The organism is Micromonospora reichwaldensis, from assembly GCF_031845925.1.
Taxonomy (GTDB): Bacteria; Actinomycetota; Actinomycetes; order Mycobacteriales; family Micromonosporaceae; genus Micromonospora; species Micromonospora reichwaldensis.
On the sequence record NZ_JAVRFL010000002.1, the window covers coordinates 230686 to 286614 of the forward strand.

A 55929-nucleotide genomic window follows, 5' to 3' on the forward strand; every position below is an offset into this window, starting at 1 on the left:
GGCGGGTTCATCTCGCAGGCGCTGCCCGAGCGGGAGGCGCGGGCGTTCCGCGCCGAGCTGACCGGGCTGGCCCACCGGTGCGGGGTGGCCGACGCGGTGACGTTCACCGGGCACCTGCCCGCCGACCGGGTCTCCGCCGCGCTGCACGCCGCCGACGTGGCGGTGCTGCCGTTCACCACGGGGGTGAGCACGAAGAGCGGCGCCCTGCTCGCCGCGCTCGCGCACGGCGTGCCGACCGCGGTGACGCAGCCAGACGCCGGCGACGACGGGCCGCACCGCAGTGGCGCGGTGGCGGTGATCGGCGCCCGCCGGGACAGCGCGGCGATCGCGCGTACCGTCGGCAGGCTGCTCGCCGATCCGGTGCTGCGCCGCCGGCTCGCCGAGCGCGGGCGGGCCTTCGCCGCCGCGTACTCCTGGCCGAGGGTGGCCGCCGCGCACCGTGACCTCTATGCCCGGACCCTGGGGCGCGCGGATGCCTGACCGGTACGCGGACATCCTGGTGGTCGACCTGCTCGGCGGGATCGGCGACCTGCTGATGCTGCTGCCGGCGGTGCACGGCCTGGCCCGCCGCAACCCCGGCGTGCGGCTGCGGGTGCTCACCCACGAGCCCGGGGCGGACCTTGTGCGCGCCGACCCGGCGGTCGCCGAGGTGCGCACCCCCCGGCACGGGCGGCCGGGCGCCGAGCGGGAGGCGGTCGTCGAGGCGCTCGCGGCCTGCCGGCCGGACCTGGCGGTCGCCACCACCCGCTACGACGGCATCCCCGACCTGCTCGAGGCCGGCGCCGGGCGGGCCGTGACGAACCTGTGGCGCGACCCGCCGCCGGAGCAGCCGGTCGGCGACCGCTACCTGGAGATCCTCTGCGCCGAAGGGTTGCTCGGCGCGACCGACCGGGCCGCCCGGCCCCGGGTCCACCTGGGCGACGAGACCCGACGCGCGGGCGAGCGGGCGGTGGCCCGGCTGGTGGGGGAGCCCCTCGCGCCGCCGGTGGTGCTCATCACCGACGCCGGGATGGCGGTCAAGCGCTGGCCGGAGAGGCGCTGGCGGGGGCTGGCCCACGCCCTGACCCGCCGCGGACACCCGGTGCTCACCGTCGGCCCGGTCGACCCCGCCGCGCCGGTCGGGGTGCCGCTGCCCCGAGCCGACCTGCCCACCCTCGCCGGGCAGCTCGCGGCCGTGGGCCGGCGCGGCGGGGTGGTGGTCGGGCCGGACACCGGGCCGGTGCGTCTCGCCGCCGCGACCGGCGCCGCGACGGTGGCGCTGTTCGGCCCCACCGACGCCCGGCGGTACGGGATGGGCGGCACCGACCTGCAGGGCCTGCCCGGCTGCGGGTACCGGCGGCCCACCGCCATCACCGAACAGCCCTGCTGGTGGGGGGCGCGTTGCCCGCTCGACGCGGCCGGCCCGGCGTGCATGGCCGACCTCGACGTGGCGGCCGTGCTCGCCGCCGTCACCGCCCGCTGAGCGGGGACGAAAGCCCCTCGACGCCCCAGATCACGCCTTGCGCGCGTGATCTGGCGTGCCCCGTTTGCCGAGCCCACGGGCCTGCCCTAACCTTGTCGCGACGAGGGGAGTACTTCCCACGAGCCATCCCGGTCAGTACGGCGTGCCCGGAGCACGCCTCGGGTGGCTGCCCACGAAAAGTGGGTGAAGGAGACCTCGAACATGACAGGGTGTTCGAGGAGGCTCCATGTCCGATTTGCCATATCTTGCTGCCACCGGTCTCCAGTCGGTGGGCACCCCCACGCTGTGGGGCGTCACCATCGCCGCCGTGATCGCCCTGCTGGTGCTGGACTTCCTGGTCACCCGGAAGCCGCACGAGGTGTCGATGCGGGAGGCGCTGGGCTGGTCCGCCTTCTACATCGCCCTGCCGCTGGCCTTCGGCGCCTGGATCTGGGCCCGCTTCGGCTCCAACCAGGGCGTGGAGTACCTCACCGGTTACCTGGTGGAGAAGTCCCTCTCGGTCGACAACCTGTTCGTCTTCATGCTGCTGCTGGCCGCGTTCGCGGTGCCGGCCGAGCTGGCCCAGCGGGCCCTGCTCTACGGCATCACCGGCGCGCTCCTGCTGCGCGCGGTGTTCATCGCCATCGGCGCGGCGGCCCTGCAGACCCTGGACTTCGCCTTCCTGCTCTTCGCGATCATCCTGCTGCTCACGGCGGCGAAGCTGCTGCGCGACGCCGTCACCGGGCACGAGCAGGAAGTCGACATCAGCAAGATGCGTTCGGTACGGCTGCTGCGCAAGTTCATGCCGGTCACCGAGGAATACCACGGCCCGAAGATGGTCGTGCGCCTCTCCGGCCGGCGTACGCTCACCCCGTTCGCCCTCGTGGTGACGGCGCTGCTCGCCACGGACATCGTCTTCGCCGTCGACTCGGTGCCCGCCGTCTACGGCATCACCGAGGACCCGTACCTGGTCTTCGCCACCAACGCGTTCGCCCTGCTGGGGCTGCGGGCGCTCTACTTCGTGCTGCACGCCGCGCTCAGCCGGCTGGTGCACCTCAGCTACGGCCTGGCGATCATCCTGGCGTTCATCGGCGTCAAGCTCGGCCTGCACTGGGCGCACGGCATCTGGCCGGGCGTGCCGGAGATCCCGACCCTCGCCTCCCTGGGCGTCATCATCGGCGTCCTGGTGATCGTCACCCTCACCAGCCTGCGGGCCACCAGCAAGGCCGGCCGGGGCGAGAAGGAAGTCGTGGTCGAGCGGAACTGAGGCGTCACCCGTCGCGGTGCGGATCCGCCCGACCGCGCCTCGCCACCCACCCCGGGTGGTACGACTGACGGGTGGGAATCGTGTCACCGGGCTTCCAGGGCCGGCCCCGCTCCGCGGAGCCGGCCCTGCCGCCGGGGCAGTACCTGACGCAGGACTTCCCGGTGCTCTCCGCCGGCCCGACGCCGAGGGTGCCGCTGGAGACCTGGGAGTTCGTCGTCTCCACCGAGTCCGGCGCCGAGTTCCGCTGGAGCTGGGACGAGCTGATGGCACTGCCGCAGGAGACCCCGGCGGTCGACATCCACTGCGTCACCCGCTGGTCGAAGCGGGACACCGACTGGCAGGGGGTCTCCCTGGACACCCTGCTGGAGGGCGTCGACACCGACGCCCGCTACGCGCAGGCCCACTCGTACGGCGGCTACACCACGAACCTGCCGCTGGCCGACCTGCGCGGCGGGCGGGCCTGGATCGCGCACCGCTACGACGGCGGCCCGCTGCCGGCCGAACACGGCGGTCCGGCCCGGCTGCTCGTGCCGCACCTCTACTTCTGGAAGTCCGCCAAGTGGGTGCGCGGCATCCGGCTCACCACGGAGGACCAGCCCGGATTCTGGGAGACCGCCGGCTACCACGACTACGGGGACCCGTGGCGTGAGCAGCGGTACCAGGGCGATTGACCGCCCCGCTGCGCTGGCGGGTGGCCCGGCTGCGCGAGCGCCGTGTGGAGACGCCCACCGCGCACACGCTGGTGCTGGAGGCGCCCGGCTGGCCGGGGCACCTGCCCGGGCAGCACGTCGACGTGCGGCTGACCGCCCCCGACGGCTACCAGGCGGCGCGGTCGTACTCGCTGGCCGGCCCGGCCGAGGGCGACCGGATCACGCTGACCGTGCAGCGGGTGCCCGACGGCGAGGTGTCGCCGTACCTGATCGACGTCTACGCCGAGGGCGACCCGGTGGAGGTACGCGGCCCGGTCGGCGGCTGGTTCGTCTGGCGGCCGGAGGAGACCGCCCCGGTGCTGCTGGTGGCCGGCGGGTCGGGCGTCGTGCCGCTGATGGCGATGGTGCGCGCCCGCCGCGCCGCCGGCAGCCGGGTGCCGTTCCGGCTGCTCTACTCGGTGCGCACCCCGGCCGACGTGTTCTACGCCGACGAGCTGCGCCGCCGGGTCCGCGACGACCTGGGCCTGGACGTCGCGCACGTGTACACCCGCGAGGCGCCGCAGGACTGGCGGGGCGAGCCGCACCGGATCGGGCTGGCCGACGTGAACAGCCACGGCTGGCCGCCCGAGCTGGAGCCGCTCTGCTACGTCTGCGGGCCGACCGGCTTCGTGGAGACGGTGGCGGACCTGCTCGTCGGGCTCGGCCACCAGAGCCGGCGGGTGAAGACCGAACGGTTCGGCCCCACCGGCTGAGCGTCGAGGAGGAGCGCCCGATGACCGACACGTCGTACCTGGACGGCAACATGCTCGACGGCCCGTTGCGGGAGTTGTTCGCCGTCGACCTGAGCACCGCCGCCGGGCGGTGCGAGCACTGCCGCATGCTGGGCCCGCTGGCCGGCCTGCGGGTCTACCCGCACGCCCCCGGCCTCGTCGGCCGCTGCCCGAACTGCGCCGAGGTGATGCTGCGGCTGGTCCGCTCGCCCGGGCACGCCTGGCTGGACCTGCGCGGGGCCACCTTCCTGCGGGTGCCGATGCCGCCGGAGCAGCCGTACCCGGGTCCGCTGTGACGGCGGGGGAGGGCGACGCGGCAGCGGCGGCCGGATGGGACGGGGGTCCGGCGGTGCGCGAGGACCTGCGGGCGCGGTCGGCGTCGGAGGTGTTCGACGACCACCTGCGGCTGGCCGCCGAGCACCGGTTCGCCGAGGACCTGGCGCGCAACGTGTCGCCGTCGTGCGTGGTCCTGGAACGGCGCGGCGTGTTCCGCGGGCACGCGGGCGTCGGGGAGCTGGCGCGCCTGCTGGAGGAGGAGTTGCCCGGCGCCCGGTACGTGTACACGAACCGGATGGTCGAGGGCCGGGTGGCGTTCCTGGAGTGGACGGCGCGCATCGAGGGCGTACGGGTCTGCGACGGGGCGGACTCGTTCCTCATCGAAGAGGGCTGGATCGTCGCCCAGACCATCCACTACACGCTGGAGCGGGTCGACGACGGGGCGGACCAGCCGGCCGGTCCGTGAGGCCGGGCGCCCGCGACCCGCTGGACAAGGGCGGCGCGCACGGCGACAGTGGTCTGCCGTGAGGTATCTGCGCACATCGGGTCCGGCCGCCATCCGTCGGCCCCGGCCGGCCGACGAGGCCGAGTTCGTCGCGGCGGCCCGGCGCAGCCGTGACCTGCACCATCCCTGGCTCGCCGCCCCCGACGACCCGGCGCGGTACGCCGCGTACCTGCGCAAGATCCGCCGCCGGGACCACGCCGGGTACCTGATCTGCGACCGGGACAGCGGGGGGATCGCCGGCTACGTGAACATCAGCGGGATCCTCATGGGCGCGTTGCGCGGCGGCTACCTCGGCTATGCCGCATTCCTGCCGTACAGCGGAACCGGACACGCCTTCGCCGGCATCGGCCTGGTGGTCCGGCACGCCTTCGACACGCTCGGCCTGCACCGACTGGAGGCGAACATCCAGCCGGGCAACGAGCCGTCCCGCCGGGTGGCCCGCAAGCTCGGGTTCCGGCTGGAGGGTTACTCGCCGGACTACCTGTTCATCGACGGGGCGTGGCGCGATCACGAACGGTGGGCGATCACCGCCCCGTGTCCCGCCGGCGAATAGGCCGGTGGCGGCCCGTCACGACCGCCACCGGCCACCCGGGTCAGCGCCCGGGCCGGCGTGCCTCGGGCCGCTGGCCGTCGAGGCGTACGAACCGCCCCTGCTTGTGCTCGACGCGCCGGCGCTGCCGGGCCGTCAGCTGCGGGCGACCGCTCTGCCGCAGGTAGATCGGCTGCCGCCGGTCGTTCGACATCGGTGTGCTCATGGCGCTGTCCTCCCGTCGCTCGGGTGGCGGTGGAGCACCACCGTGCCGCCGGGGCGGGTGAGGTGAACCCACCCGCCCCGGGTGATCCGGCGCCGTGTCGCGTCAGGCGCGTGAGGTGAAGGTGGAGAGGAACCGGTGCGGGGTGACCACCCCGGCGTTGTCGAAGCAGATCACGTCCACCTCGACGTCGAGCGCGGTCGACCAGGGCTGGGTCAGGTGGCAGTAGTTCGAACCGACCCCCTGCGCCACCACCTGGGCGTGCGTCTCCGCGACTCCGAGCTGCGGGAACTTCGCCAGGTAGCGGCCGGCCGGGGCGATCGCCGCGACGGTGTTGGCGCCGACGCCGAGCACCGAGTTGTCGTTGGTCGGCCCGCCCACCGCGGTGCCCAGGTAGCCGAAGCGCGACGGCGGGGCGAGCGAGCCGATCACCGGCCGCCGACGGTGGTAGGACAGGGCGAAGTCGGTGGCCGCCGGCGCGCCCGTCTGGTCGAAGCAGGACACGTTCGCGGCCACGTCGACGCCTGAGAAGGACCAGCTGTCGATCTTGCAGCGGCGCGGTGCCGCGTTCGGCTGGACCGCGGTGACCTGCACGTCGCCGGCCAGCGCGCCGGCGAGCCCGACGCCCGGCAGCTTCACCGCCCACTGGCCGACGCCCAGCGGTCCGATGCCGTTCGCCGCCCCCGTCGAGTTGTACGACTGGAACAGTGCGCCGCCGGCCTGCTGGACGTACGCGTGGGCGGTGCCCGCCGACAGCACGCCGCTGCTGGTGGTCCACAGGACGGTGAACGGGGTGTCGTCGCGGTCCCCGCCCGGCTTGTGGCACTGCACGTCGACGATCTGGTCCGCGCCGGAGGAGTACCAGCGGACGACCTCGCAGTAGTGGCCGGTCCGGTTGACCGGGGTCACGTGCGGCACGCCCCGGGCGCCGGAGGCGACCTGCGGGAAACGCACCAGGAACCGGCCGGGCGCGACCTTCGCGCCCTGCGCCCAGGCGGCGGGGAAGGCGGTCTTCCAGCTGCCCCACTGCCGGGTGGTGTCGAGCACCGTCCAGGCCGGCACGGTCGGGTCCTTGACGTAGGCGAAGCCCCATCGGTCGGCGGTGGCCGCCACGGCCGGGCCGGCCGGCGCGAGCGCGCCGGCGGCCAGCACGGCGGTCAGCGCGGCGGCGGCGAGCGAACGAAGTCGCATCTTTCCTCCTGTTGGACGACGGTCGGGTCGGCAAGCAGCGTGCGCCGCCACCGGGGCCGTCACTGTCGGCAACCGCACAGTCGCGTGTCGCAAGTCCGCCGCTGTCGGCACCCCGGCCTCGGGCCCGTCGGCCGTGGTTCCACGCGGCGCCCCCCGCGAACGGTCCGCGCCGCTTCACCCGGAGCGGGTGATGACGGACAGCGACGGTCTTCCTACGGTGGAGGCATGGCCGTCGTCCGTCCGACCCCCGCCGACCCCACCCCCGGCCTGCGGGCCGCCGCCGGGGAGAGCGGCGACCAGCGGGCCATGCCGCCCGAGCTGGGCCCGGACTCCATCGCCGTGCTCAGCGGCCCGACCTTCATGTACTCCGACCCCTGCGGGGACGTGCCGCCGGGCAGCATCGGCGGCCTGGTGCACCTGGACACCCGGCTGCTCAGCGGCTGGGTGCTCACCGTCAACGGCGAGCAGCTGCTGGTGCTGCGCGCCGAGACCATCGACCACTACTCGGCCCAGTACGTGCTGACCAACCCGGCCCAGTCCGGCCTGCCGCCGGACAGCCTGGGCATGCGGCGGCTGCGGTACGTCGGCGACGGCTTCCACGAGCGGGTGGAGATGGTGTCCTTCCGGCCGGAGCCGGTCCGGTTGGAGCTGCGGCTGGCCGTGGGCGCCGACTTCGCCGACCTGTTCGAGGTCAAGTCCGGGGTTCGGGACCGCTCCGCGGAGATCACTCGCAACCACGCCCAGGACGGCTCGGAACTGTGCTTCACGTACGCCCGGGGAGACTTCGCCGCCGAGACCCGGGTCTGCTGCTCCCGGCCGGCGGACCGCGTCGAGGGCGACGACCTCGTCTGGGACATCACCCTGCACAGGCGGGAGGAGTGGTACGTCGACCTGCACGTGCCGCTGCCACCGGGAATGGGGGTGGTGGAGCCGGTCCGGGGCGACATCGCCGACGTGTTCCACCGCCGCGCCGACGACCCGGTGCGCCGCTGGGCCATCGGGCGCGCGGTGCTGCGCAGCGACAACCAGGCCCTGGAACGGACGATCCGGAAGTCCCGCGACGACCTGGCGGCGCTGCGCCTCGACCTGGAGGTCAAGGGGCAGCGGATCATGCTCCCCGGGGCCGGCCTGCCCTGGTTCCTCTCCGTCTTCGGTCGCGACACCCTGATCACCGCATACCAGACGCTGGTCGCGGGCCCGGCCCTGGCCAAGGGCGCGCTGCTCGCGCTGGCCCGGTTGCAGGGCGACACGTGCGACGACTTCACCGACGAGGAGCCCGGCAAGATCCTGCACGAGGTGCGCAGCGGCGAGCTGACCCGGACGGGGATGAAGCCGTACGGGCCGTACTACGGCTCTGCCGACGCCACCCAGCTCTGGCTGGTCCTGCTGTCGGAGTACTGGCGGTGGACCGGCGACGACGAGACCGTGCGCTTCCTGCGCGGCCACGCGCTCGCCGCGCTGAACTGGATCGACCGGTACGGCGACCGCGACGGCGACGGCTACGTCGAGTACGCGACGCGCTCCCCGGAAGGGCTGGGCAACCAGTGCTGGCGTGACTCCCCGGACGGCGTCTGCTTCGCCGACGGCCGCATCCCGGTGTTGCCGATCGCCACCAGCGACCTGCAGGGCTACACGTACGACGCGAAGCTGCGCCTGGCCGAGCTGGCCGACGGGCCGCTCGCCGACCCCGACCTGGCCCGCCGGCTGCGCGCCGACGCCGAGGCGCTGTACGAGCGCTTCAACCGCGACTTCTGGATCGACGCCCGGGGCGGCTTCTACGCGGCCGGGCTGGACGGCGACAAGAATCCGATCGACTCGAAGACCTCCAACATGGGGCACCTGCTGTGGAGCGGGATCGTGCCGCCGGAGCGGGCCGGCACGGTGGTGCGGCAGCTGATGGGCGGCGACATGTTCTCCGGTTGGGGGATCCGCACGCTCTCCTGGGACGACCGGCTCTACAACGCCCTCGGCTACCACCTGGGCACCGTCTGGCCGCACGACAACTCGCTGGCGGCGCTCGGCATGGCCCGTTACGGCTACCGGGCGGAGGCGAACCGGGTCAGTCTGGCCCTGCTCGAGGCGGCAGAGCAGTTCGGTCACCGGCTGCCGGAGGCGATGAGCGGGTTCCCCCGGGAGCGGCTGCTCTTCGCGATCCCGTACCCGACCGCGTGCAGCCCGCAGGCGTGGGCGGCCGGCACACCGCTGGCGCTGGTCCGGGCGATGCTCAACCTGAACCCGGTGGACGGCCGGCTGGTCCTCGACCCCGACATCCCGCAGGAGATCGGGCGGATCGCCGCCGAGCGGGTACGGGCGTTCGGGCGCTGCTGGGAGGTGGAGGCGGTCGGGCAGACCGGGCACGTCCGGCTGGCGGAGTGCTGAATCGTCCGACCCGCCACGTTTGCCCCGCCTCGGGGTGGGAACGGGGCCGCAATGACGAAACCTCGTGTGGTGATCGTGGGGGCCGGGTTCGCCGGTTACCACGCGGCGAAGACATTGAGCCGGCTGGCCCGGGGCCGGGCCGAGATCGTGGTGCTGAACTCCACCGACTACTTCCTCTACCTGCCGCTGCTGCCCGAGGTGGCCGCCGGCGTGGTCGAGCCCCGCCGGATCTCCGTGCCGCTGACCGGGACGCTTGACGGGGTGCGGGTGCTCATCGGCGAGGCCGACCACGTGGACCTGCAGAACCGCTGGGTCGGCTTCACCCAGCCGGAGGGGGACCGCAACCGGATCGCGTACGACCGGCTGGTGCTGGCCGTCGGCAGCGTGAACAAGCTGCTGCCGATCCCCGGTGTGACCGAGTACGCCCACGGCTTCCGTGGCCTGCCCGAGGCCCTCTACCTGCACGACCACGTGATCCGGCAGATCGAGCTGGCCGAGCAGACCGACGACCCGGCCGAGCAGCAGGCGCGCGCCACCTTCGTGGTCGTCGGCGCCGGCTACACCGGGACCGAGGTGGCCGCGCACGGCCAGCTCTTCACCGACGAGCTGGTCTCCCAGCGCCCCCGACTCAAGATCCGCCCGAAGTGGATGCTGCTCGACGTCGCGCCCCGGGTGCTGCCGGAGCTGGACCAGCGGATGTCGGAGACCGCCGACCGCGTGCTGCGCCGCCGGGGCGTGGACGTGCGGATGGGCACCTCGGTGGCCGTGGCGACCGCCGACGGGGTGACGCTCACCGACGGCGACTACGTGCCCACCTGCACCCTGGTCTGGTGCGTCGGCGTGCGTCCCGACCCGTTCGTCGCCGAGCTGGGACTGCGCACCGAGCGGGGCCGCCTGGTCGTCGACGAGTACCTCAGCGTCCCCGGCTTCCCCGAGGTGTACGCCTGCGGCGACGCGGCCGCCGTGCCGGACCTGGCCCGCCCGGGGCAGATCTGCACCATGACGGCGCAGCACGCGCAGCGGCAGGGCAAGCTGGCCGCGCACAACATCGCCGCCTCCTACGGGCAGGGGCGACGCAGGCCGTACAAGCACCACGACCTGGGCTGGGTGGTCGACCTCGGCGGCAGGGACGCGGCGGCGAACCCGTTGAAGGTGTCGCTGTCCGGGCTGCCCGCCAAGGCGGTCACCCGCGGCTACCACCTGCTGGCGATGCCGGGCAACCGGATCCGGGTGGGCGCCGACTGGATGCTCGACGCCGCGTTGCCGCGCCCGGCCGTGCAACTCGGCCTGGTCCCGGCCAACGCCGTGCCGCTGGAGAGCTCCTCGCCGGAGGTGGCCGTCCGGGCCCGCTGACGTGAAAGGAAGGGCACCTTCCTAACGTTTCCGGTAGAGGAAGGGCCCCTTCCTAACACGAGAGCGCGCACCGTGCGGCGCGACACGAGGGCGGCGCACCATGCGGCGCGACACGAGGGCGGCGCACCGTGCGGCGCGACACGAGGGCGGCGCACCGTGCGGCGCGACACGAGGGCGGCGCACCGTGCGGCGCGACACGAGGCGGTGGGCGCACCAGCGCGCAGGGTGTGGGAGGCGCGGCGGGCGCGGGGGTGCAGGGGCGGGTCACCTCAGCGCGGGGCGAGGGCGGCGTCCGTGGCGGGACGGGCGCCGGCGACGAACGCGTCCAGGGCCGCCCCGTGCAGTACCCCGCCGGGCACCCGGTCCCGTGCGGCCCGGGCGGACAACCGGGCCACCGGCAGCCGCCCGGAGCGCAGCGCGGCGGCGAACACCACGTTGCCGTACCGCCGCCCGCGCAGCATCCGGCGGTCGGCGACCAGGCAGACGTCGGCGAAGACCGCCCGCAGGGTGGCTGCCTGGACGCGGGCGAAGACCAGCGGCGGCAGGTCGGTCACGTTGACCAGGAGTACGCCGTCGGGGCGCAGCGTCCGGGCCACCTCGGTGACGAACTCGACGCTGCGCACGTGGGCGGGCATCCGCGCCGCCCGGTAGATGTCGGCGAGCACCAGATCGTAGCCGGCCGCAGGCGCAAGGCTCACCGCGTCCCGGGCGTCGGCCACCCGCACGTCGACGCCGGCGGGCGGCGCGGGCAGTTCCCGCGCCACCAGGTCGACCACGGCCCGATCGCGTTCCACGACCAGTTGCGGCGACCCGGGCCGGGTGGCGGCCACGTAGCGGGGCAGGGTCAGCGCGCCGCCGCCCAGGTGCAGCACGGCCAGCGGCCGGCCGGGCGGCGCCGCCAGGTCGGCCACGGCGGCCATCCGCCGCACGTACTCGAAGCGCAGGTGCAGGGGATCGGCCACGTCCACGTAGGACTGCTCCACGCCGGCGGCGAGGAGCGTACGCCCGGTGGGGCGGGCCGGGTCGACGACCAGCTCCAGCCGGGGCGCGTCGGAGGGGTCCACCCCGGCAGGCTAGCCGAGCCGGGGCGGGCCGGCGGGTGGGCGTCCGCCGGCCCGTACGCCGGTCAGCCGGTCGCCATCCCGGCGCCCGCCTCGTCGATCGCGTCGTCGACGGCGTGGGCGAGGTCCACGTCCATCGCGGTCACCGCGCCGGCCTGCCGGGACCGTACGGTCAGCACGGCGGTGCCCGGGTCGGGACGGCCGATGCGCGGGCCGCGACCGGTCTCCTGGCGCAGCCGGTCGATCCGGTCCAGCACCCGGTCCAGGTTGTCCGCCGGCAGCTCCAGCGTGCGGGACAGCGCCTCGCCGTCGCCGGACCAGTAGGGCAGCGCGCCGAGTGCCTCCCGCAGGTCGGTGTCGCTCAGCGGGGGCGTCGCGGTGGCCGCGCCGACCACCCCGCCACCGACGGACGGCGGCTCCAGCAGGTCACGCAGGCCGTCCGGCACGTGCAGCGACTCGATCAGGTCGCCGTCGTGGTCGGCCAGCGCCGCCACGGTCGCCTCCGCCTGGTAGCGGGCCTGTTCCGGGGTACGGCCGCTGATCCGGCCCACCTCGGCCAGGAAGCCGGGCAGGTCCGGGCGTCGCCTGATGCCGTCCACCGGGAGGACGTCGTGCAGCTTGGTCGGCACCGCCGCCAGCAGCCGCTGGCGTTCCGCCTCGCCGAGGGCGAAGGCCAGGACCAGCACGGTCGACTCGACGCCCACCTTGGCGGTCCGGAAGTCGGCGCCGGTACGGCGTACGACGTCGTCGACCAGCGCGTGGTAGCTCAGCGGAGTCCCCTCCGGCGCACCTGAGCCCCGGTCGGGCAAAGGGCGGGGGGACTCCGGGACGCCCGCCGGTGGTGGCGCCGGCCCACCACGCGTGCTGTCGGGCTTGTGGCGGCTGCCGGCCGGCGGCGGACCGGCGCGCTTGCCCTGCTCCAGGTGGGTGAGCTGCTTGGAGGCGCTCAGGCTGGCCCCCGTCTCGCTGGCCTGCATGCCGCGCTCCCGGGCCTGGCGGGCCAGCGCGCGGCGACGTTGGTTGTCGCCCTCCATCTGCTTGCGCATGGTGACACCTCGCTTCCGCTGGTGTTCCCTCGCTTCCGCCGGTCGCCTTCCCGCCGGCGCCGGCACCGAAACGGACGCCGACGGCCGGGCCGGCGACGCCCGGATGGGCGGCGGAACAGCTTCATCCGGCGGGGGTGAGGGGCGGTCACCCGGCGGGAGCCGACGATCGCAGCGGACCGGAGAACTTCCGAGCACGCGGAAGGACAGGTCGTGATGAAGAGGATCGTCGAGATCGTTCCCGCCCGACCCGGCTGGTACGCCCGCTGGCGCCTCTCGCCCGAGGACACCCGCTGCTACCCGGTGAGCCTGTGGGCGCTGCTGGAGGAGGGCGACGGCTCGGGTCGTGAGGTGGTCGGGGTGGACTGCATCGGGCAGTGGCCCGGGGCGGACGACAACGAGGCGGGTGGGGTGTTCGTCCGCTATCTCTTCCAGACTCCCGATTCCGGGCTGCCGGAGGACGCGGAGCCGCCGACGACGGGGCAGCGGCGGACCACCGGGCCCCGGCTGCAACCGCTCACCGCGCCCTGATCCTCACTCCGGCCCCCGGCCCCTGGTCCCAGGGTCGGGGGCCACCCCTCGCCCGCGCGGAGCGCGGCCGGACTCAGCCCGCCCGACGGGCGGCGCCGTCGCTGCCGGTTTCCACCGCGAGCAGCTCGGTCAGGCCGGTGCGGTCGAGCAACTGCTGGAGCTGGGGACCGACCCCGGTGAGGCGGACCGCGCCCGTGCCGTCGTGATGGGCGGTCAGGAACGCGCTGAGCCCGGACGAGTCGCACAGGCTGACCGCGGTAAGGTCGAACAGGAGCTCCTGGTAGCCGTCCCGGCGCAGCTCGGCGGCGGCGGCGACGAGCTCCGGGGCGGTGTCGAAGTCCAGCTCACCGGACAGCCGGAGCCGGGCGCGCCCGGCGTCGAGCCGGGTCACCTCGATGGTCAACAGCTGAGCGGCCATGGGCCCATGTTCCCAGTCGCGGGCCCGGGTGCAAAGCCGGGGGGCCGGGCGGAGCGCGTCAGGCCGTGCCGGCGGTGCTCTCCGTCGCCGCCAGGCCCTCGCCGAGCGGTCGGGCGAGCAGGCCCGTGACGCCGGTCATGTCGAGGATCGTCGCCAGGAACCGGGGCACGGCGCAGAGCCGGAGGGCGGTGCCGCACTGCTGCCCCTCGCGCCACGCGTGCACGATCACCCCAAGGCCGGTGCTGTCGATGAAGGTCAGGCCGGTGAAGTCGAGGACGAGGGCCGGCGGAGCGTCGGCGAGGATCCGGTCGACCTCGGCGCGCAGCGGCCCGGCGGTGGTGTAGGCGAGGTCGCCCCCGATCCGGATGAGCGGTGCGGCGGGATCCGACCAGTCGACGGTCATGCTCAACGGAGTCGCCTCGGGTTGGCTCCGACGGGACAGCACGATCACGCCCTTTCGCAGGCCGCCGAGGGGCGGGGATGCAGGGATCGTAACAACGCGCCGCAGGTCCCGCCGGGCACCGAGCGCCGACCGCACGACGGGCGTCGGGTGGCGTTCGCGGCACACGGGCGTAGGGTGGGTGCGAGAGATCCGACCACCTGTGCTGCCTCCCGGTGGTACGGGTTTCGACAAGGAGTGGGGCTCAGCCGGTGACTGCTGCGGACGTCCGGGACTCAGATCCCGGCGACGGGCGGGTCTCCACACCGGGTGCCGCACGGGCCACGGCGTGGTCCGCCGGCGCCCCGGCACGCCCCGCCTCCGCGCTCCCCGCACTGGCGGCCGACCGGGAGCACGCGTTACCCGACTGGTCCGAGGTCGTCGAGCACTTCCGCGAGGGTCTCGTCGTCTGCGACGCGCAAGGCGTCGTCCGGCACGTCAGCCCGGTGGCCGAGCGGCTGCTGCCCGAGGTCACCCCGGGCGAGCTGCTCGCGGCGGCCAACCTTGCCGGGCTGAGCGCCGACGGCGAGTTCACCCACCGCGACCGCCGGCTGCGCGCGCGCCGGGTGCCGCTGTCGGCCGCCCGCTGCTGCTGGTATGTCGAGGACGTCACCGAGAGCGTCACCCGCGCCGACGCCCTGCTCGCCGAGCGGGCCCGCTCGGCGTTCCTGGCGGTCGTCGGCGAGAAGCTCGGCAATCCCCTGCACCCGGACCGGGCCGCCGCGGCGGTGGTCCGTCTCGCCGTGCCGACGCTGGCCGAGGTGGCGGTGCTGGTGCTGGCACCCCGTTCGGGTCGGGCGCGCTGGTGGCGGGCCGCCCGCAGCGACGACGACGCCCCGGTGGTGGACAGCGGCATCCTGCCCGCCGTCGACCTGCCCGCGGCGATCACCGAAGGGCTGGACGGCGGGGAACCGCACACCCTCGACTGGCTGGCGGAGCAGGCCGCGGAGGCCGGCTGGCTGCCCGGGCTGACCGCGGCGGAGGCCTGCGTGCGGGTGGTGCCGCTGCCCGGTCGCGACGCCCCGGCCGGCGTGCTGCTGATCGCGCGGCGGGTCGAGCGCTGGTACGACGAGGCCGACGTGGACCTGGCCCGTGCCTTCGCGGCCCGGGCGGGGGCGGCGCTGACCACCGCGCTGCTCTACCGCGACCAGGCCGAGGTCGCCGACACGCTCCAGGCGAGCCTGGTGCCGGTGGAGCCGGCCGAGGCGACCGGGGTGCAGTGGGGCACCGCCTACCGGCCGGCCCAGGCCGGGTTGCGCATCGGCGGCGACTTCTACGGCTCGCACCGGCTGGCCGACGGCGGCTCCGTGTTCTTCCTGGGCGACGTCTCCGGCAAGGGCGTCGAGGCGGCGGTCTTCACCGGCCAGCTGCGTCAGTGCCTCCAGGCGCTGCACCGGGTCGAGTCGCAGCCGGGGCGCCTGCTGAAGCTGCTCAACGACGCGCTGCTGGAGACCAGCCAGGCGCAGGGGCAGGGGCGGTTCGCCACCATGGTGCTGGGAGTGGTCCGCGCGCACCGCGAGGGTGGCCTGACCCTGACCCTGGCCGGCGGCGGGCACCTGCCGCCGCTGGTGCTGCGCGCCTCCGGCGAGGTCGAGCCGGTCCCGCTGTCGGGCATGCTGGTCGGCGTGGTCCCCGATCCCCGGATCGGGGAGGTGACCGTCCGGCTGGAGCCGGGCGAGACCTGCCTGCTCTACAGCGACGGGGTGACCGAGGCGCGCGGGGGCCGCCGCGGCAACGAGCAGTTCGGCACGGAGCGGCTGGTGCACGCGGTCACCGACTGCCAGCGGATGCCCGCGCCCGCCCTGGCCGAGCGCGTCGAGCAGGTGACCTGCGACTGGTTGGCCCACGGCGACCACGACGACATCGCCGTGCTCGCGCTGCGCGCGACGGGTCCGGGCGGGCGAACGGCCAGGCACCTGCACGCGGTGCCGGACGCGAGCGGCGCCGCCGAGGCGAGGGAGACCCGACCGTGACCGCCGCCCCGACCGCCGACGCCACCCCGGCAGGCGTCTGGCCCGGATACCTGGACTGCCTCCAGGAGGCGGACGAGTACGCCGCCATCGAGGTGGCCACCGGCCTGCTCGAGGCCGGCGTGCCCGCCGAGCGCGTCCTGCTCGACCTGGTCGCCCCGGCGCAGGCCGAGGTGGGGGAGCGGTGGGCACGTAACGAGTGGAGCGTCGCCCAGGAGCACGCCGCGACGCACATCAGCGAGCGGGTGGTGGCGGCGGTGGCCGCGTACGCGAACCCGCGCCCGACGCGGGGCCGGGTGGTGGTGGCCTGCATGGACGGCGAGTGGCACGCCCTGCCGCCCCGGCTGGTCGCCGAGGTGCTGCGGCTGCGGGGCTGGCAGGTCACCTTCCTCGGCGCGAGCGTCCCCGCCCCGCACCTGGTGTCGTACCTGCACCGGCACGACGCCCACGCGGTCGCGCTCGCCTGTGCGCTGCCGATGCGCCTGCCGCACGCGCACCGCATGATCGAGGCGTGCCGGCGCGTGGACGTCCCCGTGGTGGTGGGGGGCCGGGGGTTCGGCGCGGACGGCCGCTGGGCCCGGCGGCTCGGCGTCGCCTGGGCGCCCGATGCCCCGACCGCCGCGAACCTGATCGGCGACGAGCGCGCGCTGCGCCGCGTCCCGCCGGCGGAGCTGAGCCACCTGGCCGACGACGAGTACACCAGCCTGCTCAAGCGGCGCGGCGAGCTGATCGACGGCGCGCTGGCGGACCTGCGGGAACACGACCCGGGGACGCGTGACTACACGCCCAGTCAGCTGGACTCCACCGTCAGCGACCTGGGCTACATCGTGGACTTCCTGGCCGCCGCGCTCTACGTCGACGACGGCTCGCTGTTCACCGAGTTCGTCGACTGGCTGGTCGAGATCCTCACCAGCCGGGGTGTGCCGGCCCCCGCCCTGGGATCGACTCTGGAACACTACGGGCGGGTCCTGCGCGACTTTCCCCGGGCCGCGCGGTTCCTCGGGGCGGCGCGGTCGTCCCTGGCCAGGGCGGGCGACTCCGGGGCGCGATGAGCGCCGGTGCGGCCGTGTCGGGTGCCCCTGCTTATACTTGCCACACTGCAAGCATCCGCCTGCGGTGGAGCGAGGGGGTCCAGGGGTGACGTTCACGGTCACGTACGCCGACCGCGACGGCGGGGCGACGCGCCTGCGGCTGGCCGGCGAACTCGACCTGAGCACCGCGCCCGAGCTCAACGCCGCCATCGACCGGCTGATCGACGCCGGCGAGCGCCGCCTGCTGGTGGACCTGACGGAACTCACCTTCTGCGACTCCACCGGGATCGCCGCCTTCGTCCGGGGCGACAACCGGGTCGCCGCCGACGGCGGGTGGCTGCGGGTCACCGGCGCCACCGGCCGGGTCGACCGCGTGCTCCAGGTGACAGGGCTGGCCGAGGTGCTGAGACACGAGTCCGGCAGGGCCGACCCGACGGCGCGGTCCGCCAGTTGATGGGCTAGATTTCCCCGCCGGCACAGAGCGCCTCGCGATTCTCCGTTCCACCGACCCGAAGCAGGTAGTGATGGGTGCAGACACCCCAAGTCCGGTTCGCATCCTGGTGGTGGACGACGACCCGGGCGACGTGTTGATGATCGAGGAGGCCCTCGCCGACTCCGACGTCGAGAAGGTCATCGACGTCGTCAGCGACGGCCAGGAGGCCATGGAGTTCCTGCGCCGCGAGGGGCGGCACACCGACGCCCGGCGGCCGGACGTCATCCTGCTCGACCTGAACATGCCCCGGATGGACGGGCGCCAGGTGCTCGGCGAGGTCAAGAACGACGAGGATCTGCGTACGATCCCGATCGTCGTGCTGACCACCTCCAACGCCGACACGGACATCGTGGGCAGCTACACGCTCCAGGCCAACGCCTACGTCACCAAGCCGATCGACCTGGACGACTTCAACGACGTGGTGCGGCGGATCGACGAGTTCTTCGGCCGGGTGGTCGTGCTCCCGAAGCGCTCCTGAGGCGCCCCCGGGCGGATCAGTCCCGCCGGGTCGCGCGCCGGCGCCCCGCGCCGCGCCCGGCCTTGCGGGCGTCCGCATGGTGAACATTTTTCCCGAAGCCCCTCCGCTGCCGCCCCCAGCGCCGAGGATCCAGGGTGGGGAAGGAAACCACCGGCTGCCTGGGGGGCGACAGTATGAGGTTCTGCGTCGTGGAGACCGGCTACGACCAGCGGCAGGTCGATTCCTGCCTGGACGAGATCGGCGTCCGGCTGGCCCGGCTCGCCGCCCGGACGGAGGGCGCCGCGAGGGCCGGTCGCGAGTGGGACGAGATCCGTGACGAGGCGACGGCGCTGCGCGGCCTGCTCGAACGGCTGGACCTCGGCGACGCGGACCGGGCCCGGCGCGGCGCGCACGACGCCGATCGCGAGGCGGTCGACCTGTTGGCCCGGGCGCGGGTCGAGCTCGACGCGGCCCGGGAGGAGGCCCGGCAGGTGCGCGAGCGCGTCTACGCCGAGGCCGTGCAGGCCCGCCGGGACTTCGAGGAGGCGCTGTACGCCCGGCGCAGGCGCGAGGCCCGGGTGGACCGGATCCTCGACGGGCTGACCGTCGAACCGGTCCCGGCGGACACCCCGACCGCCGCGGCCGGGGTGCCGGCGACCCGGATCGCCGCCCGGGGCGGTGCGGACGCGTCCAGCGAGCCGCCGGGCGGCCGCGCCGGGATCCGCTGACCCCTGCGGGCCCGGCACCGGCGCGGATCCGGCGCCGTCAGGTCAGCGCGGCGACGACGGTGGTGGCCAGGCCCTCGTGCTGGGCGTACGCGTCGGGGAAGGCCGAGACCTGCACGGCCTGGGCGGCGCCGGCCACGCTCATCTGCTGCCAGCCCGGGACGTCCCGCAGCGCCTCGTAGAAGGCCCGCGCGGCGTACGACGGGCGCATCAGCTCGCGTACGGTGCCCCAGCCGCTGCTCGGGCGCTGCTGGAACAGGCCCACGGAGTCGTGGTCGGAGCCGCTGCCCTGGTGCGGGTACCGGCTGGACTCCGGAAGCACGTCGCTGGCGAGGTTGTAGAGCCGGCTCTCCTGCATCGCGGTCGCCACGGCCACCACCATGGCGCGGCGGGGCATCTTCAGCTCCGCGCCCACGTCGACGATGATCTTGGCGTTGTCCATCTGCGCCTGGGTGAGCCCGGCGACCGGGCGTGGACGGGGTGGCGGGGCCGGCTTGCGCGGGGCCTTGCGGGTGGCCGAGGGGGTCGGCTTCGGCGTCGGGCTGGGGCTGAGCGTGGGCGAGGGCGAGGGAGAGACGGCCCGGTCCAGGGAGCGCGAGGCGCGGTCGTCGTCGACGGCCCGCTCGGCCAGCGCCTCGGCCACGGGTTCCCGCGCGGCGTCGGCGTCCTCGCGCGTGCCGGCGAACGCGGCCACGCCGAGGCAGCAGGTCACGCCGGTGGCGAGCGCGATCCGGACGGAGGTCGAGGAGAGCAGGGCACGACCGCCGCGGCGCTGCCGTTCCGCAGCGCGATGACGGCCGGTCGTCCGTTCGGTCGAGGCGGGATCGTCCGGGCGGGTGGCCGGGCGATCCTGGGTCAGCTTCTGGTCGAGGGGGTCGTCGTGGTGCACCCGCCGAGGCTAGAAAGGCGAGCGCGTCTTGCCATCGGCCTGGTTAGTGGCATGCGCCACATTTTGCGCCGATCTGCGGGCCGATTACCCCCGTCAGGCCATCAACGCCGCCAACTGCTCTTGTCGGCTCTTTCGCATATATCCGATTAGGGATAGATAATCGGGCAGATAATCGATCGCGGGCTCGGGCGTCGGGCCGCCGCCGAGCCTCCACCGAACGGTGGAGGCCGCCGTGGGCCACCCGCCCGACCGCCCGTCGGCCCCGGAGGCGACGGCGCAGGCCGTACCGGCGGCGGCGGTGGTGGAGCAGGCCGTACCGGCAGCGGGGTGCTGGAGCTGTCCCGCGCCGCAGGGACGCCGGCGGGTCGGTCTAGTGCCGGCCGTTCTCCGCCGGGGTGACGGTGAGCCGGTGCCGGCTGCCGTCGCCGCTGGAGAAGGGCCACAACCGGTCCGCGTGCTCGACCAGCTCGGCCAGCTGTTGCCGGCTCAGTCCCGCCGACGAGATGGAGGCGTGCACGTCGGCCCGGTACCGGCCGTCGTCGTCGCGCCCGAGCTTCGCCTCCGCGCGTACCTGCACGGTGTGCGCCTCGTCGGTGATCTCGCCCGCCGCCTCCACCGCCGCGTGGTGCAGGCAGGACGCGAAGGCGGCGGCGAGCAGCTGCTCCGGGGTCAGCCCCGAGCAGTGCGGCGCCAGTGGGGACGCCAGGGCCGTGGACAGGCTCCCGTCGTCGGTGCGTACGTGGCCGCCCTCGGCGGTCGCGGTGGCCGTCTCGTTCAGCCAGGAGCTCGATTCCGGCATCGCGTTCCTCCCGTCGCTCACCCGCCCGGCTACCCGGCCCCCGGACGGTGAAACGCGGCGGCCGGTGGGCGGCCCGAAGGACGCCGGCCGGAAGCGGCCCCACGACGCCGGCCTGGCCGGGCCGCGGGAGGAGGCTCAGCCGGCCTGGCCGGGCGTGGGAGGAGGCTCAGCCAGCGTGGTCGGGCGCGGGAGGAGGCTCAGCCAGCGTGGTCGGGGCGGCGTCGAGGAGGCTCAGCCGGCCTGGGTGGACCAGTCGGGAACGGGGGCTGCCTCGGTCGCCTCGGCCGCCGCCCGCTCGGTCCACGGCGAGATCGACCCGACGCGCTGTCGTGGCGCCATGGGCTGCCCCAGCGGCACGTACACGCGGGCGTCCACCGCCTCCGCCAGCAGCAGGGCCGCCATCAGGCTGGACGGCCGGTCGGCCGGGTCGTCGGCCAGGCAGCTCGCGCACAGGTCGGCCACTTCCGGCGGCAGCCCCTCGATCTCCGGCAGCGGCAGCGGCGGTTGCCGCCGGCGCGCGCCGAGCAGTTGGGTCGGGGTCGTGGTGCCCGCTTGGTACGGCAGTCGCCCGGTCAGGCAGTAGTAGAGCAGGACGCCGAGGGCGTACATGTCGGCGGCCGGTGTGACGGGCGCCCGTTCCAGCTGCTCCGGCGCGAGGTAGGCGGGCGTGCCGACCACCATCCCCTCCGGTGACCGGTCCGGGGTGCCGGACGGGGTGGCGATGCCGAAGTCGAGCACCTTCACGCCGGCCGGGGTCAGGATCACGTTCGCCGGCTTGACGTCGCGGTGCACGATGCCGTGCGCGTGCGCCGCGGCCAGCGCGGCGCTCACCTCGGCGCAGACCCGTACGGCGATGCGCCAGTCCAGCGGCCCGGCCCGCAGGTGCGCGGCCAGCGTCTCGCCCTCGGCCAGTTCCATGACGATGTAGGGCAGCTGACCCTCGGGGCCCGGCCCGCAGGTGCCGAAGTCGTGCACGGAGGCCACGTTCGGGTGCACCAGCCGGGCGGCGGAGCGGGCCTCCGCGCGGATGCGCTCCACAGAGGTGTCCTGGCCCTCCTGCCCGGGGGACATCACCTTCACCGCGACCGGCCGGTCCAGCACCGCGTCGTGGGCCCGCCAGACCTCCGACATGCCGCCGATGCCGATGCGCTGTTCGAGCCGGTATCGCCCGTCCAGCGTTCTCATCGACCGCTCCCTGCTCCTCCTGGCCTGTCCCTCGACAGGTCCCCAGGGCAGCGGTACCCGAGCTCCGATCAGGGCAAACCGCTGCCGGATCCGGGCGGGCCCGCCCACTGCTGCGGTAGCTTGCGAGCCAGGGCCGCTGCGGGGCGGCACTGCGGGAAGGCGGGCGCGCGGATGAGCGAGGTGACCGTACGCTTCGTCGGCGGCCCGGCCCACGACCTGGTCCGGTCGGTGCCCGCCGAGCCGGACGGCTCCCCGCCGGCGCACTGGATCCTGCGTCACCCCGACGGCGTCGGGCCGGCCACGGCCGGCGGACCGGACCACCTCTACCAGCGCGAGCAGCCCGTTGGCGGCGGCACCTGGACGATGCGCTTCGTGCACACCTACCCGGTGGGCATGACCGAGTGAGATCGCCCGTCGCCCGTCGGCGGGGCGGCCGGTGGGGCGTGGCCGGGCGACCACGGCGACGACGACCACCGCCACGTCCCGGGCGGTCGGTCGCCCTGCGGCGGACGGGTCGGTCGGTGCACAGCGGGGGCACAGGTGGTGCACAAGCCGGGCACAGCGGCCCGGCGCACGATGGGGGCCATGGTGACGGACGGGCAGGTCGGGGCGGGCCGGGTCGAGCTGCGCCGCCCCGACGGGGAGCCGGTGCGGGTGCTGGTGGTCGACGACGAGCCGACCCTGGCCGACCTGCTGTCGATGGCGTTGCGCTACGAGGGCTGGCAGGTGCGTACGGCGGGCGACGGCACGTCGGCGCTGCACGCGGCGCGACAGTTCCGGCCGGACGCCGTGGTGCTCGACGTGATGCTGCCCGACCTGGACGGCTTCCAGGTGCTGCGCCGGCTGCGTGAGCAGGCCCCGACGGTGCCGGTGCTCTTCCTGACGGCGCGGGACGCGGTGGAGGAACGGATCGCCGGGCTGACCGTCGGCGGCGACGACTACGTCACCAAGCCGTTCAGCCTGGAGGAGGTGATCGCCCGGCTGCGGGCGCTGCTGCGGCGCTCGGGCTTCGCCGTCGCCGCCCGCCCGGACGCGGTGCTCACCGTCGGCGACCTCAGCCTCGACGAGGACAGCCACGAGGTACGCCGCGGCGGCTGCCCCGTCACGCTCACCGCCACCGAGTTCGAGCTGCTGCGCTACCTGATGCGCAACCCGCGCCGGGTGCTCAGCAAGGCGCAGATCCTCGACCGGGTCTGGAACTACGACTTCGGCGGCCAGGCCAACGTGGTGGAGCTGTACATCTCGTACCTGCGGAAGAAGATCGACGCGGGCCGGAAGCCGATGATCCACACGCTGCGCGGCGCGGGGTATGTCCTCCGGCCGGCGGAGTGAGCGGGCCGCCGGCCGGCTGCGCCACCGGCTGGCCGGGGTGTCGCTGCGGACCCGCCTGGTGGTCATCCTGGTCGCCCTGCTGGCCCTGGTCAGCGTGGGCATCGGCGGGATCACCACGGTCGCGCTGCGGCAGTTCCTGATCGACCGGGTCGACGACCAGTTGACGCCGATGCGGACCGGGGCCGGTCGGGGCGTGCCGTCGCCCTTCGAGGCGCCACCCTTCGGGCCGGACGCCCGGATACCCCGGGGCCTCCCGCCGGGGACAGTCGCCGCCGAGGTGGCCGACGGCCGGGTGGTCCGGGCCTGGACCCTCGCCGGCCGGGAGGAACGCGCCGTCCCCGCCGGGGACCTTGCCGGCCTCGCGGACCTGCCCACGGACGGCCGACCCCGCACCCGTGAGCTGGGCGAGCGCGGTGCCTACCGGGTGGTGGCGCGCCAGCTTCCGGGCGGGACCGTGCGGGTGCTCGGCCTGCCGCTGTCGGGCGTGTCGGAGACCGTCTGGTGGCTGGTCGCCGCGCAGGCCGGCGTGGCGACCGCGGGGCTGCTCGTCGCCGGCGGGGCCGGTGCCCTGATCGTGCGGGCGACCCTGCGCCCGCTGCGCCGGGTCGCCACCACCGCCGGCCGGGTCAGCGAGCTGCCCCTGGACCGCGGCGAGGTCGCGCTGTCGGTGCGGGTGCCGGCCGCCGACACCGACCCGCGCACCGAGGTAGGGCAGGTGGGCGCGGCGCTGAACCGGGTGCTGGGGCACGTCGGCGCCGCGCTCGCCGCCCGCCAGGCCAGCGAGACCCGGGTACGCCAGTTCGTCGCCGACGCCAGCCACGAGCTGCGTACGCCGCTCGCCGCCATCCGGGGGTACGCCGAGGTCGCCCGGCGCGGCCGGGACGAGGTGCCGCCCGACGTGGCCCACGCGTTGCGCCGGGTCGAGTCCGAGAGCGCCCGGATGACCCGCCTCGTCGACGACCTGCTGCTGCTCGCCCGGCTCGACTCGGGTCGGCCGCTCGTGGTCGAGCCGGTGGACCTGTCCGCGCTGACGGTGGACGCGGTCGGCGACGCGCACGTGGCGGGGCCGGAGCACCGGTGGCGGCTCGACCTGCCGGACACCGTGGTCCGCGTCCCCGGCGACCCGGCCCGGCTGCACCAGGTGCTGGCGAATCTGCTGGCCAACGCCCGGGTGCACACCCCGCCGGGCACCACGGTCACCACCACCCTGCGGGTCGACGGCGACCTCGCCGTGTTCGGCGTCGCCGACGACGGGCCAGGCGTGCCGCCGGCGCTGCGGGCCGAGGTGTTCGACCGCTTCTCCCGGGGCGACAGCTCCCGGTCCCGGGCGCACGGCAGCACCGGCCTGGGCCTGGCGATCGTGGCCGCCGTGGTGGAGGCACACCACGGCGCGGTCGACCTGGACAGCCGGCCGGGGCGCACGGTGTTCACCGTCCGGCTGCCCGGCGCCACCACCGATGCCTGAACGCCGCCTCCGGGGCCGTGGCCGCGCTGCGCGCCCGCGCCGACGTCGTCCAGGACCGGACGGCCGTACCGGGTCGCGCGTCGGGTGCCCCGGCCGGCCGCCCGCACGCCCGACGGCGCGGTCAGTCGGCCAGCAGTTCGGCGAGGGCCTGCCCGACGCGCTCCGCGTGCCGCCCGTCGGGGTCCTCGTCGGCGTTGAAGTCGGCGACGCTCATCCCGATCAACCGACCCGAGGTCACCAGCGGTCGGGCCAGCGCGATGAGGTCGGCCCAGTCCAGCCCGTCCGGCTCGGGATAGCTGACCGCCGGGAGCACCAGCGGGTCGAGCACGTCGAGGTCGAGGTGCAGCCAGGCCGGCGTCGTACCGACGGCGAGATCCCGGCCCACCGCCGCCGCGTCGGCGCCCCGCAGCCCGGTGGCCGGCACCAGGTGGACGGCGGGGTCGATCCGGGAGGCCTCCTTCCCGTCCGTCGCGGCCCGGTCGAGCGGCCGGTGGCCGAGCAGGTGCACCTGGTCGGGGTCGACCAGCGGCCCCTCCCGGTCCAGCACTCCCGCCGGGCCGTGGTCGGTGACGATCGACAGGTCCATGTCCGCCGCCTCACCAGTGGGCGAGGTGCGGCCGTCCTCGAAGTCGAGGTGGGCGTCGAGGAACCACAGGTCGAAGCCGGCGGGCAACCCCGCCAGGATGCCGGGCAGGATCGCGCAGTCGCCGCCGAGCACCAGCGGATGCCGTCCCGAGCCGATCAGCGTCGTCGTGCGGACGGCGATCGCCCGGCCGGCGCGGCGCACCTGGTCGACGCCGATCACCCCGGTCTCCGGGTCCCGTACCGGGTCGGTGATCAGGGCGTCGACCGCGCCGGCGTCGGCCGCGCCCAGCCGGCCCAGCAGCCCGGCGGCCCGCAGCGCCGCAGGCGCCCGGTGCTCGCCCCGGCCGCGTCCGGAGGAGTCGAGGGGAGCGTCCAGCACCGACCATCGCACACCCGGAGGCTAGCCCGGCCGTGGCAGGCTGGGCGGCATGTACCGGGAACGTCCGGCCGGGTTCGCCGGCGCGGTGCTCTGGACCAGCGCCACGACGGCGGGCGCCGCACCGACCAGGGTGCTCCCCGACGGCTGCCTCGACCTGCTCTGGTCGAGCCGCTGCGGGCTGACGGTGGCCGGGCCGGACCGCACCGCGCACCTGAGCGGCGGCGGGCCGGCGGAGCGCTGGGTGGGGCTGCGGCTGCCGCCGGGCATCGGACCGGCGGTGCTCGGCGTACCGGCCGCCGAGCTGCGTGACCGGCGGGTTCCCCTGGCGGCGCTGTGGGGCGACCGGGACGTCGCCCGGCTGGCCGAACGGGCGGAGGCGGCCCCGGCCGACGTGCTGACGGAGATCGCCGTCCGGCGGCTGCGGGCGGCCGGCGGGCCCGATCCGGTCGGCGCCCGGGTCGTCGCCGCGCTGGCCGCCGGCGCCAGCGTGACCGCGACCGCCGCCGGGACCGGCCTCGATCCGCGCGCCCTGCACCGCCGGTGCCAGCACCTGTTCGGGTACGGCCCGAAGACCCTGGCCCGGATCCTGCGGATGGGGCGCGCGTTGGCGCTGGCCCGCGCCGGCACCCCGCTGGCCGAGGTGGCGGCCCGCTGCGGCTACGCCGACCAGGCCCACCTGACCCGCGACGTGCGGGACCTGGCCGGCGTGCCGCCGACCGCACTGCTGGGCTGAACCCTCGGCGATCTTCCCGGCCGGGCGACCGCTGACGTCGCGCTCGCCGAGGATGTCGTCCAGCTCAAGCAGCTCATCGCCCGGGTCGAGGTCACCCACCCGCCGGCCGATGACCGCCGCGCCGGTCGCCTGACCCGCGCTCCGGCGACTCCGGTGTCCGGCGGGGCCGGTCCGCGGTCAGCTCGCGGCGAGCGGGGCGAACAGGTCCACGCCGTTGCCGTCGGGGTCGAGCACCACCGCGTACCGCTGGCCCCAGTAGGCGTCCCACGGGGGCAGGTGACCCTCGTGGCCCTCGGCCACCAGCTCCGCGTAGAGCCGGTCCACCTCCGCCGGGTCGGCGCACAGGAAGGCGAGGCTGGCCCCGCCACCGCCCCCGGGCTTCCAGTCGGGGTCGAACGCGCGGACGGTGTCGGCGGTGTCCCAGGCCAGCCGCAGGCCGCCGGGCAGGGTGACCTCCACGTGCGGCGCGGCGTCGGCGTCGGCGGGGATGTCGAGGCCGAGCCGCCGGTAGAAGGCGAGGGAGCGGGACAGGTCGCTGCTGACGATGCCGATGAGATCGAGTGTGGGTGCCATGGCTCCACCGTAGGGAGGCTCCCGGCGCCCGTCTTGAACGAAGCGGACAACCGGGCTGAGTGTCGGGTGTGCCCCTCACGACCGGGACGATCGGCGTAGCGTGTCAGACAAGTCCGGCTTTACGGGCAAATCCCCCAAGGATCCTGCCCGCGTACGCCGACATCGAACACGCGAGGAAAGGAGCGGTCGGTGGAACACCTGGCCTACCTGGACGCGGGGTCCGGCAGCCTGATCGTGCAGGCGGTGGTCGGCGGGGTGGCCGGCGCCGCGGTGGCGGCCAAACTCTACTGGCGGCGACTGGTCGACCGGTTCCGCCGCCAGCCCACCGACCAGCGCTGACCCCGGCCGATGGGGAACTCCCGCACCGGCCTGCGCGCCGAGCCGGCCTCCTTCCGTGACCCCGCCAACCGGGTCTTCCACCTCGACGGCGACGTGCTGCGCGGGCTGGACGAGCAGGCCGCCGGGGAGTGGCGCGCGCTGACCGCCAGCGAGTTCTTCCCGCCGCTGCTCGCCGCCGGCAAGGTGTGCGGCACCGAGGCGGTCGACCCGCCGGCCGTGCCGTCGGCCGACCGGTGGGCCGCCGTCCTGCGCCACGAGCGCATCCCGTTCGTCTCCCACCCGTACGAGTGGTCCTTCACCATGCTGCGCGACGCCGCGCTGCTGCACCTGGAGATCCTGCGGGCGGCCCTGCCGGCCGGGTTCACCACGAAGGACGGGTCGGCCTACAACCTCCAGTGGCGGGGCGCCGAACCGGTGTTCATCGACGTCGGCTCGTTCACCCCGGCCCGCGACGGCGAGCCCTGGGCCGGCTACCGGCAGTTCTGTCAGACGCTGCTCTATCCGCTGCTGCTGGGCGCCCACCTCGGGCTGGACTTCCAGCCCTGGCTGCGCGCCCGGGTCGACGGCATCGAGCCCGAGCAGATGCGCCGGCTGTTCGGCGGCGTCCGGCGGCTGCTGCCCGGCGTGCCCACCCACGTGCACCTGCACGACGCCATGCAGCGGCGCAACGCCCGGGCCAGCACCGCCGACGTCAGGTCCCAGTTGCGGGCCGCCGGCTACTCGCGGGAGTTGGCGCTGGCCACCGTACGCGGCATCGAGAAGCTCGTCCGGCGGCTGGAGCCCCGCCGCACGGCCAGCCACTGGGTCGACTACCAGCGCACCTGCGCGTACACCGCCGACGACCGGGCCGCGAAGGAACGCTTCGTCGCCGAGGCGCTGGCCGACGGACCGCGGCCCCGCCTGGCGCTGGACCTCGGCGCCAACGACGGCCGGTACGCCCGCCTCGCCGCCCGGCACGCCGACTACGTCGTCGCGGTCGAGCAGGACCCGGGCGTGGTCGACGGGCTCTACCGGGACCTGCGCGCGGCGGGGGAGCGGCGGATCCTGCCCCTGGTGATGGATCTCGCCGATCCGTCGCCCGGCGGCGGCTGGCGCGGCGTCGAGCGGGCCTCGTTCGCGGACCGGCTGGAGGCGGACGCGATCCTCGCCCTGGCCGTGGTGCACCACCTGGCGATCGGGCGCAACGTGCCGCTGCCCGAGGTGCTGGACTGGCTCGTCGGGCTCGCCGCCCCGGGCGCCCGGGTGGTGGTGGAGTTCGTCCATCCCGGGGACCCGATGGCCCGGCGGCTGCTGGCCAACAAGCCCGAGGGGCTCTTCCCCGACTACCGGCCGGCCGAGTTCGAGCGGCTGCTCTCCGCGCGCTGCCGGATCGCGCGGCGACTCGACCTGCCCTCGGGCACCCGGACGCTCTACGCGGCGGTCGTGGGTGGCTGAGCCGGTGCCCCCGCCCGACCGCACGTGCGGCGACCGGCCGTTGGGCGACGGGCCGTTGGGCGACGGGCCGTCGGGTGACGGGCCGTCGGGCGACCGGGTTTCCGGTGGTCGGGCGGGCGGCGGCGGGGCTGCCGGTGGCCGGGCGGGCGGCTGGCGTACGGAGCTGGGCCGGCTGGCCGAGGTGGCGGGGCTCGTCGGACTCGTGGTCACCCAGCCGCTGCTGGACGTCCTCGGGCGCAGCCCCGACTTCTTCCTGTTCCACCGGGCCGACCGTGGGGAGATCATACTGCTGGTGGCGTTGGTCGCACTGGTGCCCACCGCCGCCGTCGCGCTGCCCGCCGCGCTGTCCCGCCTGGCCGGACGCACCGCCCGCGCGGCCACGCACACCCTCCTGGTCGGCCTGCTGCTCGCCGCACTGGCCGTGCAGGTCGGCCGGCACGGTACGCCGCTGCGGGGCGTACCGCTGCTGCTGCTCGCCGCGGTGGCCGGGACCGCCGGGGCCGCCGCGCACCGGCGCTGGCGCGCGCCCGGGCGGATGCTGCGGCTGGCCGCGGCCGGGCCGCTGCTGTTCGTGGGGCTGTTCGTGTTCGCCTCGCCCACCTCCACGGTGGTGCTGCCCCGGGGCGAGGGCGGCGCCGCCGGGGTCGCCGGGCCCGGCAACCACCCGCCCGTGGTCGTGCTGGTCCTCGACGAACTGCCCCTGGTCTCCCTGCTCGGCGCGGACGGGCGGATCGACGCCGCCCGGTTCCCGCACTTCGCGGAGCTGGCCGACGGCTCCACCTGGTACCGCAACGCCACCGGCGTCAGCGGCTGGACGCCCTACGCGCTGCCGGCCATGCTCACCGGCCGCTACCCGCAGCGGGCGGTGGCGCCGCACTACTCGCAGTACCCGGACAACCTCTTCACCGCCCTCGGCGGCCTGTACGACGTCCGCGCCGAGGAGAGCATCACCCGGCTCTGCCCACCCAGCCGCTGCGAGCAGCCGATCAGCCCGGAGCAGGGGATGGGCGTGCTGATCCGGCAGGCCGGCGGGCTGCTGCGCCAGGTCACCGCCCCCGTCGACAGCCGCGTCGACCCGGAGGACTCGTACCGCGAGCAGACCCGCGCGGAGGCGGGCATCGACGCCGCCGAGCCGGTGCCGGCGGACCCGAAGTTCCGCTGGGACAGCCTCGACGACAACCAGCCGGCCCGCTTCACCAGCTTCCTCGCCGGACTCCGGCCGGCGCCCCGGCCCACCCTGCACTTCCTGCACCTGCTGATGCCCCACTCGCCGTGGGCGTACCTGCCGTCGGGGGCACGCTACGACGCCCCGCCGGACCTGCCGAACGACGGCGACGGCTGGGCCGAGCTGGCCCGTCGGCGGCACCTCGCGCAGCTCGGCTACACCGACCGGCTGATCGGGGAGACCCTGCGTACGCTGCGCTCCACCGGCCTCTACGACCAGGCCCTGCTGGTGGTCACCGCCGACCACGGCGTCAGCTTCACCCCCGGCGCCCAGGGCCGGGGCATGGGCGCCATCCGGACCGCCCCCGACGAGGTCGCCTGGGTGCCGACGTTCGTCAAGACCCCCGGCCAGCGCGCCGGCCGGATCGACGACCGGAACTGGCAGCACGTCGACCTGCTGCCCACCATCGCCGACGAGGCGGCCATCCGGCTCCCGTGGCCCGTCGACGGCCGGTCCGCCCGGCAGACCCCGCGCGCCGAGGCGGGCAAGGTCTTCTACGACCGCCCCGGCCAGCCGACCCCCGTCGGCGGCGGCGTGCCGGCCCCGCTCGCGCCGCCCGCGCCCCACCCGCTGGTGGGCGCCGCCGTCGGCGACCGCCCGACGGGCGGCACCGCCCGGGTCGCCGACCTGGCCGCGTTCGACGCGGTGGACCCGGACACCGGGCGGCTGCCGGCCGCCGTCTGGGGCGACGTGCCCGACGACGTACCCGACGGCACACCCCTGGCGATCGCCGTCAACGGCCGGATCGGCGCGGTCGTCCCGGTGGTACCCCGCGACGCCGGTGGCCGCCGCTTCGCCGCCCTGCTCGCCGACGACCGCCTCTTCCACGCCGGCGCCAACCGCCTCACCATCTACCGCGTGGCCCCCGACAACACCCTCCGCACCCTCACCCTCACCTGACCCACCGCCCGCCAGGGCGCCGCGCCGCCGGGCCGCGCCGCCGGGCCGCGCCGCCGGGCCGCGCCGCCGGGCCGCGCCGGTTGATCATGAGGTTATTGCCTCGGGAACCCGCATTCCAGAGCAATAACTTCATGATCGACGCCGGGGAGGGTGTGGGAGCGCGGACCGGACCGGACCGGACCGGGTCGGACCGGGCCTGGGCGGTGTGGGGCGAATCTGGGCGGAATGGGCCGGTTCGGCGCGGGGGGTGGGCAGGTTTGGGCGGGGTAGGCGGGCCGGGGCGGGGGCGCACGGGCCCGGCGCGGACAGCGCGGGGTGGCGGCGCGGGGCGGTGGCGGCGCGGGGCGGGGTGGCGCGGCGAGGGCGCCCGGGGCGCGGGGCGCTGGGTGGTGTGGGGTGGGGAGTGGCTGGTTGGCGGTTGTGCGTCCGGATTGGGCGGGTTTCCCGGGTCGCTGGTCGGGAAACGGGTGACGCATGCCTCACCGTCGAACCACGACGGGCGGTATCTCCTCGACCGTGATTACGGTAAAAGCGAAGGCAATTCAACGCAGATCTGCCGGCGAAGCGAGGGAACCATGACGGAAGTCAAGCTCGATCACCCCGGTGGGCAGCTTTCGATGCCGGTGCAATCCGCGGTCGAGGGCCCCGCCGGCATCGGGGTGGGCAAGCTGCTGAAGGAAACCGGGATGACGACGTACGACCCCGGTTTCGTCAACACCGCGGCCTGCTCGTCCGACATCACCTACATCGACGGCGACGCGGGGATCCTGCGTTACCGTGGGTACCCGATCGAGCAGCTCGCGGAGAAGTCCTCCTTCCTGGAGGTCTCCTACCTGCTGATCTACGGTGAGCTGCCGACCCAGCAGCAGTTGACCGAGTTCACCGAGCGGATCCGCCGGCACTCGCTGCTGCACGAGGAGATGCGCCGCTTCTTCGACGGCTTCCCGCGCGACGCGCACCCGATGGCCGTGCTCTCGTCGGCCGTCAGCGCCATCTCCACCTTCTACCAGGACAGCCTGGACCCGTTCGACTCCTCGCACGTCGAGATGTCCACGGTGCGGCTGATGGCGAAGGTGCCCACCATCGCCTCGTACGCGTACAAGAAGTCGATCGGCCAGCCGCTGCTGTACCCGGACAACTCGCTGGGCTACGTGGAGAACTTCCTGCGGATGACCTTCGGCGTGCCGGCGGAGCCGTACGAGGTCGACCCGGTGATGGCCAAGGTGCTGGACATGCTGTTCATCCTGCACGCCGACCACGAGCAGAACTGCTCCACGTCGACCGTGCGGCTGGTCGGCTCCAGCAACGCCAACCTCTTCGCGTCGGTCTCGGCGGGCGTGAACGCGCTCTTCGGCCCGCTGCACGGCGGCGCCAACCAGGCCGTGCTGGAGATGCTGGAGAAGATCCAGGCCGACGGCGGCGACGTCGGGTCCTTCGTCCGCAAGGTGAAGGACAAGCAGGACGGCGTGAAGCTCATGGGCTTCGGCCACCGGGTCTACAAGAACTACGACCCGCGCGCGGCGATCGTGAAGAAGGCGGCCCAGGACGTGCTCGGTCGGATGGCCAAGCCCGACCCGCTGCTGGACATCGCCATGCAGCTGGAGGAGATCGCCCTCGCCGACGAGTTCTTCGTCTCCCGCAAGCTCTACCCGAACGTGGACTTCTACACCGGCCTGATCTACAAGGCCATGGGCTTCCCGACCAAGATGTTCACGGTGCTCTTCGCGCTGGGCCGGCTCCCCGGCTGGATCGCGCAGTGGCGCGAGATGATCAACGACCCGGAGACCAAGATCGGCCGCCCGCGGCAGATCTACACCGGTGCCCCCGAGCGGGCGTACGCCCCGTTCTCGGAGCGCTGAGTTCCGGCCGTACCGACGGCGAAGGCCGCCGACCCGCACCGGGTCGGCGGCCTTCGCCGTGTCGTACCCCCCCGCCGTCGCGCCCGACGAGGTGTAAGGAAGGGCACCTTCCTATGCAAAAAACGATAGAAAGGTGCCCTTCCTTACACCGTCAGCGGAGGCCGGCGGCGGCGAGTAGGTTGCCCTCGGCGATCGACGGCACGGCGCGGCCCCGGGTCACCCGCTCGGCGGCGAACGCCGGCGCGGTGGCGATCGCGGTCGCGTAGGCGGTGGCCGTACGCTGCGCGATGGCCGACCAGCCGTAGCGCTCGTGCACCATGACGCGGGCCCGGCGGGCGAGCTGGCGGGCCCGCTCCCGGTCCGACAGCAGCGCGTCGACGGCGTCGGCCAGCCCGTCCGGGTCGTGCGGCCGGAAGGTCATTCCGGTCACCCCGGGCTCGACGATCTCGGCGAGCCCGCCGGTGGCGGCGACGGCCAGGGGCGCGCCAGCGGCGGCGCCCTCAAGGGCCACCATGCCGAACGGCTCGTAGATGCTCGGCACGGCGAAGCAGTCCGACGCGGCCATCACGGCGGGCAGGTCGGTGCCGCCGAGGAAGCCCGGCAGGCTGACCGTGCCGCCGAGGCCCAGGCGGTGCACCTCGGCCTCCAACTCGCCGCGGTACGGCCCGTCGCCGACGATGACGGCGCGCAGCCCGGGGTGCCGCTCGCGCAGTCGGGGCAGCCCGGCGATCAGGTGCTGCACGCCCTTCTCGTAGACCAGCCGGCCGGCGAAGGTGACCAGCGGCCCGTCCCCGGCGAAGCGGGCGCGGGCCTGCGCCACCGCGGCGGCCGGGACGCGCCAGCGGTGCGGCTCCACGCCGTTGGGCACCACGTCGACCCGGCCGGCCGGTACGCCGAACAGCCCCGTCACCTCGTCGCGCATGTAGCCGGAGCAGACGATCACCCGGCCCGACTCGCCGGCCAGCCAGTGCTCGACGCCGTGGATGGTGCGGTTCATCTCCTCGGGTAGCCAGCCCTGGTGTCGGCCGGCCTCGGTGGCGTGGATGGTGCTGACGAGGGGGATGTCGAGGTGTTCGCGCAGGGTCATGGCGGTGTGGGCGACGAGCCAGTCGTGGGCGTGGATGACGTCGTAGGTGCCGGCTTCGGTGGCGCGTAGGGCGGCGCGGGTGAGGGTGTGGTTGAAGGCCATGGTCCAGGCGAGCAGGGAGGAGGTGGCCAGGGGGAAGGTGACGGGGTCTTCGGCGGCGCGGACGATGCGGACGCCGTCGGCGTACTCCTCGAGGGGTGCGCCCTCGCTGTGGCGGGTGACGACGGTGACCTCGTGCCCGGCGGCGGCGAGGGCGACGGAGAGGGCGTGCACGTGCCGGCCGAGCCCGCCGACGAGGACCGGCGGGTACTCCCAGGAGAGCATGAGGATGCGGCGGGTCTGCGGGGGCGTGCCCGTCGTTCCGGACTGCGTCGGGACCTGGGGCCGGGAGGTGAGGGTGGGCCGGTGGACCCGACCCGGGGTGCTGGTGGGCTGCTCGTCGACCCGCAGGGTCGTCACAATCGATCTCCGTCCGTGCATGGTGGGACGCGCCGGCAGCGGTGGCGGCGGAACGGTGCTGAGGGATGGCCGAATGGCCGGGCCGGGACGCGCGGGCGCGCCCCCGGGAACAAGCAAAGGGCATGACGACCGATCCCGCATCTCGAAAGGGGCCAAGGTGACGGAGGACACCTGAAAGTGCCGGTTCGTGTCAGTCGGGTGGATTCCGGTCGTCGGCCGACCGGGTGCGGAGGCGGCGGGACCTGGGGCGACCGGCCCGGGGACGGGAACGGCCGCCGACCCGGTACACGGGGGTCGGCGGCCGTCCGTCGGGCGGCACCGCTCAGTGGGCGTGGTCCTCCTCGTGGGCGGTCTCCGGCAGGTCGCCGAGCACCTTGTCGATCACGTGGATCCGGGCGCCGCCGGCCCGGTAGTCGGCGCAGATCGTCTCGGCCCGGTCGGCCAGCCGGACGCCCGACCCGGCCGGGGCGACGGCGAGGGTGGTGCCCGCCAGGGTGGTGACGGTGCCGGCGGACGCCAGGTCGGCCACCGGGCGAGCCCCGGCGACCAGGTGCTCCTTCAACAGCCCGCGCAGCGTCGCGGTGTCCTTGAGCAGCAGTTGGTCCAGGTTGGCGGTGGAGAACCTGGCCCGGAACGCGTCGTCGGTGGGGGCGAGGATGGTGAGCCCGCCCGCGGCGGACAGTTCCTCGGTCATCCCGGTGGCCCGCACCGCCGCCTCGAACAGGGTGAGCACGGGAATCCAGGTCAGGGCCTGGGCGGGGGACCGGTCCACCAGCGAGCCCGGACTACCCGGCTCGGTCCCCGAGGGCAGCGCGTCGCACAGCGGTCCGGTGACCGCGACCGGCGTGCTGTCGCCGGTGCGTTCCGCCGCGGCGGGGGACTCCTGCGAGCCGGTGCATCCGGTCAGCGCGACCAGGAGGGCCAGGGCGGCCCCGGCCGTCGCCCGCCGACGGCGGGCGGCCCGGGGCGGGGGGCCGGGGATGTGGGTCTCGGACACGGTCTCTCCACTCCAGTACCGGTACGGCAGGTGCCGGCAGGTCGGCGCTGGGCCGACCTGCCGGCACCTCGGGCGGGGACTCAGCAGGTCACAGCTGGGCGCACTGACCGAACTTCGGACCACTCACGGAGTTGGCGACCTCCAGGTTCGTCGGTGCGGGGGAGTTGCCGGTGCAGTCCAGCGGGCCGTTGACGGTGTTGCCGGCCACCAGCGGGGCGGCGTCCTTGCCGTTGACGACGCCGACGGGGCCGGTCAGCGTGTTGCCGACCACCACGACCGGGCCCTGGGTGCCGGTGGCGCGCACCGGGCCGTTGACCCTGCTGTCGGTCACGACGAACCCGGCGGCGCCGGTGGCGTCGACGGGACCGTTGATCGAGCTGCCGTTGACGATCAGCACCGCGCCGGGACGCACCTGGATCGGACCCCGGACGGTGGCCCCGTCCAGGCAGGCGACGCCGGAGACGACCAGCGGGCCGTTGCGGGTGCCGGTCAGGGTGGGGGCGACCCGCTCGCCGGCGACCAGTCCCTCCACGGCCTGCTCGTCGAGCAGCAGCGGGATCAGGCCCCGCTGCGGCTGGGACAGCGGAACCAGGTAGCTGTCGCCGACCTTGATCACCTTCCAGCCGTGGGCGGCGAGCCGCTGGGCCACGGTGGTGCGCTGGCCGGCCGGGCCGTCGGTGCGCTCGCCGTGGTACTGCTCCTCGGTCAGCCGGTACGCGCACGGCGCCTGCTCGAGGATCCGCTCCGGGGTGGGGGCGTCCGCGGGCGGCGGGGCCTCACCCGGGTGCGGGGCGGGGTACGCCTCGATCTTGCGGGAGCCCCGGAACACGATGCGTCCGTCGTTGGCGGACTGCGACAGGATCCCCTCGGCACGGGCCTTGGTGATGCCCTGGACGCTGGCGCCGTGGTACGTGAGGAACTGGTTGAACGTCCACAGCGCGGAGTAGGTCTTGCGCCGGCGGTTGTTCGCGGTGTTGGACTCGTCGGGCCGCGTCGGGCCACCGGAGCTGCGCAGCTCCAGCAGGGAGTTGACCACGTTCTTCAGGCCGAGGGTGTTGCGCAGGATGGTCTCCTCGCTCAGCCCCACGTTGGCCCCGGTGGTGCACCCGTACGGACAGGCCCACCAGCCGTCCCGGGCGCCCTCGGTGTACATGTGGCCCTCGATCATCTTCTGCGACTCGTCGAAGATGCCCTGCGCCACGTTCTGGTGCCGCGGCGGCAGCATCGGCAGGTCACCGGTGTTGGTGTTGCCGTACTCGTGGCCGTCGTAGCCGGCGATCGGCCGGTAGTCGCGCACCATCTCGGCGAGGGCGCGGGTCTCCGGCTGGCGGATCAGCGAATGGTCCCGGTTCAGGTCCTGGCCGGTGGAGTTGCCCCGGGAGTTGGCCGCCCGCCCGTCGCCGTTGAGCGTCGGCACGATGAGCATGGTGGTCTTCGACAGCAGGTCGAGGGTCTTGGCGTCCTTGGTGAAGGCGAGCTGCCGGGCCATGATCAGGCAGGCCTCGCGGTCACCCGGCTCGTTGCCGTGCACGTTGCAGTTGACCATCAGCGGGTTGGTCGCGGCCACCGCCTCCGGCGTCGCCGCCGGCCGGGGGTAGCCGATGACCAGCATGTTGATCGGCCGGTTCAGGACGGTGCGGCCGATCTCGACGACGCGGACCCGCTCGCTGGCCCCGTCGAGCGCGGCGGTGTACGCGTACTCGTTGACGTCGCTGGTGTACTGCGCGCCCAGCGTCTCCTCCCACTGGGTGCGCAGGTTCTCACCCGGGGTGCCCGGGTCGCCCCAGTGGCCGCGGGTGGTGCCGTTGACCGGCGCCGAGTAGGGCTGGACCTCGGTGCCGAAGCGGGCCCGTACCCGCCACTGGAAGCCGTTGCCGGGGGCGAAGCCGGCGTCCGCGAAGGTCGGCTCGTCGTTGTTGACCTGCCGGTTCGGGCGCCACACGCCGGCGATGACCGGCGTGCCGGGCGTGCCGTCCGCGGCGAGCGGGGTCCGCTCGATCTGGTAGTCGGTGGCCCCTTCCACCCGGGTCCACGCCAGCGTGGCGTACCCGTCACCCTGCACGACCGTGAGGCCCTGCACCTGGTTCGGCTCCGCCTGCTGAAGGGCCGCGCTCGGCTGCCCCTGCGCCTGCGCGGGCACCGCCGTCGCCACGAGGGCGGCGGCGAGCAGCGCGGAGAACACACCGGCCGTTGTCCGTCTGTATCTCAAAAGGATCTCCAAACAGGAGGGATGGCTGGGTGCGCCCAGCACACCCGTCCTCGGCCCACCGGTGGCGGGCGGCCTGCGATTCTTGAGGATCACCTGAGATTCCCGACACGGTAACCGGGCCGCAGGTCGCGGTTCACGCCACCGAGGGTCCTCACCCGGTGCGCAGCCGGTAGCCGACGCCGCGCACCGTCTCGACCAGGCCGGCGTCGTCGAGCTTGCCCCGCAGGGCCGCGACGTGCACGTCGAGGTTGTGCCGGGTGCCCCAGGTGGTCTGCCAGACGTCCAGCTGCAACCGGTCCCTGGGCACCACCGTGCCGGCCTGCCGGGCGAGCGCCACCAGCAGGTCGAACTCCTTGCGGGCGAGGTTGACCTCCCGGTCGCCCACCCAGACCTGCCGGGCCTGCACGTCGATGCGCAGCCTGCCGGCCCGCAACTCGCCGGTGCTGCGGGTGCCCCGGGTGCTGCGGGCGGTGCGCCGCATCACCGCCTCGATGCGGGCCTGCAACTCCACCATCGAGAACGGCTTGACGACGTAGTCGTCGGCGCCGGCGCGCAGGCCGGCCACCCGGTCGTACTCCTCGGCGCGGGCGCTGACCGCGATGATCGCGACGTCCTCGTCGACCTGCCGCAGCCGCCGGCAGACCTCCAGGCCGTCCCGGTCGGGCAGGTTGAGGTCCAGCAGGACCAGGTCGACGGCGTCGGCCCGGATCGCCTCGGCGGCCGTCAGCGCCGACACCACCTCGTGTCCCCGGCGGCGCAGCGCCTTGGCGAGGGCAGACGCCACGCGTAGGTCGTCTTCGACCAGGAGCACCCGCACGCACACCCCCCGGACCTCGTCCCCCGCCGGATCCTGCGAGTCTGTCCGATGATCATCGACTTGACCAGTGCGGACGCAAGATGGTGACCGCAAGCATGATCCGTTCCGGACCGACAGCGGGGCCACGGTGACCGGGGACGTCGAAACGTCCACCCGCTACCAGTCGGGTGCATTACGGTCATCCTCCGATCGGGTGGATTGGCGGCGGAGCGCGTGGGGCAATACCCGCACGCGCGCCACCCGGCCCCGTCGTGTGGTGCGCTCATGGTGCGGTGCGCGCTCATGATCTTGCGCAAAGGGAGCGACATGCAGGTCTGGCCGGGCGAGCGGTACCCCCTGGGGGCCACCTACGACGGGATGGGCACCAACTTCGCCATCTTCTCCGAGGTGGCCGAGCGGGTTGAGCTGTGCCTGTTCGACGAGTGGGACACCGGGGCCGAGCGGCGGGTCGAGCTGCGCGAGGTCGACGCGTACGTCTGGCACGCGTACATCCCCGGCATCGAGCCGGGGCAGCGCTACGGCTACCGCGTGCACGGCCAGTACGACCCGGCGAACGGGCTGCGCTGCAACCCGGCCAAGCTGCTGCTCGACCCGTACGCCAAGGCGGTCGACGGCGACGTGCGATGGGACCCGGCCGTCTACGACTACGAGCACGGCGACCCGGAGCGGATGAACACCACCGACTCGGCGCCGTTCATGCCGAAGTCGGTGGTGGTGAACCCGTACTTCGACTGGGGCAACGACTCCCCGCCCCGCATCCCGTACCACCACTCGGTGATCTACGAGGCGCACGTGCGCGGCCTGACGATGCGCCACCCGGACATCCCCGACGAGCTGCGCGGCACGTACGCCGGCCTCGCCTCCCCGCCGATGATCGAGCACCTGACGAAGCTCGGCGTGACCGCCATCGAGCTGATGCCGGTGCACCAGTTCGTGCACGACCACCGGCTGGCCGACATGGGGCTGCGCAACTACTGGGGCTACAACACCATCGGCTTCTTCGCCCCGCACCACGGCTACTCGGCGCTCGGGCACCTCGGCCAGCAGGTGCAGGAGTTCCGGGGCATGGTCAAGGCGCTGCACGCCGCCGGCATCGAGGTCATCCTCGACGTGGTCTACAACCACACCGCCGAGGGCAACCACCTCGGCCCGACGCTGAGCTTCAAGGGCGTCGACAACCCCAGCTACTACCGGCTCAGCGAGGAGGACCGGCGCTACTACGTCGACTACACCGGCACCGGCAACAGCCTCAACGTACGCAGCCCGCACTCGCTCCAGCTGATCATGGACTCGCTGCGGTACTGGGTGACCGAGATGCACGTCGACGGGTTCCGCTTCGACCTCGCCGCCACCCTCGCCCGCGAGTTCTACGAGGTCGACCGCCTCTCCACCTTCTTCGAGGTGGTGCAGCAGGACCCGGTGGTCAGCCAGGTCAAGCTGATCGCCGAGCCCTGGGACGTCGGGCCGGGCGGCTACCAGGTGGGCAACTTCCCGCCGGTGTGGACCGAGTGGAACGGCAAGTACCGCGACACCGTGCGCGACTTCTGGCGCGGCGAGCCGGCCACCCTCGCCGAGTTCGCCTCCCGCATCTCCGGCTCCGCCGACCTCTACCAGGACGACGGGCGCCGCCCGTTCCACAGCATCAACTTCGTCACCTGCCACGACGGGTTCACGCTGCGCGACCTGGTGTCGTACAACGACAAGCACAACGAGGCCAACGGCGAGGAGAACCGCGACGGCGAGAGCCACAACCGGTCCTGGAACTGCGGCGTCGAGGGCGACACCGACGACGAGGCGGTACGCGCCCTGCGGGCCCGGCAGCGGCGCAACTTCCTGACCACCCTCGTGCTCTCCCAGGGCGTGCCGATGATCGGCCACGGCGACGAGCTGGGCCGCACCCAGCGCGGCAACAACAACGCCTACTGCCAGGACAGCGAGCTGGCCTGGGTCGACTGGGACGACGCCGACACCGACCTGCTGGAGTTCACCCGCAAGCTGGTCGACTTCCGCCGCCGCCACCAGGTGTTCCGCCGGCGGCGCTTCTTCACCGGCCTGCCGGTGCGGTCCCGGCTGGTCGACGAGCCCCTGCCGGACCTGGCCTGGTACACCCCCGACGGGCGGGAGATGACCGGCGAGGACTGGGGCAACGACTTCGGCCGCTCGGTGGCGCTCTTCGTCAACGGCGAGGGCATCCGCGAACGCGGCCAGTACGGCCAGCGCCACGTGGACGCCTCCTTCCTGCTCTGCTTCAACGCCCACGACGCCCCGCTGGACTTCACCGTGCCCGGCCCCGAGTTCGGGCCGCGCTGGGAGGTGGTGATCAGCACCGCGGAACCGGAACCGGAGAAGACCACGGTCGTCGAGGCGGGCGGCACCCTCTGCGTGCCCGACCGGTGCGTGGTGGTGCTGGAGAGGAAGGCCTGACATGTCGACCACCCCTCGACCCGACGCGCCCCGGGTGGGCGCCACCTACCGGGTGCAGGTCCGCCCCGGCTTCGACCTGGACGCCACCGCCGAGCTGGCCGACTACCTGACCGGTCTCGGCGTCACCCACCTTTACAGCGCGCCCCTGCTCACCGCCGCCCCCGGCTCGGCGCACGGCTACGACGTGGTCGACCACCGTGCCGTCAACCCCGAGCTGGGCGGGGAGGCGGCCCGGCAGCGGCTGCTGCGGGCACTGCGCGCCGCCGGGCTCGGGATGGTCGTCGACATCGTGCCCAACCACGCCGGCGTGGCCGTGCCCGCCGCGAACCCCGCCTGGTGGGACGTGCTGCGCCGGGGCCGCGACTCGGCGTACGCCGGTTGGTTCGACGTCGACTGGGACCGGGGGCGGCTGTTGCTGCCGGTGCTCGCCGACACCCCGGACGCCCTCGACGACCTCAAGCTCGCCGACGGGGAACTGCGCTACCACGAGCACCGCTTCCCGATCGCCGACGGCACCGGAGACGGCGGCCCGCGCGAGGTGCACGACCGGCAGCACTACGAGCTGGTCTCCTGGCGGCGCGGCGACACCGAGCTGACGTACCGCCGGTTCTTCGCCGTCTCGGACCTGGCCGGGCTGCGGGTGGAGGACCCGGAGGTCTTCGCCGCCACCCACGAGCTGGTGCTGCGGTGGGCGGCGGCCGGCGAGGTCGACGGCATCCGCGTCGACCACCCGGACGGGCTGCGCGACCCCTCGGCCTACCTGGCCCGGCTGCGGGCCGCCGCGCCCGACGCGTGGCTGGTGGTGGAGAAGATCCTGGAGTACGGCGAGGAGCTGCCGGACTGGCCCGTGGAGGGCACCACCGGCTACGACGCCCTCGCCGCCGTCTGCGGGCTCTTCGTCGACCCCGACGCGGAGGGCGACTTCACCGCCCTGGACACCCACCTCGTCGGCCGGCACACCTCCTGGCAGGACCTCACCCACGACACCAAGCTCGCCGCGGCCACCCGCCTGCTGTCGGCCGAGCTGACCCGCCTCGCCGCGCTCGCCGACGACGTCGAGCCCGACGCCGCCCGCGCGGCGCTGGCCGAGCTGGCCGCCGCGTTCCCGGTCTACCGGGGCTACCCGCCACACGGCGCCCGGCACCTGGCCGCCGCCCGCGCCGAGGCCGGCCGCCGCCGCCCCGACCTGACCGCCGTGCTGGACGCGCTCACCCGCCGGCTGCGCGACCCCGACGACGAGCTGGCGAAGCGCTTCCCGCAGCTCACCGGCGCGGTCATGGCCAAGGGCGTGGAGGACACCGCCTTCTACCGGTGGAGCCGCTTCGTCGCGCTCAACGAGGTCGGCGGCAGCCCCGCGCACTTCGGCGTGCCGCCGGCCGAGTTCCACCGCTTCGCCGCCGCCCGGCAGGTCCGCTGGCCGGCGAGCATGACCACCCTCTCCACCCACGACACCAAGCGCTCCGAGGACGTCCGGGCCCGCCTCGCGGTGCTCAGCGAACTGCCGGGACGCTGGGCCGACCTGGTCGCCCGGTGGACGGCCCGCGCGCCGCTGCCCGACCCGGCCTTCGCGCACCTGCTGTGGCAGACCGCCGTGGGCGCCTGGCCGATCGAGCGGGAGCGGCTGCACGCGTACGTCGAGAAGGCCGCCCGGGAGGCGTCGGCCGCCACGAGCTGGGCCGACCCCGACCCGGTCTTCGAGCGGGCCATGCACGACGTGGTCGACGCGATGTACGACGACGCGCAGCTGCACGCCGAACTGACCGCCTTCGCCGACGAGATCGCCCCCGTCGGCTGGTCCAACTCGCTCGGGCAGAAGCTGGTGCAGCTCGCCATGCCCGGCGTGCCCGACACCTACCAGGGCACCGAGCTGTGGGACAACTCGCTGGTCGACCCCGACAACCGCCGGCCGGTCGACTTCGCCGTACGCCGGGAGCTGCTGGCCCGCCTCGACGCCGGCCCGCCCCCGCCGGTGGACGCCGGCGGCGCGGCGAAGCTGCTCGTGGTGTCGCGGACCCTGCGGCTGCGCCGCGACCGCCCGGAGCTGTTCACCGGCTACCGGCCGGTGCCGGCCCACGGGCGCGCCGGGCGGCACGCGCTCGCCTTCGACCGGGGCGGCGCCGTCGCGGTCGCCACCCGCCTGCCGCTCGGGCTGGCACGCGCCGGCGGCTGGGGCGACACCACTTTGTCACTTCCCGTTCACGAGGTGACCGACCTGTTCACGGGCCGGTCCTACAGTGGCGGGCAGACCCTGCTGGCCGACCTGCTGGCCACCTATCCCGTCGCGCTGCTGGCTCCCACCACCGAGTCCGTGGAGGCTTCATGACCGAGTTCACGGTGTGGGCGCCGCAGGCCGCCCGCGTCCGGCTGCGCCTGCCGGGCGTCGCCGACCACGAGATGCGCTCCGGCCCGGACGGCTGGTGGCGGGTCGAGGTGCCCGCCGCCGGCCCCGGCACCGACTACGCCTTCCTGCTCGACGACGACGAGCGGGCGCTGCCCGACCCCCGCTCACCCTGGCAGCCGGAGGGCGTGCACGGGCCGAGCCGGCGCTACGACCACGCGGCGTTCGAGTGGACCGACCAGGCCTGGACCGGCCGGCAGCTGCCCGGCGCCGTCCTCTACGAGCTGCACGTCGGCACCTTCACCCCCGAGGGCACCTTCGACGCCGCCATCGGCCGCCTCGACCACCTCGTCGACCTCGGCGTCGACATGATCGAGCTGCTGCCCGTCAACGCCTTCAACGGCGAGCACAACTGGGGCTACGACGGGGTCTGCTGGTATGCCCCGCACCAGCCCTACGGCGGGCCGGACGGCCTGAAACGGCTGGTCGACGCCGCCCACGCCAAGGGCCTGGGGGTGATCCTCGACGTTGTCTACAACCATTTCGGGCCCTCCGGGGCCTACGCGCCGATGTTCGCGCCGTACCTCACCGAGCAGAGCAACACCTGGGGCCGCACCGTCAACCTCGACGGACCGCACTCCGACGGCGTGCGCCGCTACATCGTGGACAGCATCCTGATGTGGCTGCGCGACTACCACGTCGACGGCCTACGGCTCGACGCCGTGCACGCCATGCCCGACTCCCGCGCGACCCCCTGGCTGGAGGAGGTGGCGATCGAGGTCGAGGCCCTCGCCACCCATCTCGGCCGGCCGCTGTCGCTGATCGCCGAGTCCGACCTCAACGACCCCCGGCTGATCACGCCCCGGGAGGCCGGCGGCTTCGGCCTGCACGCCCAGTGGAACGACGACGCCCACCACGCCCTGCACACCCTGCTCACCGGCGAGCGGCAGGGCTACTACGGCGACTTCGGCTCGCTCGAATGCCTCACCGACGTGCTCACCGGCGGGTTCTTCCACGCCGGCACCTGGTCCAGCTTCCGCAACCGCCAGCACGGCCGGCCGGTGGACCGGCAGCGCACCCCCGGCCACCGGTTCGTCGCGTACCTGCAGAACCACGACCAGATCGGCAACCGGGCCACCGGCGACCGGATCTCCGCCACCCTCTCCCCGGGGCTGCTGCGCGTCGGCGCGACGCTGCTGTTCACCGCCCCGTTCACCCCGATGCTGTTCATGGGCGAGGAGTGGGCCGCCAGCACCCCGTGGCAGTTCTTCACCAGCCACCCCGAGCCGGAGCTGGCGACCGCCGTCGCCACCGGGCGCAAGCGGGAGTTCGCCGCGCACGGCTGGCCGGAGGGCGACGTGCCGGACCCGCAGGACCCGCAGACCTTCGTCCGCTCCCGGCTCGACTGGGCCGAGCTGGACAAACCCGAACACCGCGAGATGTACGAGTTCCACAAGCGGCTCATCGCCCTGCGCAAGAGCCGCCCCGACCTGTCCGACCCGAGGCTGCACGCCGTGGACGTACGCCCCGGCGACCAGTTCCTGGTGATGCGCCGGGGCGGGACCCTGGTGGCGGCGAACCTGGCCGCCAAGCCGCAGCGGATCACGCTGCCGGGGGTGGCGCGCCGGGTGCTGCTCGCGACGGGGGAGGGGGTCACGGTGATGCGCGACCGCATCGAGCTGCCGGCGGAGACGGCGGCGATCGTGGCGCTCTGAGCGGCGCTCGACGCCGCTTCGCCGTCGGCAGTGGTGTTGCGGCTGCCGACGGCGATCGGCCCGCCCCCGCCGCCGGCGGTCAGCCGGCGTCCAGCACCTCGCGCAGCTTGGCCGCGAACTCGGCGGGCTTGCCCGCGTAGCCGAACTCGCCGTCCATGAAGCCGCCGTGATGGCTCGGGAACACCACGGCCTCCTGGCCGAGCAGCGCTGCGGTGGCGACGGCCGTACGCGCCGTGTAGGTCCCTTCCGTCTCCTCGCCGACCGCGATCACGATCCGGGTCGGCGCCGCCGTGAGCGCCGCCGCGTCGGGCCGGTAGTCGGTGACCGTCCCGGAGGCCTTCGACAGCAGCGGGTCGTCGCGGGAGCCGTCGTCCTCGGTCGGCAGGCCGAACGCCGCCGGGTCGGGCGCGGGCTGGGCGAAGTAGGCGTCGGTGAACTCGCCCTGCCAGGAGACCAACGCCATGAAGGCGGCCATGCCCGCGCCCATGCCCTTCGCCTGGTACGCCTCGTGGACGGCGGCCTGGGCGCGCTCGGCCGCCGCGGCGTCGGGCAGCACGGTGGTGATCGGCGGCTCGTGCGCCACCAGCGTCGCCACGTCCCCGGGGTGGGACGCGACCAGCTCCAGCGCGGTCACCGCCCCGCCGCTGCTGGCGAACACGTCGACCGGGCCGGAGCCGAGCGTCTCGATCAGCAGGTGCAGGTCGGCCGCCTGCTGCTGCGGCGTGTGGTCCGACCGCCCGTCGCTGCGGACGCTGCGGCCGAGCCCGCGCGGGTCGTAGGTGACGACCGTCCGGTCGGTGAAGTGGGGCGCCAGCGCGTTGAAGCCCTCCGCCGTCATCGGTTGACCGATCATGAGCAGCGTGCGGTGCCCGCCGGAGGCCGACAGTGGACTGCGCACGTCGTAGACCAGGTCGACGCCGGGCGCGGCGAGGGTGTGGGTCTCCATCGTCGTCATGACGGCGAGCGTACGACCGACGGGTGACAGATCCGGTGCTACGCGCGGGAAGCGGCCCCACCCGCCCCGGGTTTCGACACCGGCGTCAGGATCTGCGGTATGGAGTACTTCTGCTATCACCGCGACCGGTCCGGCTCCCTGGCTCTGCGCAAGGAACTGCGCGAGGAGCACTGGTCCTACATGGACTGGTACGCGGAGCGGATGATCGCCCGTGGGCCGACGTTCGCCGCCGACGGGGAGACGCCGACCGGCAGCGTGCACATCGTCGACCTGCCCGATCCCGCCGCCGCCCGGGCGTTCGCCCTCGACGAGCCCAACTACCAGGCCGGCGCGTACCGGGACGTGCTGCTGCGCCGGTGGCACAACACGCTGGGGCGCACCATGTGGGACTTCCCGGGCGGCCGGACGGATGGTGACCGGTACCTGGTGCTCGGCCTCGGGGCGGGGGAGGCCGCCGACCTGGACGTGAGCGCGGACCGGGACGAGCTGATCGCGTACGGGCCGCTGCTGTCGGACGACGGTGTCAGGTGGCTGGGCACGGCGGCGCTGGTCCGGGCGGAGGACCCGGACGAGGCCCGTGCTGTGCTGACCCCGGACAGGTACGCCGAGATCGAGGTCCACGCGTGGGCGTTCGGCGGACGACCGTGACTCCATTGGCCCTCTCAGTTGGGCCGTCCAGGGTCGTGCCGAGGTTCGGTTGTGCCGTGAACGCCCTACCGGGCTGAGTCGCCGTTCTGCCGCGAGCGAACCCGCTTGTCCTGTTGCGGCGCGCTGCGGAGGATCGGTGGATGGATCTCCTCACTGCGGAACGGCAACTCCAAGCCGCCCAGCGCGCCGCCGACGTCGAGTCCCTCGACGCGCTCCTGCACCCGCAGGTCGTGGGTGCCGGACCGGACGGCACGGTCTTCACGAAGGAAGACGACTTGGAGAGCTACCGCTCCGGTGCTTTGCGAATCACCAGCCTGGTGGAGGAGTCGCTCGACGTCCAGGAAGACGGTCAGACTGGGGTGACTCGCATGGTCGCTGCGGTGGATGCCGTTCAGGGCGGTGCCGCCATGTCCGCGCGGTTGCGCTACACCCGACTCTGGGTGCGTGAGGACGGCAACTGGCGGGTGTTGGCCGCCACCTTCGTCCCGGTCTAAGGGACGTCTCCTGACCTTGCAGGTCAGGGCGATACGCCCCGGCCCACCTGCGCAACGGTGACACCCACACCCACACCCGCCTCGCCGCCGGATCCGCCGTCGGGGTCACCACCGCGTGGCACTACGCACAGGAAGCGATCGTCAACAAGAAGTGATCCTTGCCTCTTCATTGGTGAGTCTCTATCGTTGTCGGAAAGCGCTTTCCCGTCCCCGTGCTCATGCCTGAAAGGTGAACTCAGATGAGACGCAAGGTCGCCACGCGGTGGCTGGCCGGTGGTGCCACCGCGGTCGCAGGTGCCGTCGTCGCCTTGGCGCTGCAGGTTCCCAACGCCTCGGCCGCCACGAACCTGAGCCTCGGCGCCGGCGCTGACGGCTCCAGCAAGGCCAGTGGTACCAGCTATGGCAACGTCATCGACGGCAACCCCAGCACCTACTGGTCGCCGAGCGGCTCGACCGGCACGGTCTCGGTCAAGTGGGGCAGCGCCATGACGGTGTCCTCGGCCGCCATCGTGCAGGCCTCGGGCGGCGGCTCGATCAGCGGCTGGCAGCTCAAGAACCACGACACGGGCTCCGTCCTGGCCAGCGGCAGCAGCGCCCCAAGCACCATCAACTTCTCCTCGACGTCGCTGAAGAAGATCTCCTTTGTCATCACCAGCGCGTCCGGCAGCCCACGGATCGCCGAGTTCGAGACGTACTCCAGCGGCGGGTCGACCCCGACCACCAGTCCGACCAGTGGCCCCACCAGCAGTCCGACGGCCAGCCCGACCAGCAACCCAGGCGCGCCGACTGGTGCGTGGCCGTCGTCGGCCGGCTCGGTGAGCATCTCGGGCACGGTCAGCGTCTCCGGCACCTTCGACGGCGGGATGAAGACGTACTGCTGCATCGGTGACGGTGGACAGGGCGAGTCGCAGGACCCGATGTTCAAGATCGCCAATGGTGGCACGCTGCAGAACGTCATCCTCGGTTCGCCCGCCGGTGACGGCGTGCACTGCGAGGGCACCTGCACACTGCGCAACGTGTGGTGGAACGACATCGGTGAGGACGCCGCCACCTTCAAGCAGACCAACGGCGGTACGTCCTACATCATCGGTGGCGGCGCGCGCAACGGCAGCGACAAGACCTTCCAGCACAACGGCAACGGCACGGTCAACATCTCCGGCTTCTACCTCAAGGGGTCCGGCAAGCTGTACCGCGGCTGTGGCAACTGCTCCACCTCGCACACCCGTCACGTGCGTATCGACAACGTCCTCGTCGACGACATCGACATGCTCGCCGGCATCAACAGCAACTGGAACGACACCGCGACGATCACTCGCGTGGTCGTAATCGGCTCGGCCACCATCTGCGGCAAGTACAAGGGTGTGCCCAAGGGCAGCGAACCCAGCTACCTCGGTGAGGGCTGGAACGACGCCAACTGCAAGGTCAACAGAAGTGACGTCACCTTCCGGTAGTCACTAGACACGTATGTTCGCGAAGGGGCACCCGCCGCCAGGCGGGCGCCCCTTCGGTGTCCGTCGTGCGGGGGCGAGTTCACCGAACCCGTGCTCCACTTCGGCGGCATTCTGATGTCTTCGAAGCCATAGATTCTCCCTGTCAAGGGGGTGCACGGCCTTCGGGCTGGGCGAGGATCGCAACTCTACGGTCCACACTCCGCGTGGCGTGCGATGCGCTTGAGGACGTGAACGGCCTGGGGCGTGATCGTGATGAGGAAGGCTCGGATCCGGTTTCTGTTTGGTTGACACAGAAACTTTCTGGGTGGATCGTGGCATCGACGCTGATATGTATGGTCCTGGGTTGAGCCGAGCTTCGGTCTCTCCCCGAGCACCACCCCGGAAGGGCACTCATGCGCAGGTCCGCCTACCGAATCGCCTCAGGTCTCGCCGCCGCCCTGCTCGCCATGCTGACCGCGACGCTGTCGGCGTCGCCGGCCGCTGCTGGCGAGCCGTTTCAGAGCCCCGACACGGGCCTGGTCTTCTACTCGAGCTACCCGACCGGGGTGGTCGGCAGGCAGGCCACGCCTGACGGCGTCTGCCGTCAGGTCCCGGCCGACGCGACCTGGCTGCTGGCCTGGAACGGTGGCTTCCAGAGCGTCCCCGGCTACCGGACCCCCGACTGCAGCGGCCAGGCCTCTGAGCTCAACAACTTCCACAGTTGGCCGAAGGGCTACTACCTCACCTACAAGGCCAGTTGACCAGTGCTTCCCTGTGGTCGTTCGCGGGCGGCCACCGGGAAGGCGGCGACCCGCGTTGCGAAGGCCGCGTTTCCGAACGCGGCAGCGACGGCCGCATCCTGTTTGTTCCGCACGACCTCTCGACGGTGACTGCTTGCCGTCCATGGACAGAACCACCGTTACCGCAGACCAGAACGGATCACCTGCTGGAGTGCCAGTTCCTGGTTGACGCCGATTGGCGTGTGGGGCGCCGCCAGCAGACGACGACCCCACACATTGCCTACCGTTGTCGTCGGACGGTTCGCGTCAGTAGATTCGGCCGCTAGAAAGGTTGATGCAGCTGGTGTTGTTGTTCACGAGGCACTCCTGCCCTGTGATCCTCGTGACGTTTCCGGCGAAATTGAACTCTTTGGTGACGGTCTTGCCGGCCCCGCTGGAGTTCCCCACGCCCTCGGTCCGCGTGCCGCCGTCGTTGTAACTGGCAGTAAGGCTTACGACGGCCGCGTAGCCGTCGGATTTGGTGTCCTTGACCTTCACCTCCACGTACAGGCGCCCGCCGGACCACCACCAGGTGCCGTACGCCCAGGCGCCGGCGACGTCACCGGGAGTGCCGGTCAGGTCCCAGCCGGTTGCCGCCTGGGCGGGTGCCGGGGCAATAGCCACCGCACCGAACGTCGTGACTGTCGCTGCGGTCAGGGTGGCGACGAACCGGCGCATCCTCATGGCGTACCTCCATCTGAATCGGTATGTCCGGGATACTCTCGCAACGTTCCGCGGTAGGCGCGTCAACCGACGAGTTGGCCTTTCGCTAATACCAACGCGGTACAGGCACAGTGGACGCCTACTGCCGTCGTTGTACCTGTCGCCGCCGAGCAGCACCACGACCACCATTGGCTGCTTCCGCGCCGTAACGGCACCACCGGTGCGGTGGCGTTCGACCGTCATCGCGCTTCAACGTCGAGGGACGGTGCCTCCGGCGAAATACACCGGAAGATGTTGGGTTCGGGCTCGGATCGCCGTGTCGGCTCGGAGGTGCGACATTGACTGCAAGGCCGTTGCTCAACCGAGGGGGTAACCGGGATGCGAACCTGATCGATTCGGTCCCGCGCAGGGACCCTTAGCGCTAAAGCAGGTCAGGCACGCGGCGCGGATACTCAGGGCTGCTCGCGCCCTCTCAGGCTTTGGCGGGTAGTGTGCAGGAGGCCGTTCTGCTACCCGGCCGATAACTGCTATCAGCATCAACGTCGCGCGAGTGGGCGGAAGCATGATCAAGAATGCCGACAGCATTGGTGCGAGGATTCGGTACTGGCGGGTGCGTCGTGGAGGTATGACGCAGGCCGTTCTCGCTGGGCTCGCCGGTGTGAGCCAGTCCTATGTGTCACAGGTCGAGTCGGGTCGGAAGACGATCGACCGACGCTCCACGCTGGTCGCCCTCGCCGCCGCTTTGCAGGTCACGGTGGCCGACCTGCTTGGGCAGGGCGCGGAGCCTGGCGATCCTGCCCGCGATGGTGCCGCCGAGTGCGTCCCGGCGATCTGGTCGGCCCTGATCGAAATCGAGGACGGCGAGCGCCGACCGTCGACCTGCACGAGGGAGCAGCTTGCCGCTCAGATCGTCCGCAGCGATCGGCTTCGCACCAGCTGCAATTATCCGGCCATGGCCCGTTTGCTGCCCAACCTGCTGCTGGATGCCGCAGCCCTGGGCGGTGTGGTACTGGCTGAGGTGGCCTACCAGGCATCGACGTGCCTGCGGAACCTCGGGTACCGGCATCTCGCCCTCAACGCGGCGCGGGTCGCCGTGTCGGCCGCTGAGGACGTTGAGGATCCGGCGTGGATCGGCGCCTCCCGGTTTGCCTACTCCCAGAGTCTGCCAATCGAGTCCGCGCCGCTCGCGGCGCGGGCAGCAGACCGTTCCCTGACCGAACTCCAACCCCACGCCGCCGACATTCGGGTCAGGCAGATGCTGGGCCAGCTGCATCTCTCAGCCGCGTTGACCTCGACGGTGAGCGGGCGTTCGGATGCCGCCCGTGATCACTTGACCGAGGCGGCACGCGAAGCTGCGAGCCTTGGGGACCCGGCCGACGGGGCTGGCTTCAACGGCTGCGGGTTCGGGCCGACCAACGTAGGCCTCTGGGCGATGTCGATCGCGGCCGAACGCGGTGAGTCCGGCCAGGTCATCGAGCTGTCTCGAACGGTACGGCCGCAGGTTCTGGTGGCGTCGATTCGCCAGCAGTCCTACTGGCTCGACCTCGGCCGCGCGTATGCGGACACCGGTCGCCGGGATGCGGAGGCGCTTGCGGCGTTTGTGCAGGCAGAGCGGGCTGCGCCGGTGCCGTTCGTGCTGAACCCCCTCGCCCGGGACGCAGTGGTCGCGTTGTCGCAGCGGGCGAAGCGCCGGGCTGTTCCAGACGAACTGCGGTCACTTGCCAGCCGTATGGGCATCAACCTGGCCGCATAACTGGCGGTAATTGCTCAATCACTGATCCGCTCTAGTGTCCGCTCTGAGGGGCGACCGCCTCTCTGGGTTCGGGCACGGCGTTGAGGTTCGCCGCTGTGCCCTGCGCCAGCGGAGGCAGAGTGGACGATCAGGGAATCGGTTCGGCGAGCCGGGGTGAGCAGGCCGAGGCCGCCGAGCGGGAGGCGGCCAAGCAGCGACTCCTGGATCAGGCCGAGGCGGAGCGCGTACCGGTGGAGGAGACCACCCGGGCGGTGCCGGACCGGCGGTGGCGGCGTGACCAGCGCTGACGAGCCGATCGGTCGCCGCGTCGCCCGCTGGCGGGCGCGGCGGCGGATGACGCAGCAGATGTTCGCCGACCGGCTCGGCAGGTCGAAGAGCTGGGTGGACAAGACCGAGCGGGGCGTACGGCCGCTGGACCGCTACCCGGTGATCCAGGAGATCGCCCGGGTGCTGCGCGTCGACCCGATGGTGCTGCTCGGCGAGCACCGCCCGCCGCCGATCGCGGCCGGCCCGGTGGACGGGGTGGACGGCATCCGGGCCGCCCTCGCACGCTACGACGACCACGGGGCGACGGCGTCCGTGGTGGAGACGGGCCGGCACGTCGCGCACGCCTGGCTGACCTACCAGCACGGGCACTACGCCCAGGTGGTGCGGCTGCTGCCGAGGCTGCTGCACGCCGCGCAAAGCGTGCGGGCGCAGGAACCGGGGCTGCTGGTGCAGGCGTACCGGATCACCTCGTCGGTGCTCGTGAAGCTCGGCGAGGCCGACCTGGGGTGGCTGGCCGCCGACCGGGCGGTGGCGGTGGCCGGTGGCGATCCGGCGCTGGCGGGGGCGGCGGCCGTGGCGGTCGGTCAGGCGCTGCGTGCGCTGGGCCGGGACCGGCTGGCGCTGGTGGCGACGCTGGCCGCCGCGCGTCGCGTCGCGCCCGCGTCGGAGGCGGTGCACGGGACCCTGCTGATCCAGGCCGCGCTGGCCGCCGCCGGCTGCGGCGACACCGGCCGCAGCGAGGAGCTGGTCGAGCGGGCCGCCCGGGTGGCGGCGCGGATCGCCGGTGACGACCCGCACCGGACCGGCTTCGGGCCGGGCGCCGTCGAGGCGGCCCGGGTGGTCGCGGCTCTGGAGCGGGGGGACGCCGGGGAGGCGGTGCGCCGGCACGAGCAGGCGGTACGGCAGGAGGCGTGGCGGCGGCTGCCGGCCGAGTACCGGGCCGCCTACCTGGTGGACGCCGCGCGGGCATACCTCCAGGTCGGCGACCTGTGCGGTGCGGGCCGGCTCCTGGTCGACGCGGATGCCGTTGCGCCCGCCGAGGTCCGGTGCCGGCCCTTGGCGCGTACGGTCGTCGCCGAGGTCGCCCGGGCCCACCCGGCGCCGGCCGGCGTGGCGCGCCTGGCGACGCTGGTGGGCCTGACCCGCTGACCGGACCGGCCCGGGTGACCGGCGTGCCGCCGGCGGGTCAGCCGTTGGTGAAGAGCTCGCGGATCGCGACGAGGCTGGCGCCGTCGCCGACGGCCACCAGCGAGTCACCGGCCTGGAGGGTGAAGTCGGGACCCGGCGACGGGATCACGCGACCGTCGCGGACCACCGCGACGATCGACGCGCCGGTGCGGGTCCGCGCGCGCGTGTCACCGAGCTCGCGCCCGAGGTACGGCGACCGGGCGGGGATCGGCATACGTACGGTCTCGACGCCCTCCAGGGGCGGGACCAGCTCCGTCAGGTTGTCCATGACCAGCGGAAGGCCGAGCAGGTCGGCGATCGTCCGTGACTCCGTGCTCTCCAGCGTCAACGTGTGCTGGGCGGTTTCGGGGTCGGCGGGGTCGTAGAGCACGATGTCGCGCCGGCCGTCGAAGTGCACGATCACCGCGCCTCGCTGGCCCGTCCCCGTGACGAACGCGTACGACTCTCCGACGCCGAACAGCCGGGTCCTCTCCAGGTCCACGTTTCCACCTTCCGAGGATGAGGCGCCGCGGTCGACCACCTTGCCGCCCAGACTAGTACTCCGGCCGGGATCATGAGGATGGCTCGGTGGAGGCCTGCCGGGCGTGGTGGCTGTGCAGGGTGTGGCTCCGGTGACGGTGCCGGCAGTGCGTTCGGTTACCGGGGGCGTCAGGTGTTGACCGTAGATGAGCGCGAAAGTGGGTTGCTTCAGGTCCAGCCTTGCCCCCGTAATCGTTGGATTATCGCAGACGACGTGACACGCGCTGTCGGGCTTGCCCGCGAGACTCTGGCGGCAGCCACCCATCTCGACTGGCAGAAGCCGGCCGGTGGACTGGAGTGGAGCTGCTGGGAGTGAGGGGCCGTCCGGGCTGGTACAGGTCCTCGAGGCGTGCGGGGCGATGCTGGCGGCCATGATCGATGCCGTGCCGCCGGACCGGCGGTCGTTTCACGCGTACGGTCTATCCGACCCTTCCGGGTTCGCCGCGATGGGCGTGGTCGAGGTCCTGGTCCACATGTACGACGTGGCCGCCGGGTTGGACCTGACGTGGTCGCCGCCTACCGACCTGTGTACGGGAGCGCTGCGCCGGCTGTTCCCCTCCGTGCCGTCAACCGGCGAGCCGTGGTCGATGCTCCTTTGGGCTACCGGCCGGGCGGACCTACCCGGCCTGCCGGCGCGGACATCTTGGAGGTGGGACGGCACTCCGCGCCCCTGAACGCCGGCCCAGGCCAAGGTCAGGTGCACTGATCTGCCGCCGACCGCGCGTGCTCGGCGCCGCCCTGTCGTGTCGATGAGCGCACGTCGTGCAGCCGGTGGCGGTGTTCGGATTACGGGGCCACGCTCGCAGTTGCCTCAGCGGTGTTATGGCTGTGCGGGCTGGGTCAATGATCGGACCAGGCGCTCGCCGTCGGGCCACGCGCCGAACCCGGTCTTGGAGTCCAGGTGCCCGACTGCGCCCGCGTCGAACAGTTCCGAGCCCCAGTCTCGCGCGTACGCTTCGAATTGTTCGAACGTGGTAATTGGGTCGTTGTGACTGGCGACCAGGATCGAGCGAAAGGGCAGTGGCTCGCGTGGCACGTGGTCGATGAAGACATCGACGGTCTCGTGAGGGTCGGGAGTCCAGTCCGGATCCAGGTACGGTGGCGTGACCAGCAGGGCGGCACGGACGGGACCGACGTGCTGGCTGGCCCAGACGGCGACGGTCAGGCATCCCGCACTGTGCGCCACGAGGATCGCCGGCTCATCGTCGGCGCTTATGGCAGCGTGCAGCGCGGCGACCCGTTCGGCGGCGACGTACGGTGGCCCGGGCGGTTCGGGCGCCCACTGGTACTTCGGGTGATCCCTGACCCAACTGCGCGACCAGTGGTCGCGGAATGGAACGCCTCGACCGGGCACGACAAGGTAACGCGTCATGCTGCGGAGGGTAACGCGACGATCCCCGGACTCGTGCGGTGCCAGACGCCGTGGTTGAGCCGAGCGCCGGAGTGTCAAGACGAATGTGAGCACGCTGATCACCACGATTCAACACGATCATTCTGCGGCCGATGTGGGAGATCAGATGCACGCTTCTGCCGCTGGCCGACCCTGCGCAACACCTCGGTGTCGGATGGACCGGCATGCCGCCACCCGCCGGCTCGAGCACCTGGCCTGCGGGACGTAGCCAGCGCTCGCGGCTTGCCGAATCGGGTGCGGTCAGCGTCTTCGTGTCTCCCAGATCGACCGCTGAGGCTCGTCGTTGTGCACGACGATGTCGGCGTGATCGGTCGGGCGGACGGTAGCGAAGTACAACTGCTGGGAGGGGATGTAACGCTCGCGCCAGCGCCGTTCGATTTCAGCCTGGGACGACGTCCGGCGCTCTCGGATCACGGCACGATCCACGGTCTTCTCAAGCGCGGTTGACACGAAGATGCGCAGGTCCCACCTGTCGATCAGCTCCGGACGCATGAGGAAGACGCCGTCGAAGACCAGCACGGCGTCGGCGGCGGCAGTGGCGGTCGGCGGGGACAGCACACTATCCGCGGTGCGGTCGTAGACCGCGTGGCGAAAGCGTCGATCCCCGCCCGGGCCGAGCGGATCGAGCAGAACCCGGTTCAGCGCGTCGTAGTCGTGGGTGTCGAAGTAGCAGCCTTCGGCCGAGAACTCGCCGCGCGGATAGCGCTGTGCCCGGGGGAAGAGGAAATCGTCGATCGTCGCGCGGATGACGTCGCGGCCCTGGTCGCGCAGGATGACGGCGAGCTCGTCGGCGAGGGTGGTCTTGCCGGCGGCGGGCGGTCCGTCGACGGCAACCCGCGTCGGGTGTGCGACGGTGACGGACCCGACCGCCTCAGCCAGGCGGCCGAGCACCTCGTCGCGGGTGCCTTGGTCCATGTGCTGTCCCGTCCTGTCCTCGCCGGAGGTTGCCGGGGGTCGAGCCGACCCTATGCGCGTCAGCCCCTGCGCGCCCGCCCTCCCCGGGTGAGCGAGATTGCCGCGTGCGCAAGTGCTTCCGGGCTCGGGCTCGGTCAGTCGACGGAGGCCGGGGAAAGACCAGCGGCTTCCGAGGGCCGCCTGTCGCGATCAGGTTTCGGCGCCTCAGGGTCTTGCAGGGTGCGGAACATCAGCCAGCTCAGGACCGGCATGACGATCAGCGGTGTCAGAGCGGTTCGTAGTGACGTCGCATCCGCCAGGGCCCCGATGGGGAAGCTGGCGAGCCCGCCGATGCTCACCGTCAGGCCCAGCGTGATCCCGCTGGCGGTGCCGACCCGGGTGGGCAGGTAGTCCTGCCCGAGGGTGATCTGCA

55 protein-coding genes (2 of these 55 cut by a window edge) are annotated in these 55929 nt (G+C 73.4%); 34 read left to right on the forward strand and 21 right to left on the reverse strand.

Annotation, left to right across the window (positions count from 1 at the left end; all coding sequences use genetic code 11):
- The 8 genes from RM555_RS02295 to RM555_RS02330 all read left to right on the forward strand — a co-directional run.
- On the forward strand, nt 1-480 hold the 3' end of the coding sequence (locus RM555_RS02295) for a glycosyltransferase (protein ID WP_311410197.1). The gene continues 699 nt to the left of window position 1, outside the view; only the last 480 of its 1179 coding nucleotides appear in the window; its start codon lies beyond the left edge, outside the window; its stop codon occupies nt 478-480.
- Nucleotides 473-1462, forward strand: a complete 990-nt coding sequence (locus RM555_RS02300) for a glycosyltransferase family 9 protein (RefSeq protein WP_311410198.1) — start codon at nt 473-475, stop codon at nt 1460-1462. Before RM555_RS02295 ends, RM555_RS02300 begins: the two co-directional genes overlap by 8 nt.
- A gap of 226 nt (nt 1463-1688) precedes the next feature.
- The gene (locus tag RM555_RS02305) at nt 1689-2708 is read left to right on the forward strand and encodes a TerC/Alx family metal homeostasis membrane protein (protein ID WP_311410199.1); all 1020 of its coding nucleotides are present in this window, start codon (nt 1689-1691) and stop codon (nt 2706-2708) included.
- A gap of 80 nt (nt 2709-2788) precedes the next feature.
- Nucleotides 2789-3379 carry a sulfite oxidase-like oxidoreductase gene (locus RM555_RS02310; protein ID WP_311410274.1) on the forward strand — a complete coding sequence of 197 codons (591 nt, stop codon included), beginning with the start codon at nt 2789-2791 and terminating at the stop codon, nt 3377-3379.
- On the forward strand, nt 3376-4110 hold the full coding sequence (locus RM555_RS02315) for a ferredoxin reductase (RefSeq protein WP_311410200.1): 735 nt from the start codon (nt 3376-3378) through the stop codon (nt 4108-4110). Before RM555_RS02310 ends, RM555_RS02315 begins: the two co-directional genes overlap by 4 nt.
- A gap of 20 nt (nt 4111-4130) precedes the next feature.
- Nucleotides 4131-4424: a DUF6510 family protein gene (locus RM555_RS02320; RefSeq protein ID WP_311410201.1), complete on the forward strand. Its 294-nt coding sequence runs from the start codon at nt 4131-4133 to the stop codon at nt 4422-4424.
- Nucleotides 4421-4870, forward strand: coding sequence for a hypothetical protein (locus tag RM555_RS02325; protein ID WP_311410202.1), 450 nt, complete (start codon nt 4421-4423; stop codon nt 4868-4870). The genes RM555_RS02320 and RM555_RS02325 overlap by 4 nt, the downstream gene beginning before the upstream one ends.
- A gap of 58 nt (nt 4871-4928) precedes the next feature.
- The gene (locus tag RM555_RS02330) at nt 4929-5462 is read left to right on the forward strand and encodes a GNAT family N-acetyltransferase (protein WP_311410203.1); all 534 of its coding nucleotides are present in this window, start codon (nt 4929-4931) and stop codon (nt 5460-5462) included.
- A 40-nt stretch (nt 5463-5502) separates the two neighbouring features.
- Here RM555_RS02330 and RM555_RS02335 read toward each other — a convergent pair whose 3' ends face one another.
- A complete protein-coding gene (locus tag RM555_RS02335) occupies nt 5503-5664 on the reverse strand; it encodes a hypothetical protein (RefSeq protein WP_165947859.1) in 162 nt (53 codons plus the stop codon).
- Nucleotides 5665-5766: 102 nt separating this feature from the next.
- Complete coding sequence (locus RM555_RS02340) at nt 5767-6852, reverse strand: hypothetical protein (RefSeq protein ID WP_311410204.1); 1086 nt, start codon at nt 6850-6852, stop codon at nt 5767-5769.
- Nucleotides 6853-7077: 225 nt separating this feature from the next.
- Between RM555_RS02340 and RM555_RS02345 the strand changes: the two genes are divergently transcribed.
- Together RM555_RS02345 and RM555_RS02350 are read left to right on the forward strand one after the other, a co-directional pair.
- A complete protein-coding gene (locus RM555_RS02345; protein WP_311410205.1) occupies nt 7078-9231 on the forward strand; it encodes an amylo-alpha-1,6-glucosidase in 2154 nt (717 codons plus the stop codon).
- Between the two features lie 51 nt (nt 9232-9282).
- Complete coding sequence (locus tag RM555_RS02350; protein WP_311410206.1) at nt 9283-10584, forward strand: NAD(P)/FAD-dependent oxidoreductase; 1302 nt, start codon at nt 9283-9285, stop codon at nt 10582-10584.
- Between the two features lie 269 nt (nt 10585-10853).
- On the opposite strand, the gene RM555_RS02355 is transcribed toward RM555_RS02350, so the two are convergent.
- Together RM555_RS02355 and RM555_RS02360 are read right to left on the reverse strand one after the other, a co-directional pair.
- Nucleotides 10854-11648, reverse strand: coding sequence for a spermidine synthase (locus RM555_RS02355; RefSeq protein ID WP_311410207.1), 795 nt, complete (start codon nt 11646-11648; stop codon nt 10854-10856).
- A gap of 62 nt (nt 11649-11710) precedes the next feature.
- Entirely contained in the window at nt 11711-12691 is a 981-nt protein-coding gene (locus tag RM555_RS02360; protein ID WP_311410208.1) for a DUF2267 domain-containing protein, read from the reverse strand.
- A gap of 213 nt (nt 12692-12904) precedes the next feature.
- On the opposite strand from RM555_RS02360, the gene RM555_RS02365 reads away from it, so the two are divergent.
- Nucleotides 12905-13219, forward strand: coding sequence for a hypothetical protein (locus RM555_RS02365; protein ID WP_311410209.1), 315 nt, complete (start codon nt 12905-12907; stop codon nt 13217-13219).
- Between the two features lie 73 nt (nt 13220-13292).
- Here RM555_RS02365 and RM555_RS02370 read toward each other — a convergent pair whose 3' ends face one another.
- Together RM555_RS02370 and RM555_RS02375 are read right to left on the reverse strand one after the other, a co-directional pair.
- Complete coding sequence (locus tag RM555_RS02370) at nt 13293-13637, reverse strand: STAS domain-containing protein (RefSeq protein ID WP_311410210.1); 345 nt, start codon at nt 13635-13637, stop codon at nt 13293-13295.
- A 58-nt stretch (nt 13638-13695) separates the two neighbouring features.
- Nucleotides 13696-14040, reverse strand: coding sequence for an STAS domain-containing protein (locus RM555_RS02375; RefSeq protein WP_311410275.1), 345 nt, complete (start codon nt 14038-14040; stop codon nt 13696-13698).
- Between the two features lie 248 nt (nt 14041-14288).
- On the opposite strand from RM555_RS02375, the gene RM555_RS02380 reads away from it, so the two are divergent.
- The 5 genes from RM555_RS02380 (at nt 14289) to RM555_RS02400 (ending at nt 18755) form a co-directional block, all read left to right on the forward strand.
- Nucleotides 14289-16049, forward strand: coding sequence for a PP2C family protein-serine/threonine phosphatase (locus RM555_RS02380; RefSeq protein WP_311410211.1), 1761 nt, complete (start codon nt 14289-14291; stop codon nt 16047-16049).
- Nucleotides 16046-17098, forward strand: coding sequence for a cobalamin B12-binding domain-containing protein (locus RM555_RS02385; RefSeq protein WP_311410212.1), 1053 nt, complete (start codon nt 16046-16048; stop codon nt 17096-17098). The genes RM555_RS02380 and RM555_RS02385 overlap by 4 nt, the downstream gene beginning before the upstream one ends.
- A gap of 85 nt (nt 17099-17183) precedes the next feature.
- The gene (locus tag RM555_RS02390; RefSeq protein WP_311410213.1) at nt 17184-17531 is read left to right on the forward strand and encodes an STAS domain-containing protein; all 348 of its coding nucleotides are present in this window, start codon (nt 17184-17186) and stop codon (nt 17529-17531) included.
- A gap of 70 nt (nt 17532-17601) precedes the next feature.
- Nucleotides 17602-18048 carry a response regulator gene (locus tag RM555_RS02395; RefSeq protein ID WP_311410214.1) on the forward strand — a complete coding sequence of 149 codons (447 nt, stop codon included), beginning with the start codon at nt 17602-17604 and terminating at the stop codon, nt 18046-18048.
- Nucleotides 18049-18221: 173 nt separating this feature from the next.
- On the forward strand, nt 18222-18755 hold the full coding sequence (locus RM555_RS02400; protein WP_311410215.1) for an ATPase: 534 nt from the start codon (nt 18222-18224) through the stop codon (nt 18753-18755).
- Between the two features lie 37 nt (nt 18756-18792).
- Here RM555_RS02400 and RM555_RS02405 read toward each other — a convergent pair whose 3' ends face one another.
- The 3 genes from RM555_RS02405 to RM555_RS02415 all read right to left on the reverse strand — a co-directional run bounded on the left by RM555_RS02405 (nt 18793) and on the right by RM555_RS02415 (nt 21625).
- Nucleotides 18793-19641: a hypothetical protein gene (locus tag RM555_RS02405; RefSeq protein WP_311410216.1), complete on the reverse strand. Its 849-nt coding sequence runs from the start codon at nt 19639-19641 to the stop codon at nt 18793-18795.
- A gap of 370 nt (nt 19642-20011) precedes the next feature.
- Nucleotides 20012-20440 carry an OsmC family protein gene (locus tag RM555_RS02410; RefSeq protein ID WP_089000686.1) on the reverse strand — a complete coding sequence of 143 codons (429 nt, stop codon included), beginning with the start codon at nt 20438-20440 and terminating at the stop codon, nt 20012-20014.
- Nucleotides 20441-20671: 231 nt separating this feature from the next.
- The gene (locus RM555_RS02415; protein WP_311410217.1) at nt 20672-21625 is read right to left on the reverse strand and encodes a serine/threonine-protein kinase; all 954 of its coding nucleotides are present in this window, start codon (nt 21623-21625) and stop codon (nt 20672-20674) included.
- Nucleotides 21626-21796: 171 nt separating this feature from the next.
- On the opposite strand from RM555_RS02415, the gene RM555_RS02420 reads away from it, so the two are divergent.
- The 3 genes from RM555_RS02420 to RM555_RS02430 all read left to right on the forward strand — a co-directional run bounded on the left by RM555_RS02420 (nt 21797) and on the right by RM555_RS02430 (nt 24422).
- Nucleotides 21797-22030, forward strand: coding sequence for a hypothetical protein (locus tag RM555_RS02420; RefSeq protein ID WP_311410218.1), 234 nt, complete (start codon nt 21797-21799; stop codon nt 22028-22030).
- Nucleotides 22031-22210: 180 nt separating this feature from the next.
- A complete protein-coding gene (locus tag RM555_RS02425) occupies nt 22211-22957 on the forward strand; it encodes a response regulator transcription factor (RefSeq protein ID WP_311410219.1) in 747 nt (248 codons plus the stop codon).
- Between the two features lie 28 nt (nt 22958-22985).
- Nucleotides 22986-24422: a sensor histidine kinase gene (locus RM555_RS02430; RefSeq protein ID WP_311410276.1), complete on the forward strand. Its 1437-nt coding sequence runs from the start codon at nt 22986-22988 to the stop codon at nt 24420-24422.
- A 121-nt stretch (nt 24423-24543) separates the two neighbouring features.
- Here the strand turns inward: RM555_RS02430 and RM555_RS02435 are convergent, their stop codons facing one another.
- Nucleotides 24544-25398: an arginase family protein gene (locus tag RM555_RS02435; RefSeq protein ID WP_311410220.1), complete on the reverse strand. Its 855-nt coding sequence runs from the start codon at nt 25396-25398 to the stop codon at nt 24544-24546.
- A 37-nt stretch (nt 25399-25435) separates the two neighbouring features.
- Between RM555_RS02435 and RM555_RS02440 the strand changes: the two genes are divergently transcribed.
- A complete protein-coding gene (locus tag RM555_RS02440) occupies nt 25436-26119 on the forward strand; it encodes a helix-turn-helix transcriptional regulator (RefSeq protein WP_311410221.1) in 684 nt (227 codons plus the stop codon).
- Between the two features lie 177 nt (nt 26120-26296).
- On the opposite strand, the gene RM555_RS02445 is transcribed toward RM555_RS02440, so the two are convergent.
- Nucleotides 26297-26692, reverse strand: coding sequence for a VOC family protein (locus RM555_RS02445; RefSeq protein ID WP_311410222.1), 396 nt, complete (start codon nt 26690-26692; stop codon nt 26297-26299).
- A 189-nt stretch (nt 26693-26881) separates the two neighbouring features.
- Here RM555_RS02445 and RM555_RS02450 point away from each other — a divergent pair, with 189 nt between their 5' ends.
- The 4 genes from RM555_RS02450 (at nt 26882) to RM555_RS02465 (ending at nt 32449) form a co-directional block, all read left to right on the forward strand.
- Complete coding sequence (locus RM555_RS02450) at nt 26882-27031, forward strand: hypothetical protein (RefSeq protein ID WP_165947858.1); 150 nt, start codon at nt 26882-26884, stop codon at nt 27029-27031.
- A 9-nt stretch (nt 27032-27040) separates the two neighbouring features.
- Nucleotides 27041-28465, forward strand: coding sequence for a class I SAM-dependent methyltransferase (locus RM555_RS02455; protein ID WP_311410223.1), 1425 nt, complete (start codon nt 27041-27043; stop codon nt 28463-28465).
- A 40-nt stretch (nt 28466-28505) separates the two neighbouring features.
- Complete coding sequence (locus RM555_RS02460; protein WP_396888659.1) at nt 28506-30590, forward strand: sulfatase-like hydrolase/transferase; 2085 nt, start codon at nt 28506-28508, stop codon at nt 30588-30590.
- Nucleotides 30591-31165: 575 nt separating this feature from the next.
- Nucleotides 31166-32449 carry a citrate synthase gene (locus tag RM555_RS02465; RefSeq protein ID WP_132238020.1) on the forward strand — a complete coding sequence of 428 codons (1284 nt, stop codon included), beginning with the start codon at nt 31166-31168 and terminating at the stop codon, nt 32447-32449.
- Between the two features lie 151 nt (nt 32450-32600).
- Here the strand turns inward: RM555_RS02465 and RM555_RS02470 are convergent, their stop codons facing one another.
- The 4 genes from RM555_RS02470 to RM555_RS02485 all read right to left on the reverse strand — a co-directional run bounded on the left by RM555_RS02470 (nt 32601) and on the right by RM555_RS02485 (nt 38018).
- A complete protein-coding gene (locus RM555_RS02470) occupies nt 32601-33995 on the reverse strand; it encodes a glycosyltransferase family 4 protein (protein ID WP_311410225.1) in 1395 nt (464 codons plus the stop codon).
- Between the two features lie 322 nt (nt 33996-34317).
- Entirely contained in the window at nt 34318-34992 is a 675-nt protein-coding gene (locus RM555_RS02475) for a fasciclin domain-containing protein (protein WP_311410226.1), read from the reverse strand.
- Between the two features lie 88 nt (nt 34993-35080).
- Nucleotides 35081-37201, reverse strand: a complete 2121-nt coding sequence (locus tag RM555_RS02480) for a M14 family metallocarboxypeptidase (protein WP_311410227.1) — start codon at nt 37199-37201, stop codon at nt 35081-35083.
- Between the two features lie 151 nt (nt 37202-37352).
- Nucleotides 37353-38018: a response regulator transcription factor gene (locus RM555_RS02485; RefSeq protein ID WP_311410228.1), complete on the reverse strand. Its 666-nt coding sequence runs from the start codon at nt 38016-38018 to the stop codon at nt 37353-37355.
- A gap of 306 nt (nt 38019-38324) precedes the next feature.
- Between RM555_RS02485 and glgX the strand changes: the two genes are divergently transcribed.
- Genes glgX through treZ form a run of 3 tightly spaced genes read left to right on the forward strand, consistent with a single transcriptional unit; the run spans nt 38325 to nt 44495 of the window.
- Complete coding sequence (glgX, locus tag RM555_RS02490; protein WP_311410229.1) at nt 38325-40442, forward strand: glycogen debranching protein GlgX; 2118 nt, start codon at nt 38325-38327, stop codon at nt 40440-40442.
- A 1-nt stretch (nt 40443) separates the two neighbouring features.
- Nucleotides 40444-42765, forward strand: a complete 2322-nt coding sequence (treY, locus tag RM555_RS02495) for a malto-oligosyltrehalose synthase (protein WP_311410230.1) — start codon at nt 40444-40446, stop codon at nt 42763-42765.
- Complete coding sequence (gene treZ / locus RM555_RS02500; protein WP_311410231.1) at nt 42762-44495, forward strand: malto-oligosyltrehalose trehalohydrolase; 1734 nt, start codon at nt 42762-42764, stop codon at nt 44493-44495. The genes treY and treZ overlap by 4 nt, the downstream gene beginning before the upstream one ends.
- A gap of 79 nt (nt 44496-44574) precedes the next feature.
- Here treZ and RM555_RS02505 read toward each other — a convergent pair whose 3' ends face one another.
- A complete protein-coding gene (locus RM555_RS02505; protein ID WP_311410232.1) occupies nt 44575-45450 on the reverse strand; it encodes an alpha/beta fold hydrolase in 876 nt (291 codons plus the stop codon).
- A 99-nt stretch (nt 45451-45549) separates the two neighbouring features.
- On the opposite strand from RM555_RS02505, the gene RM555_RS02510 reads away from it, so the two are divergent.
- The 4 genes from RM555_RS02510 to RM555_RS02530 all read left to right on the forward strand — a co-directional run bounded on the left by RM555_RS02510 (nt 45550) and on the right by RM555_RS02530 (nt 48783).
- Nucleotides 45550-46098, forward strand: coding sequence for a YciI family protein (locus RM555_RS02510; RefSeq protein WP_311410233.1), 549 nt, complete (start codon nt 45550-45552; stop codon nt 46096-46098).
- Between the two features lie 140 nt (nt 46099-46238).
- Nucleotides 46239-46592 carry a nuclear transport factor 2 family protein gene (locus RM555_RS02515; protein ID WP_121398058.1) on the forward strand — a complete coding sequence of 118 codons (354 nt, stop codon included), beginning with the start codon at nt 46239-46241 and terminating at the stop codon, nt 46590-46592.
- Nucleotides 46593-46831: 239 nt separating this feature from the next.
- Nucleotides 46832-48043, forward strand: coding sequence for a pectate lyase (locus tag RM555_RS02525; protein WP_311410234.1), 1212 nt, complete (start codon nt 46832-46834; stop codon nt 48041-48043).
- Between the two features lie 392 nt (nt 48044-48435).
- Entirely contained in the window at nt 48436-48783 is a 348-nt protein-coding gene (locus tag RM555_RS02530; protein ID WP_311410235.1) for a hypothetical protein, read from the forward strand.
- Between the two features lie 285 nt (nt 48784-49068).
- On the opposite strand, the gene RM555_RS02535 is transcribed toward RM555_RS02530, so the two are convergent.
- A complete protein-coding gene (locus RM555_RS02535; RefSeq protein ID WP_311410236.1) occupies nt 49069-49485 on the reverse strand; it encodes a hypothetical protein in 417 nt (138 codons plus the stop codon).
- 541 nt (nt 49486-50026) lie between these two features.
- Here RM555_RS02535 and RM555_RS02540 point away from each other — a divergent pair.
- The 3 genes from RM555_RS02540 to RM555_RS02550 all read left to right on the forward strand — a co-directional run bounded on the left by RM555_RS02540 (nt 50027) and on the right by RM555_RS02550 (nt 52633).
- A complete protein-coding gene (locus tag RM555_RS02540) occupies nt 50027-51217 on the forward strand; it encodes a helix-turn-helix domain-containing protein (protein ID WP_311410237.1) in 1191 nt (396 codons plus the stop codon).
- Between the two features lie 119 nt (nt 51218-51336).
- Entirely contained in the window at nt 51337-51504 is a 168-nt protein-coding gene (locus RM555_RS02545; protein WP_311410238.1) for a hypothetical protein, read from the forward strand.
- Nucleotides 51491-52633: a helix-turn-helix domain-containing protein gene (locus RM555_RS02550; RefSeq protein WP_311410239.1), complete on the forward strand. Its 1143-nt coding sequence runs from the start codon at nt 51491-51493 to the stop codon at nt 52631-52633. Before RM555_RS02545 ends, RM555_RS02550 begins: the two co-directional genes overlap by 14 nt.
- A gap of 37 nt (nt 52634-52670) precedes the next feature.
- On the opposite strand, the gene RM555_RS02555 is transcribed toward RM555_RS02550, so the two are convergent.
- From RM555_RS02555 to RM555_RS02570, 4 genes are all read right to left on the reverse strand, one after another.
- Nucleotides 52671-53153 (reverse strand): cation:proton antiporter regulatory subunit, encoded by a 483-nt coding sequence (locus RM555_RS02555; RefSeq protein ID WP_311410240.1) that lies wholly within the window; start codon nt 53151-53153, stop codon nt 52671-52673.
- A gap of 858 nt (nt 53154-54011) precedes the next feature.
- Nucleotides 54012-54563, reverse strand: coding sequence for an RBBP9/YdeN family alpha/beta hydrolase (locus RM555_RS02560; protein ID WP_311410241.1), 552 nt, complete (start codon nt 54561-54563; stop codon nt 54012-54014).
- Between the two features lie 279 nt (nt 54564-54842).
- Entirely contained in the window at nt 54843-55517 is a 675-nt protein-coding gene (locus tag RM555_RS02565) for a nucleoside/nucleotide kinase family protein (protein WP_311410242.1), read from the reverse strand.
- 134 nt (nt 55518-55651) lie between these two features.
- Nucleotides 55652-55929, reverse strand: the final stretch of a protein-coding gene (locus tag RM555_RS02570) for an MFS transporter (RefSeq protein WP_311410243.1). It continues 922 nt past the right edge of the window; 278 of the gene's 1200 nt are visible here — the last part of the coding sequence; its start codon lies beyond the right edge, outside the window; its stop codon occupies nt 55652-55654.

What these genes read in the sequence shown, in the direction of transcription:
- RM555_RS02300 (WP_311410198.1), top strand. Translation starts at nt 473, where the DNA reads ATGCCTGACCGGTACGCGGACATCCTGGTGGTCGACCTGCTCGGCGGG.
- RM555_RS02305 (WP_311410199.1), top strand. Translation starts at nt 1,689, where the DNA reads ATGTCCGATTTGCCATATCTTGCTGCCACCGGTCTCCAGTCGGTGGGC.
- RM555_RS02320 (WP_311410201.1), top strand. Translation starts at nt 4,131, where the DNA reads ATGACCGACACGTCGTACCTGGACGGCAACATGCTCGACGGCCCGTTG.
- RM555_RS02335 (WP_165947859.1), bottom strand. Translation starts at nt 5,664, where the DNA reads ATGAGCACACCGATGTCGAACGACCGGCGGCAGCCGATCTACCTGCGG.
- RM555_RS02340 (WP_311410204.1), bottom strand. Translation starts at nt 6,852, where the DNA reads ATGCGACTTCGTTCGCTCGCCGCCGCCGCGCTGACCGCCGTGCTGGCC.
- RM555_RS02345 (WP_311410205.1), top strand. Translation starts at nt 7,078, where the DNA reads ATGGCCGTCGTCCGTCCGACCCCCGCCGACCCCACCCCCGGCCTGCGG.
- RM555_RS02350 (WP_311410206.1), top strand. Translation starts at nt 9,283, where the DNA reads ATGACGAAACCTCGTGTGGTGATCGTGGGGGCCGGGTTCGCCGGTTAC.
- RM555_RS02360 (WP_311410208.1), bottom strand. Translation starts at nt 12,691, where the DNA reads ATGCGCAAGCAGATGGAGGGCGACAACCAACGTCGCCGCGCGCTGGCC.
- RM555_RS02365 (WP_311410209.1), top strand. Translation starts at nt 12,905, where the DNA reads ATGAAGAGGATCGTCGAGATCGTTCCCGCCCGACCCGGCTGGTACGCC.
- RM555_RS02370 (WP_311410210.1), bottom strand. Translation starts at nt 13,637, where the DNA reads ATGGCCGCTCAGCTGTTGACCATCGAGGTGACCCGGCTCGACGCCGGG.
- RM555_RS02375 (WP_311410275.1), bottom strand. Translation starts at nt 14,040, where the DNA reads ATGACCGTCGACTGGTCGGATCCCGCCGCACCGCTCATCCGGATCGGG.
- RM555_RS02395 (WP_311410214.1), top strand. Translation starts at nt 17,602, where the DNA reads ATGGGTGCAGACACCCCAAGTCCGGTTCGCATCCTGGTGGTGGACGAC.
- RM555_RS02400 (WP_311410215.1), top strand. Translation starts at nt 18,222, where the DNA reads ATGAGGTTCTGCGTCGTGGAGACCGGCTACGACCAGCGGCAGGTCGAT.
- RM555_RS02410 (WP_089000686.1), bottom strand. Translation starts at nt 20,440, where the DNA reads ATGCCGGAATCGAGCTCCTGGCTGAACGAGACGGCCACCGCGACCGCC.
- RM555_RS02415 (WP_311410217.1), bottom strand. Translation starts at nt 21,625, where the DNA reads ATGAGAACGCTGGACGGGCGATACCGGCTCGAACAGCGCATCGGCATC.
- RM555_RS02420 (WP_311410218.1), top strand. Translation starts at nt 21,797, where the DNA reads ATGAGCGAGGTGACCGTACGCTTCGTCGGCGGCCCGGCCCACGACCTG.
- RM555_RS02425 (WP_311410219.1), top strand. Translation starts at nt 22,211, where the DNA reads ATGGTGACGGACGGGCAGGTCGGGGCGGGCCGGGTCGAGCTGCGCCGC.
- RM555_RS02440 (WP_311410221.1), top strand. Translation starts at nt 25,436, where the DNA reads ATGTACCGGGAACGTCCGGCCGGGTTCGCCGGCGCGGTGCTCTGGACC.
- RM555_RS02445 (WP_311410222.1), bottom strand. Translation starts at nt 26,692, where the DNA reads ATGGCACCCACACTCGATCTCATCGGCATCGTCAGCAGCGACCTGTCC.
- RM555_RS02455 (WP_311410223.1), top strand. Translation starts at nt 27,041, where the DNA reads ATGGGGAACTCCCGCACCGGCCTGCGCGCCGAGCCGGCCTCCTTCCGT.
- RM555_RS02465 (WP_132238020.1), top strand. Translation starts at nt 31,166, where the DNA reads ATGACGGAAGTCAAGCTCGATCACCCCGGTGGGCAGCTTTCGATGCCG.
- glgX (WP_311410229.1), top strand. Translation starts at nt 38,325, where the DNA reads ATGCAGGTCTGGCCGGGCGAGCGGTACCCCCTGGGGGCCACCTACGAC.
- treY (WP_311410230.1), top strand. Translation starts at nt 40,444, where the DNA reads ATGTCGACCACCCCTCGACCCGACGCGCCCCGGGTGGGCGCCACCTAC.
- treZ (WP_311410231.1), top strand. Translation starts at nt 42,762, where the DNA reads ATGACCGAGTTCACGGTGTGGGCGCCGCAGGCCGCCCGCGTCCGGCTG.
- RM555_RS02505 (WP_311410232.1), bottom strand. Translation starts at nt 45,450, where the DNA reads ATGACGACGATGGAGACCCACACCCTCGCCGCGCCCGGCGTCGACCTG.
- RM555_RS02510 (WP_311410233.1), top strand. Translation starts at nt 45,550, where the DNA reads ATGGAGTACTTCTGCTATCACCGCGACCGGTCCGGCTCCCTGGCTCTG.
- RM555_RS02515 (WP_121398058.1), top strand. Translation starts at nt 46,239, where the DNA reads ATGGATCTCCTCACTGCGGAACGGCAACTCCAAGCCGCCCAGCGCGCC.
- RM555_RS02525 (WP_311410234.1), top strand. Translation starts at nt 46,832, where the DNA reads ATGAGACGCAAGGTCGCCACGCGGTGGCTGGCCGGTGGTGCCACCGCG.
- RM555_RS02530 (WP_311410235.1), top strand. Translation starts at nt 48,436, where the DNA reads ATGCGCAGGTCCGCCTACCGAATCGCCTCAGGTCTCGCCGCCGCCCTG.
- RM555_RS02535 (WP_311410236.1), bottom strand. Translation starts at nt 49,485, where the DNA reads ATGAGGATGCGCCGGTTCGTCGCCACCCTGACCGCAGCGACAGTCACG.
- RM555_RS02540 (WP_311410237.1), top strand. Translation starts at nt 50,027, where the DNA reads ATGATCAAGAATGCCGACAGCATTGGTGCGAGGATTCGGTACTGGCGG.
- RM555_RS02560 (WP_311410241.1), bottom strand. Translation starts at nt 54,563, where the DNA reads ATGACGCGTTACCTTGTCGTGCCCGGTCGAGGCGTTCCATTCCGCGAC.
- RM555_RS02565 (WP_311410242.1), bottom strand. Translation starts at nt 55,517, where the DNA reads ATGGACCAAGGCACCCGCGACGAGGTGCTCGGCCGCCTGGCTGAGGCG.